The organism is Stappia sp., from assembly GCF_048261845.1.
Taxonomy (GTDB): domain Bacteria; phylum Pseudomonadota; class Alphaproteobacteria; order Rhizobiales; family Stappiaceae; genus Stappia.
Map to the genome: position 1 here is coordinate 1 of NZ_JBLXFR010000022.1, position 56,431 is coordinate 56,431.

General features: G+C 65.3%; 53 protein-coding genes and 1 pseudogene (1 of these 54 cut by a window edge). 31 read left to right on the plus strand and 23 right to left on the minus strand.

From position 1 onward, the window contains the following. Window positions 1–692 (minus strand): enoyl-CoA hydratase/isomerase family protein (locus tag ACN0T5_RS10950; protein WP_417768671.1); only part of this gene is annotated, 692 nt, incomplete at its 3' end. 85 nt (window positions 693–777) lie between these two features. Next, window positions 778–1,917, minus strand: coding sequence for an isobutyryl-CoA dehydrogenase (locus ACN0T5_RS10955; RefSeq protein ID WP_417768672.1), 1,140 nt, complete (start codon window positions 1,915–1,917; stop codon window positions 778–780). A 300-nt stretch (window positions 1,918–2,217) separates the two neighbouring features. Here ACN0T5_RS10955 and hemB point away from each other — a divergent pair, with 300 nt between their 5' ends. After that, window positions 2,218–3,186, plus strand: a complete 969-nt coding sequence (hemB, locus tag ACN0T5_RS10960; protein ID WP_417768734.1) for a porphobilinogen synthase — start codon at window positions 2,218–2,220, stop codon at window positions 3,184–3,186. A 210-nt stretch (window positions 3,187–3,396) separates the two neighbouring features. Here hemB and ACN0T5_RS10965 read toward each other — a convergent pair whose 3' ends face one another. From ACN0T5_RS10965 to ACN0T5_RS10975, 3 genes are all read right to left on the minus strand, one after another. After that, on the minus strand, window positions 3,397–4,125 hold the full coding sequence (locus ACN0T5_RS10965; RefSeq protein WP_417768673.1) for a hypothetical protein: 729 nt from the start codon (window positions 4,123–4,125) through the stop codon (window positions 3,397–3,399). 32 nt (window positions 4,126–4,157) lie between these two features. After that, the gene (locus ACN0T5_RS10970) at window positions 4,158–4,820 is read right to left on the minus strand and encodes a hypothetical protein (RefSeq protein ID WP_417768674.1); all 663 of its coding nucleotides are present in this window, start codon (window positions 4,818–4,820) and stop codon (window positions 4,158–4,160) included. A gap of 337 nt (window positions 4,821–5,157) precedes the next feature. Then, the gene (locus tag ACN0T5_RS10975; RefSeq protein ID WP_417768675.1) at window positions 5,158–6,567 is read right to left on the minus strand and encodes a PLP-dependent aminotransferase family protein; all 1,410 of its coding nucleotides are present in this window, start codon (window positions 6,565–6,567) and stop codon (window positions 5,158–5,160) included. Between the two features lie 108 nt (window positions 6,568–6,675). On the opposite strand from ACN0T5_RS10975, the gene ACN0T5_RS10980 reads away from it, so the two are divergent. From ACN0T5_RS10980 to ACN0T5_RS11000, 5 genes and pseudogenes are all read left to right on the plus strand, one after another. After that, window positions 6,676–7,296 (plus strand): LysE family translocator, encoded by a 621-nt coding sequence (locus tag ACN0T5_RS10980; RefSeq protein ID WP_417768676.1) that lies wholly within the window; start codon window positions 6,676–6,678, stop codon window positions 7,294–7,296. Window positions 7,297–7,335: 39 nt separating this feature from the next. Beyond that, the gene (locus ACN0T5_RS10985; protein ID WP_417768677.1) at window positions 7,336–8,559 is read left to right on the plus strand and encodes a threonine ammonia-lyase; all 1,224 of its coding nucleotides are present in this window, start codon (window positions 7,336–7,338) and stop codon (window positions 8,557–8,559) included. Between the two features lie 42 nt (window positions 8,560–8,601). Next, window positions 8,602–9,102 carry an RDD family protein gene (locus ACN0T5_RS10990; protein WP_417768678.1) on the plus strand — a complete coding sequence of 167 codons (501 nt, stop codon included), beginning with the start codon at window positions 8,602–8,604 and terminating at the stop codon, window positions 9,100–9,102. A gap of 165 nt (window positions 9,103–9,267) precedes the next feature. Continuing rightward, window positions 9,268–11,103 carry an SLC13 family permease gene (locus ACN0T5_RS10995; protein WP_417768679.1) on the plus strand — a complete coding sequence of 612 codons (1,836 nt, stop codon included), beginning with the start codon at window positions 9,268–9,270 and terminating at the stop codon, window positions 11,101–11,103. Between the two features lie 25 nt (window positions 11,104–11,128). Further along, window positions 11,129–11,860, plus strand: a pseudogene (locus ACN0T5_RS11000) (arginyltransferase); the annotation flags it as partial. Window positions 11,861–11,988: 128 nt separating this feature from the next. Here ACN0T5_RS11000 and ACN0T5_RS11005 read toward each other — a convergent pair. Further along, entirely contained in the window at window positions 11,989–12,648 is a 660-nt protein-coding gene (locus ACN0T5_RS11005) for a uracil-DNA glycosylase (RefSeq protein ID WP_417768680.1), read from the minus strand. A 7-nt stretch (window positions 12,649–12,655) separates the two neighbouring features. After that, the gene (locus ACN0T5_RS11010; protein ID WP_417768681.1) at window positions 12,656–13,249 is read right to left on the minus strand and encodes an NYN domain-containing protein; all 594 of its coding nucleotides are present in this window, start codon (window positions 13,247–13,249) and stop codon (window positions 12,656–12,658) included. A gap of 446 nt (window positions 13,250–13,695) precedes the next feature. Here ACN0T5_RS11010 and rpoZ point away from each other — a divergent pair, with 446 nt between their 5' ends. From rpoZ to ACN0T5_RS11065, 11 genes are all read left to right on the plus strand, one after another. Then, window positions 13,696–14,106, plus strand: a complete 411-nt coding sequence (gene rpoZ / locus ACN0T5_RS11015; protein WP_306027617.1) for a DNA-directed RNA polymerase subunit omega — start codon at window positions 13,696–13,698, stop codon at window positions 14,104–14,106. A 141-nt stretch (window positions 14,107–14,247) separates the two neighbouring features. Further along, on the plus strand, window positions 14,248–16,461 hold the full coding sequence (locus ACN0T5_RS11020) for a RelA/SpoT family protein (protein ID WP_417768682.1): 2,214 nt from the start codon (window positions 14,248–14,250) through the stop codon (window positions 16,459–16,461). A gap of 87 nt (window positions 16,462–16,548) precedes the next feature. Then, complete coding sequence (locus ACN0T5_RS11025) at window positions 16,549–17,151, plus strand: DUF2062 domain-containing protein (protein WP_417768683.1); 603 nt, start codon at window positions 16,549–16,551, stop codon at window positions 17,149–17,151. 106 nt (window positions 17,152–17,257) lie between these two features. Continuing rightward, window positions 17,258–18,034 (plus strand): pyridoxine 5'-phosphate synthase, encoded by a 777-nt coding sequence (locus ACN0T5_RS11030; RefSeq protein ID WP_417768684.1) that lies wholly within the window; start codon window positions 17,258–17,260, stop codon window positions 18,032–18,034. Continuing rightward, a complete protein-coding gene (acpS, locus tag ACN0T5_RS11035) occupies window positions 18,031–18,468 on the plus strand; it encodes a holo-ACP synthase (protein ID WP_417768685.1) in 438 nt (145 codons plus the stop codon). Before ACN0T5_RS11030 ends, acpS begins: the two co-directional genes overlap by 4 nt. 196 nt (window positions 18,469–18,664) lie before the next feature. Further along, window positions 18,665–19,417 carry a signal peptidase I gene (lepB, locus tag ACN0T5_RS11040; protein WP_417768686.1) on the plus strand — a complete coding sequence of 251 codons (753 nt, stop codon included), beginning with the start codon at window positions 18,665–18,667 and terminating at the stop codon, window positions 19,415–19,417. Between the two features lie 31 nt (window positions 19,418–19,448). Next, complete coding sequence (gene rnc, locus ACN0T5_RS11045) at window positions 19,449–20,168, plus strand: ribonuclease III (protein ID WP_417768687.1); 720 nt, start codon at window positions 19,449–19,451, stop codon at window positions 20,166–20,168. Between the two features lie 50 nt (window positions 20,169–20,218). Next, a complete protein-coding gene (era, locus tag ACN0T5_RS11050) occupies window positions 20,219–21,142 on the plus strand; it encodes a GTPase Era (RefSeq protein ID WP_417768735.1) in 924 nt (307 codons plus the stop codon). 19 nt (window positions 21,143–21,161) lie between these two features. Beyond that, window positions 21,162–21,923, plus strand: a complete 762-nt coding sequence (recO, locus tag ACN0T5_RS11055; RefSeq protein WP_417768688.1) for a DNA repair protein RecO — start codon at window positions 21,162–21,164, stop codon at window positions 21,921–21,923. Between the two features lie 80 nt (window positions 21,924–22,003). Next, window positions 22,004–24,253: a DNA topoisomerase IV subunit A gene (parC, locus tag ACN0T5_RS11060; protein ID WP_417768689.1), complete on the plus strand. Its 2,250-nt coding sequence runs from the start codon at window positions 22,004–22,006 to the stop codon at window positions 24,251–24,253. Between the two features lie 22 nt (window positions 24,254–24,275). Further along, entirely contained in the window at window positions 24,276–24,713 is a 438-nt protein-coding gene (locus tag ACN0T5_RS11065; protein ID WP_417768690.1) for an acyl-CoA thioesterase, read from the plus strand. Between the two features lie 113 nt (window positions 24,714–24,826). Here ACN0T5_RS11065 and smpB read toward each other — a convergent pair whose 3' ends face one another. Together smpB and dapA are read right to left on the minus strand one after the other, a co-directional pair. Further along, window positions 24,827–25,306 (minus strand): SsrA-binding protein SmpB, encoded by a 480-nt coding sequence (gene smpB, locus ACN0T5_RS11070; RefSeq protein WP_417768691.1) that lies wholly within the window; start codon window positions 25,304–25,306, stop codon window positions 24,827–24,829. Window positions 25,307–25,362: 56 nt separating this feature from the next. After that, window positions 25,363–26,241, minus strand: a complete 879-nt coding sequence (gene dapA, locus ACN0T5_RS11075) for a 4-hydroxy-tetrahydrodipicolinate synthase (protein WP_417768692.1) — start codon at window positions 26,239–26,241, stop codon at window positions 25,363–25,365. 180 nt (window positions 26,242–26,421) lie between these two features. On the opposite strand from dapA, the gene ACN0T5_RS11080 reads away from it, so the two are divergent. Next, window positions 26,422–27,351: an alpha/beta fold hydrolase gene (locus ACN0T5_RS11080; RefSeq protein WP_417768693.1), complete on the plus strand. Its 930-nt coding sequence runs from the start codon at window positions 26,422–26,424 to the stop codon at window positions 27,349–27,351. Window positions 27,352–27,365: 14 nt separating this feature from the next. Here ACN0T5_RS11080 and pbpC read toward each other — a convergent pair whose 3' ends face one another. Beyond that, on the minus strand, window positions 27,366–29,477 hold the full coding sequence (gene pbpC, locus ACN0T5_RS11085; RefSeq protein WP_417768694.1) for a penicillin-binding protein 1C: 2,112 nt from the start codon (window positions 29,475–29,477) through the stop codon (window positions 27,366–27,368). Between the two features lie 45 nt (window positions 29,478–29,522). Further along, complete coding sequence (locus ACN0T5_RS11090) at window positions 29,523–35,066, minus strand: MG2 domain-containing protein (protein ID WP_417768695.1); 5,544 nt, start codon at window positions 35,064–35,066, stop codon at window positions 29,523–29,525. Between the two features lie 336 nt (window positions 35,067–35,402). Here ACN0T5_RS11090 and ACN0T5_RS11095 point away from each other — a divergent pair, with 336 nt between their 5' ends. Both ACN0T5_RS11095 and ACN0T5_RS11100 read left to right on the plus strand, forming a co-directional pair. Next, window positions 35,403–36,110: a glutathione S-transferase N-terminal domain-containing protein gene (locus ACN0T5_RS11095; RefSeq protein WP_417768696.1), complete on the plus strand. Its 708-nt coding sequence runs from the start codon at window positions 35,403–35,405 to the stop codon at window positions 36,108–36,110. A 112-nt stretch (window positions 36,111–36,222) separates the two neighbouring features. Continuing rightward, window positions 36,223–36,765 carry a GNAT family N-acetyltransferase gene (locus ACN0T5_RS11100; protein WP_417768697.1) on the plus strand — a complete coding sequence of 181 codons (543 nt, stop codon included), beginning with the start codon at window positions 36,223–36,225 and terminating at the stop codon, window positions 36,763–36,765. Here ACN0T5_RS11100 and ACN0T5_RS11105 read toward each other — a convergent pair. Beyond that, a complete protein-coding gene (locus ACN0T5_RS11105; protein WP_417768698.1) occupies window positions 36,720–37,352 on the minus strand; it encodes a glutathione S-transferase family protein in 633 nt (210 codons plus the stop codon). The genes ACN0T5_RS11100 and ACN0T5_RS11105 overlap by 46 nt on opposite strands. Before the next feature lie 270 nt (window positions 37,353–37,622). Between ACN0T5_RS11105 and ACN0T5_RS11110 the strand changes: the two genes are divergently transcribed. From ACN0T5_RS11110 to ACN0T5_RS11135, 6 genes are all read left to right on the plus strand, one after another. Beyond that, window positions 37,623–38,198, plus strand: coding sequence for a YceI family protein (locus ACN0T5_RS11110; RefSeq protein ID WP_417768699.1), 576 nt, complete (start codon window positions 37,623–37,625; stop codon window positions 38,196–38,198). Window positions 38,199–38,299: 101 nt separating this feature from the next. Next, window positions 38,300–38,899: a cytochrome b gene (locus tag ACN0T5_RS11115; protein ID WP_417768700.1), complete on the plus strand. Its 600-nt coding sequence runs from the start codon at window positions 38,300–38,302 to the stop codon at window positions 38,897–38,899. Between the two features lie 43 nt (window positions 38,900–38,942). Continuing rightward, window positions 38,943–39,506 (plus strand): YceI family protein, encoded by a 564-nt coding sequence (locus ACN0T5_RS11120; protein WP_417768701.1) that lies wholly within the window; start codon window positions 38,943–38,945, stop codon window positions 39,504–39,506. Between the two features lie 125 nt (window positions 39,507–39,631). Next, window positions 39,632–41,266 carry a fumarate hydratase gene (locus ACN0T5_RS11125; RefSeq protein WP_417768702.1) on the plus strand — a complete coding sequence of 545 codons (1,635 nt, stop codon included), beginning with the start codon at window positions 39,632–39,634 and terminating at the stop codon, window positions 41,264–41,266. Between the two features lie 336 nt (window positions 41,267–41,602). Then, window positions 41,603–42,193: a L,D-transpeptidase gene (locus ACN0T5_RS11130; protein WP_417768703.1), complete on the plus strand. Its 591-nt coding sequence runs from the start codon at window positions 41,603–41,605 to the stop codon at window positions 42,191–42,193. Between the two features lie 150 nt (window positions 42,194–42,343). Then, the gene (locus ACN0T5_RS11135; RefSeq protein WP_417768704.1) at window positions 42,344–42,745 is read left to right on the plus strand and encodes a hypothetical protein; all 402 of its coding nucleotides are present in this window, start codon (window positions 42,344–42,346) and stop codon (window positions 42,743–42,745) included. Between the two features lie 15 nt (window positions 42,746–42,760). Here ACN0T5_RS11135 and ACN0T5_RS11140 read toward each other — a convergent pair whose 3' ends face one another. Together ACN0T5_RS11140 and ACN0T5_RS11145 are read right to left on the minus strand one after the other, a co-directional pair. Then, window positions 42,761–43,417, minus strand: a complete 657-nt coding sequence (locus ACN0T5_RS11140) for a L,D-transpeptidase (RefSeq protein WP_417768705.1) — start codon at window positions 43,415–43,417, stop codon at window positions 42,761–42,763. Between the two features lie 135 nt (window positions 43,418–43,552). Then, on the minus strand, window positions 43,553–43,921 hold the full coding sequence (locus ACN0T5_RS11145) for a gamma-butyrobetaine hydroxylase-like domain-containing protein (RefSeq protein ID WP_417768706.1): 369 nt from the start codon (window positions 43,919–43,921) through the stop codon (window positions 43,553–43,555). A 264-nt stretch (window positions 43,922–44,185) separates the two neighbouring features. Between ACN0T5_RS11145 and moaA the strand changes: the two genes are divergently transcribed. Together moaA and ACN0T5_RS11155 are read left to right on the plus strand one after the other, a co-directional pair. Then, window positions 44,186–45,187, plus strand: coding sequence for a GTP 3',8-cyclase MoaA (gene moaA, locus ACN0T5_RS11150; RefSeq protein ID WP_417768707.1), 1,002 nt, complete (start codon window positions 44,186–44,188; stop codon window positions 45,185–45,187). A 4-nt stretch (window positions 45,188–45,191) separates the two neighbouring features. Continuing rightward, window positions 45,192–45,527, plus strand: a complete 336-nt coding sequence (locus ACN0T5_RS11155) for a hypothetical protein (RefSeq protein ID WP_417768708.1) — start codon at window positions 45,192–45,194, stop codon at window positions 45,525–45,527. A 78-nt stretch (window positions 45,528–45,605) separates the two neighbouring features. Here the strand turns inward: ACN0T5_RS11155 and ACN0T5_RS11160 are convergent, their stop codons facing one another. Together ACN0T5_RS11160 and ACN0T5_RS11165 are read right to left on the minus strand one after the other, a co-directional pair. Further along, complete coding sequence (locus ACN0T5_RS11160) at window positions 45,606–46,373, minus strand: DUF3306 domain-containing protein (RefSeq protein ID WP_417768709.1); 768 nt, start codon at window positions 46,371–46,373, stop codon at window positions 45,606–45,608. Then, entirely contained in the window at window positions 46,370–46,906 is a 537-nt protein-coding gene (locus ACN0T5_RS11165) for a DUF3305 domain-containing protein (RefSeq protein ID WP_417768710.1), read from the minus strand. Before ACN0T5_RS11165 ends, ACN0T5_RS11160 begins: the two co-directional genes overlap by 4 nt. Before the next feature lie 263 nt (window positions 46,907–47,169). Between ACN0T5_RS11165 and ACN0T5_RS11170 the strand changes: the two genes are divergently transcribed. Further along, on the plus strand, window positions 47,170–49,209 hold the full coding sequence (locus ACN0T5_RS11170; protein ID WP_417768711.1) for a 4Fe-4S dicluster domain-containing protein: 2,040 nt from the start codon (window positions 47,170–47,172) through the stop codon (window positions 49,207–49,209). 80 nt (window positions 49,210–49,289) lie between these two features. On the opposite strand, the gene ACN0T5_RS11175 is transcribed toward ACN0T5_RS11170, so the two are convergent. The 4 genes from ACN0T5_RS11175 to ACN0T5_RS11190 form a co-directional block, all read right to left on the minus strand. Next, the gene (locus ACN0T5_RS11175; protein WP_417768712.1) at window positions 49,290–49,592 is read right to left on the minus strand and encodes a DUF3144 domain-containing protein; all 303 of its coding nucleotides are present in this window, start codon (window positions 49,590–49,592) and stop codon (window positions 49,290–49,292) included. Between the two features lie 43 nt (window positions 49,593–49,635). Continuing rightward, the gene (locus tag ACN0T5_RS11180; RefSeq protein WP_417768713.1) at window positions 49,636–51,054 is read right to left on the minus strand and encodes a multicopper oxidase family protein; all 1,419 of its coding nucleotides are present in this window, start codon (window positions 51,052–51,054) and stop codon (window positions 49,636–49,638) included. A gap of 88 nt (window positions 51,055–51,142) precedes the next feature. After that, on the minus strand, window positions 51,143–52,363 hold the full coding sequence (locus ACN0T5_RS11185) for a multidrug effflux MFS transporter (RefSeq protein WP_417768714.1): 1,221 nt from the start codon (window positions 52,361–52,363) through the stop codon (window positions 51,143–51,145). A gap of 78 nt (window positions 52,364–52,441) precedes the next feature. Further along, entirely contained in the window at window positions 52,442–53,269 is an 828-nt protein-coding gene (locus ACN0T5_RS11190) for an alpha/beta fold hydrolase (protein ID WP_417768715.1), read from the minus strand. A gap of 51 nt (window positions 53,270–53,320) precedes the next feature. Here ACN0T5_RS11190 and ACN0T5_RS11195 point away from each other — a divergent pair, with 51 nt between their 5' ends. Further along, complete coding sequence (locus ACN0T5_RS11195) at window positions 53,321–53,647, plus strand: ArsR/SmtB family transcription factor (protein WP_417768716.1); 327 nt, start codon at window positions 53,321–53,323, stop codon at window positions 53,645–53,647. Window positions 53,648–53,728: 81 nt separating this feature from the next. Here the strand turns inward: ACN0T5_RS11195 and ACN0T5_RS11200 are convergent, their stop codons facing one another. Then, on the minus strand, window positions 53,729–53,863 hold the full coding sequence (locus tag ACN0T5_RS11200; protein ID WP_417768717.1) for a hypothetical protein: 135 nt from the start codon (window positions 53,861–53,863) through the stop codon (window positions 53,729–53,731). Window positions 53,864–53,981: 118 nt separating this feature from the next. Between ACN0T5_RS11200 and gcvA the strand changes: the two genes are divergently transcribed. Then, window positions 53,982–54,908, plus strand: coding sequence for a transcriptional regulator GcvA (gene gcvA, locus ACN0T5_RS11205; protein WP_417768718.1), 927 nt, complete (start codon window positions 53,982–53,984; stop codon window positions 54,906–54,908). 9 nt (window positions 54,909–54,917) lie between these two features. Here the strand turns inward: gcvA and ACN0T5_RS11210 are convergent, their stop codons facing one another. Then, a complete protein-coding gene (locus ACN0T5_RS11210; protein ID WP_417768719.1) occupies window positions 54,918–55,820 on the minus strand; it encodes a DMT family transporter in 903 nt (300 codons plus the stop codon). 57 nt (window positions 55,821–55,877) lie between these two features. Further along, window positions 55,878–56,431, minus strand: the 3' portion of a protein-coding gene (locus ACN0T5_RS11215) for a DUF6352 family protein (RefSeq protein ID WP_417768720.1). It continues 466 nt past the right edge of the window; 554 of the gene's 1,020 nt are visible here — the last part of the coding sequence; its start codon lies off the right edge, out of view; it ends in the stop codon at window positions 55,878–55,880.

Below are 56,431 nucleotides of genomic sequence, written 5' to 3' on the forward strand. Positions count from 1 at the left end.
AGTTCGGCGATGCGCGGCGCGCGCGCCGCCAGCGCCGGCGTGCCCGCATCGTGGCGCGCAGCGAAGCGCGACAGCACCGCGTCGACGTCGGCCTCCTCGCCGAGCGCCGTCGTCAGCGCATCGAGATCGGCGGAAGCAACCGCATGGGTGAGTATCCCGGCCCACAGCGCGTCGGCCTGTTTCAGGCGGCCGGCGGAGAGCGCCGCCATCATGCCGGTCTGGTCCGGCATGCGCGGCAGGAAATAGCTGCCGCCGACATCGGGGAAGAAGCCGATCCCGGTCTCGGGCATGGCGAATGTGGTGCGTTCCGTGCCGACCCGGTGGCTGCCATGCACGGACAAGCCGACACCGCCGCCCATGACGATGCCGTCGACCAGCGCCACATAGGGCTTGGAATAGCGCTTGATCCGGACATTGAGCCGATACTCGTCGGCGAAAAAGGAACGCTGGGCCGGATCGCCCGCCTTGCCCATGTCGTAGACGCGGCGAATGTCGCCGCCGGCGCAAAAGGCCTTCTCGCCCGCAGCCCGCACCACCACGAGGCGGACCGAGGCATCGTCTTCCCAGGCGGCCAGCGTGTCGGCCATCCGCAGAACCATGTCATGTGTCAGGGCATTGAGGGCCTTGGGCCGGTTCAGCGTGACAACGCCGGCATGACCGACGCGATCGAAAAGAATTTCAGGCTCACTCATCAACTACCCTCAACAAATATATCGGACCACTCGTTCAATTCAACGCATGACTGAAATCACGACAGTCATACCGGTAGCGTTCCCGTCAGTCCTTGAGCAGATCCCTTGCGATGATCACCCGCATGATCTCGTTTGTACCTTCAAGGATCTGGTGAACCCGGACATCCCGCAGGTAACGCTCCACCGGATAGTCACGCAGATAGCCGTATCCGCCATGCAATTGCAACGCCTCGTTGACCACCGCGAAGCCGACATCGGTCGCCATGCGCTTTGCCATCGCCGCCATGCGTGTCGCATCCGGGGTCTTGGCATCGACCAGCGTCGCCGCCTTGTGAAGCAGCAGCCGCGCCGCCTCCAGGTCCGTCGCCATGTCCGCAAGGCGGAACTGCAGTGCCTGGAATTCCGCCAGCGCCTTGCCGAACTGCTTGCGCTCCTTGAGGTAGGCGATCGACCGCTCCAGGCAGCTCTGGGCGGCGCCCAGCGAACATGCGCCGATGTTGAGCCGCCCGCCGTCGAGGCCGGCCATGGCGATCGAAAAGCCCTGCCCCTCCTCGCCGATGCGGTTTTCCACCGGCACCCGGCAGTCGGAGAAATTCACCTGCGCGGTCGGCTGGCTCTTCCAGCCGAGCTTGACCTCCTGCGCGCCGAAACTGAGCCCCGGCGTGTCCTTTTCCACGACAAGGCAGGAAATGCCCTTCGGTCCGTCGCCGCCGGTGCGCACCATCACCACATAGACATCCGACATGCCGCCGCCGGAAATGAAGGCCTTGGAGCCGTTCAGCACGTAGTGGTCGCCATCGCGAACCGCACGGGTGCGCAGGCTGGCGGCATCCGAGCCGGCGCCCGGTTCGGTCAGGCAATAGCTGGCGAAATGTTCCATCGAGCAGAGGGCGGGCAGGAACCTCTCCCGCTGCGCCTGCGATCCGAAACGGTCGATCATCCAGGCGGCCATGTTGTGGATCGAGATATAGGCCGCTGTCGAGGTACAGCCGCGCGACAATTCCTCGAAGATCACCGCCGCGTCGAGGCGGCCAAGTCCGGAGCCGCCGACATCGTCGCCCACATAGATCCCACCGAAGCCGAGTTCGGCCGCCTTGCGCAGGGTTTCAACGGGAAAGAAGGATTTCTCGTCCCACTCAGCAGCGTGAGGTTCCATCTCGTCGCGGGCGAATTGCCGGGCGACATCCTGAAACGCGCGCTGGTCCTCACCGAGAGCGAAATCCATGGGCCTGTACCCTCCCCTTGCCCGGCCCGCCCGCCGGTTGTCTTGTCGACCTGTTCCTGCCGGCAGCCGCGCAAAGAGCCGCGCCGTCACGGCGGTGCTGGTTGGATATCGGGCGCCCGGGCCTGCGTCAATCAGGCCGTGGGTCGCACGCCATCAGCACCTTCCGGTCACCCGCCTTGCGGTGCTAGGCTCCGGCAACCGAAGCACAAGCAAATCACGGACGATGCGATGAACGCCCCCCAGCCTCCTGTTTCCCGCCTCCCGTCAGCCAATGTCGACGCGGTCACCGGCGGCCGGCGGATGCGCCGCAACCGGCGCACGGACTGGTCCCGCCGGCTGGTGCGCGAGAACACGCTGACCGTCGACGACCTGATCTGGCCGCTGTTCCTGACCGACGGCAACGGCGTCGAACAGCCGGTGCCGTCCATGCCCGGCGTCACCCGCTACTCCGTCGACCGGATCGTTGCCCAGGCGGAGATCGCGGCGGAACTCGGCATTCCCGCGCTGGCGCTGTTTCCCAATACCGATCCGGCAAAACGCGACGCGATGGGTACCGAAGCCCTCAATTCCGGCAACCTGATCTGCCAGGCCTGCCGGGCAATCCGGGCGGCGGGACTGCCGGTCGGGCTGATCACGGACGTGGCGCTCGACCCCTATACCAGCCACGGCCATGACGGACTGATGGAGGGCGAGACGATCCTCAACGACGAGACGGTGGAACAGCTTGTCGCCCAGGCACTCCTGCAGGTGGAGGCCGGCTCCGACGTGATCGCGCCGTCCGACATGATGGACGGGCGCGTCGGCGTCATCCGTTCCGCGCTGGACACGGCCGGTTTTCAGGACATCCAGATCATGTCCTACGCGGCGAAATACGCCTCCGCCTTCTACGGCCCGTTCCGCGACGCGGTCGGCACCAACGCGACGCTGGTCGGCGACAAGCGCACCTACCAGATGGACCCGGCCAACACGGACGAGGCCCTGCACGAGGTCGAACTCGACATCGCCGAGGGCGCCGACATGATCATGGTCAAGCCGGGCATGCCGTATCTCGACATCATCCGCCGGGTGAAGGACACGTTCCTGCGGCCGACCTTCGCCTATCAGGTATCGGGCGAATACGCGATGATCCAGGCTGCGGCGCAGAACGGCTGGATCGACGGCGAGCGCGCCATGATGGAAAGCCTGATGGCGTTCAAGCGCGCCGGCTGCGACGGGGTGCTGACCTATTTCGCGCCGCAGGCCGCACGGAAGCTGATCGGCAGGGACTGAGGCGCGACGGGCGTCAGGGCCAGGTGGTCAAGATCCGTCGTCTGAGGCCCGACGCGGAGGGCCGCTTGGGGGTGGGAAGCGGACAATCCGCTTCTGGTGGCGAGGGTGAGAAAACGGCCGTTGGTTGCAGTCTGAGCGATCAGCGAGAACGGAGCTGGCGACTGACTGACGCGGACCCTGCGTCTGAGGCATTTACTCTGAACCGCATGTTCACTGCTTCTTCATCTCGCAAGTAATTGTTGCGACGTTGTAGCCGGTGTCCACTCTTCGATAATGCGACGAGTTGCATTCTTCGTAGCCTTCGAGCGTCATTTTCACCGTGTTCAATTGAGAGCGTGCTATCCCAAATCTTTTCTCAGTTTCGCCTTTGAATGAATCGTCAAACCAGAGGGAGGCAGCGGCAGGTTCGGATCGAAATGTTATTTCCTGAAGCGGATCACCACCCAATCCCGCAGAAGCATTGAACACAGCGAGAGCCGCCTGGTTTCTCAGGTCGGGTAGCAATTCAGTTACCGCTGGCCCCACCACCCTGGGCTCTACTCCTTGAGTGGCTGGGTTGTATTTAACTGAAGGAAGGCGCCCGGTCTTCATTGTTAAAGCGAAAGGCTCCCGCGCGTTGAGCGCAATCTCCACGTCGCCGGTTGGGGTCACGAATTGTTGGCCAGTACGCGCTTCCGAAATTACCCAGTAGGGTCCCGAATAAACTCCAATCTCTTCAATAATCATCTTATCTCCCAGCAATCCCTTGACTTCACCAAAACTCATTCCATCATTATAGTATACGTTTATTTCGCTCGGAATTTCTATTTCGCATTCCAAAATTCTTGAAATCACAGAGTGTAGGGAATCATTTCCCAATGGAATTGGTTCTTTATACGAGAATTGAGCATATTGATCCTTTGAACACTCTGCCGCTGTAGCCGGAACAGTCGTAATCAAGGCAAGACATCCGGCAGCAAACGCGCACCTAATCATTTTCTCTCCTCCTCGCTGGCATCCCCCCGTTTGGGTTGAACATCGGTCATGGTTCCCTCACCATTTGAAGAACCAGACACGGAGGTTTTTTGGACAACTTCTTCTTGTAGATTTGAATTCGTGCCCACACCAAAAATTGGAGCCCGGCCAACAAATACTACCCGAGCGACAATGAAGAATGCGGGGATGGCGGACACGCCGACCCAAAACGCCAGCTTGGCGTGAACTTCGTTAAACCACGCTATCGTTTGCCTCAGCGAATCTTCAGTGTAGCGATGTTGGATCGCCGCATATTGACCGTACCGAAGTTGGTAGACCAAGTAGAAACAAATGAATGTGCAGGCAATAAACGCGCACCCTGCCACAACATCAATGACCGACAACGTTCTGATATTGCGCTGATCTCGGGACAACGCGTATCCGACGATCACAAAAAGGCCAAACGAGATTGATACAAAAAGCTGGGCAATCTGGGAACTGATATTAAACGCCTCTTCCAAAGGTATTCGTACCAACCTTACTTCTTCTTTTTCTTGTGGCACTTCGTGCGGCGCTGGCACACCTATGAAATTGGGGCCGAATATGTATGCCCAACCGAGCATTGCTGCGATGACTATAGCAAATGTAACCGGAGCTCCAAATTTCCGAATCTTATCCATGATTGCCGGCTCCCTACCTATACCAGCATCAAATTTATATATCAGCTAGTCCATCCCAGCAGCGTTGCGAGGCCAACTCCTGCTGCATGGCGCCGGTGTCGACGCTTCAAAAAATCCTTGAAAGCAAAACTAACCTGCTCCATTCGATCCGACAACCGGATGCCTTTCGGGCGGCGAATTTCGGGCTGCGGGCAAATCAAGCTTCACGACCGGACATAAAGTCTATTCCTGCCATCTGTCTTCCCTGCGGAACTCCCTGTCGAGACGCCAGTCCTGCGCCTTTTTTCCGCGACGGACAGGATCCGCGAGGCCGAGGACCGGGCGGCAAACCCCGCCCCTACGGCGCGAGGCCTGCCATCGGCGGGCGAGCGCCGCGAAGGGCGGCAAGGTCGGCAATCGCCGTTTGAAAGTGCGCCTCGCCGGCGACGGAGGCCAGACACAGGCGTACCGACTGGGGGGCGGCCCGCTGTTCGACCGCGAAGAAGCGGGCGGGCGAGACGCGGATACCGGCCGCCTCCGCCTCGGCGGCGAAGCCGTCCGCCGTCCAGTTTTCTCCGACCGGAAGCCAGGCAAGACCGCCCGCCAGCCGGGACCGGTCAAGATCGGGAAAGACAGCTGCGACGTGATCGGCGCGGCGGGTCAGCCCTTGCCGCAGGCGGGCGAGCCGCGCCTCGAATTCCGGATCCGCAAGGACACGGACGGCAGTCTGTGTCAGGATCGGCGAGATCATCAGGTTGAGCGCGTTCTGCACCGCCATCACCTTGCGGGCGAGCGGCCGGGGCGCGGCGACATACCCGACGCGGAGCACCGGCGCGACGCATTTCGACAGGCCGGTGACGAGCACGGTCGTGTCCGGTGCGAGATGCGAGAAACCGGGAACGCGCGCCTGCTCCAGAAAGCCGTAGACCTGATCCTCGACGATGGGGACGCCGTGGCGCAGCGCGACCTCGGCCAGTTGCTCGCGGCGGCGAAGCGGCATTGTCCGGCCCGTGGGGTTCTGCACGGCCGGCATCAGGAACACACAGGAAACCGGTGAGCGACGACAGAGCGCGTCGAGCGCATCCGGATCCATGCCGTCCTCGTCCATGCGCAAGGGCAAGAGGCGCTCGCGGATCGCGGCCGCCGCGCCGATCGCGCCGGGATAGGTGAGCGTGTCGCAGGCAATCCCGCCGCCGGGCTGCTGCAACGCCAGGAAGACCGCCGAAAGCGCCGCCTGAGCCCCGGCGGTGACAACGATCTCGTCGGCCGAGGCGATATCGCGCCAACGCGACAGGAACGGGACCGTGCTCTCGCGCTCGTCGCCATCCTCTCCAACCCCGCGATAGGAAAGCGGGACCGAGCGCCCGGCAATCATCGTTGTGGTCTGCTGCAGCGCCCGCGTCAGCAGCGGGCCGGCATCCTCCATCAGGAAACCATTGACGCTGAAGTCGGCCACCGCGCGCGCGTCAGGCGCTTCCGTCCTGCGCCCGTCTTCGCGCGGTTGCGGAAAAGCCAGCTTGCGGTCGCCGCCGCCAACGAACGTGCCGCGTCCGACCTCGCCATGAGCCAGTCCCGCCGCGACCAGACCGCGATAGGCGCGCGCGACGGTGCCGGGCGCGCAGCCGAGTTTCCAGGCCGCTTCGCGAATCGGCGGAAGACGCTCGCCGGGAGACAGCCGCCCGTCCTCGATGCCGCGCCGCAGATGCTGCTCCAGCGATCGTGCGCCCGGCACGGAGCCGTTGTCGGCCAACTGGGAGAATATTGTCATGAGCACAATGTTATCATTGTATCAGATATTGTTTCAATTCAATTGTCCTGACCTGGCACAATCCTGCCGCGCGGCTCGCTCGCCCGCGGCCCTGCAAGGTTCGAGGCAATGTCTTCCGAAATGCTGATGCCCGCCGCCCAGTTCGGGTTGCTGGCCCTGTTCGTGGCGGCGATGGTCGGTTCTCCCGGTCCCGCCAACATGTCGCTGATGGCAAGCGGCCTCGCCTTCGGGGCGCGGCCCGCCCTGCCCTTCATGGCCGGTACGATGAGCGGCTTCCAGGTGATCTTCTGGCTCAATGTCGCCGGGCTTTTCGCCTTGCTGCAGAGCGCACCGCACGTCTTTCAGGTCCTGCGCTGGGCCTGCATGGGGTACATTCTGTATCTCGCCTGGACCATCCTGCGCAGCAACGGTGCCGGCGGCCGCGCCATGGAGCGGGTTCCGGGATATCTGCGCGGCTTCTGGGTGCATCCGCTCAACCCGAAAGCCTATGCAATGCAGATCGCCGGAATCAGCCAGTTCGTCTCGGCCGAGCGCTACTTCCTCGATGCGCTCGTGCTCTCGCTCACGTTCCTGCTGCTCGGCGGCTTTCTCAACGGGTTGTGGCTCCTGGCCGGCGGATGGCTGCGGCAGGGCAGCGGCCCGGGTCGTTTCCTGCAGGGCCTCAGGATCGCGCTTGCCGGACTGATGGTCGGTTCCACCATCCTGAGCTTGCAAATGATCCCGGCTTGATGGCAGTTGGGGCAAGCTTTCCCAAGTCAGGTTGCTCCAATGCAGGTCACGCTGGACACGATCACCCGCGCCGCCAGCCTCATCGAAGGGGCGGTGATGCGCACGCCCTGCCTGCCGGCGCCGAAACTCTCGCTGCTCACCGGCGCAGAAGTCTTCGTCAAATACGAGAACCTGCAGGTCACCAACGCGTTCAAGGAACGCGGCGCGCTGGTCAAGCTGGACACGCTCACGCCCGATGAACGCCGGCGCGGCGTCATCGCAATGTCCGCCGGCAACCATGCCCAGGCGGTTGCCTATCACGCCGCCCGGCTCGGCATTCCCGCGACAATCGTGATGCCGGAACCCACCCCTTTCGTGAAGGTGGCGGCGACGCGCGGCTATGGCGCGCGGGTGGTGCTCGCCGGCGAAATGCTGGCCGACGCGCAGGCCGAGGCCGAGCGCATCGCAGCCGATGAAGGTCTCGTCTGGGTGCACCCTTACGATGATCCCGCGATCATTTCCGGACAGGGGACAATCGCGCTGGAAATGCTCGCGGACCAGCCGGATCTCGACTGCCTCGTCGTGCCGATCGGCGGCGGCGGGCTGATCTCGGGCATGGCAACCGCCGCCAAGGCGCTGAAACCCGGCATCGAGGTGATCGGCGTCGAGGCCGAGCTCTACCCCTCGATGATCGGCGCGCTGCGCGGCGGCGAGGTCAGGTGCGGCGGCGCGACGCTGGCCGAGGGCATCGCGGTAAAGAATGTCGGCAAGCTGACGCTCGAGATCGTACGCCGCACCGTCGATGACATCCTGCTCGTCGACGAAGCGGCACTGGAGCGCGCGGTCAACGCCTATCTCACACGTCAGAAGACGATGGCGGAAGGCGCGGGCGCGGCCGGTCTGGCCGCGCTTCTCAGCTATCCCGAACGCTTCGCCGGCCGCAGGACGGGCCTGGTGCTGTGCGGGGGCAACATCGATCCGCGGCTGCTCTCCTCGATCATGGTGCGGGAGCTGGCGCGTGAAGGGCGGCTCCTGTCGATCCGCATCACGACGGCCGACCGGCCGGGCATTCTCGGCGAGATCTCGACACTGATCGGCCGGCTCGGCGGCAACATCCTGGAAGTGTCGCACCACAGGCTGTTTCTCAACGTTCCGGCAAAGGGCACGACGCTCGACGTGGCGATGGAAACCCATGACCGCGACCATGCCGCCCGCATCCACGAAGCGCTCGAGCAGGCCGGCCATTCGGTGCGCATGCTCGATCTCGGCGAATCGCGCATTTAGGCCCGGTTTGAAATTCCGCGCGGCAATGCCCACGTGAGCCCGATGAACGCACGAAAGGATGCCATGCAGAACCCGTCTGAAACCGACTTCATGGCGCGCCCGTCGGCCGGCTTCGACGATCCGCGCCTTTATGCCAATGTCCGCACCAACCGGATCTTCGCCTTTCTCCTCGACGCCGTGCTGATCATCGCGCTGACGGCGCTTGCCGGGCTTCTGGTCGGCATCCTGGGCATTTTCACCTTCGGCCTTGGCTGGCTGCTCATGCCGATCCTGTGGCCGGCAGTGGCGCTCGCCTATGTCGCCTTCACGCTGGGCGGCGCCAACAGCGCGACCCCGGGCATGCGGACCATGGGACTGACCATGCGGATGGTGTCCGGCAAGCGGCCCGACGTGCTGATCGCCGGCATGCATGCATTGCTGTCCTGGTTCTCGATCACCATCCCCCTGCTTCTGCTTGCCACCTTCTTCAACGGCGAGAAGCGCCTGCTGCACGACATCGTGCTGGGCACCGTGGTCTTCAACCGCGAAAGTGGAATGAACTGACCGAAAGTCGAAGGTTCAGGAAAAATCATTCTCTTCCACACCGTAGGCACATGCCTGTTTGCCGCTTTGCGAAACGGCCCGGGACCGGTACAAATGAGGTCGAGCGCACGCCGCGCCGCCCGCCTCGACGGCGTGCGATCCGTTTGAGGAGATGGGCCCCGACGTATGCTGCCAGCCGATCCCGCGATGATCCTGACGTTCGTGGTGATCGTTTTCACCATCGTGCTCTATGCACTGGAACGCTTCGCGCTTGAGGCGGTGGCGCTCGGGTCCGTCGTCGCCTTTCTCCTGATTTTCAGCGTTTTCGAACCGGCGAACGGCGGCTCCATCGGCCCGAGCGAACTGCTTGCCGGCTTCGCCAATCCGGCGCTCGTCACCGTCATATGCCTCCTGATCGTCGGCCAGGGCCTGTTCCAGACCGATGCGCTGGAGCGCCCTGCCAAGATCATCGTCGATGCAACGCGACGACGGCCGATGCTCGCGGCGGCACCCATTTTGATCGCCGTCGCGGTGATCAGCGGCTTTCTCAACAACACCCCCGTCGTCGTGATGTTCCTGCCGATCCTGTCGGCAGTGGCTGCGGCCCAGGGAAAGTCGGCAGGCCGCCTGCTGATGCCGCTCTCCTTCATCGCCATCCTGGGCGGCATGACAACCCTGATCGGTTCGTCCACCAACCTGCTGGTCGCCGACGTGGCGGCCCGAACCAGCGATCTGAAGCTTGGCTTCTTCAGCTTCACCGGGATCGGCGTCATCCTGGCCGCCGTCGGCAGCCTCTACGTGCTGTTCGTCATGCCCTACCTGCTGAAGCCTCGCCGCTCGATGGCGGACGAACTGCAGGTCTCCTCTGGCAAGCAGTTCATCGCCCAGATCGCCATCCACAGCGGCCATCCGCTGGAAGGCGTGACCTCGGTCGCGGGGCTGTTCCCGGCGCTGAAGGACATGACGGTGCGCCTGGTGCAACGCGGCGAACGGCCGATTCTCCCGCCCTTCGAGAATGTCACTTTGATGCCCGGCGACACGGTGATCGTTGCCGCCACCCGCACGGCTCTCACGGCCGCCCTGTCGCAGCGCCGGCCACTGATGGCCACCGACGGGGACGACGCTTCCGATAGCGAGAACGGCGCGCCCCAGCAACGTTCACTGACACTTGCGGAAGTGGTCGTTGCCCCGGCCTCGCGCATTTCCGGGCGCACCATCTCGCAGAGCGGCTTTCACTCGGAGACCCAATGCGTGGTGATGGGCGTGCAGCGCCGCTCGCGCATGCCGCGCATGGCAATGACGGAGATCCGGCTGGAACCGGGCGACGTGCTGCTCGTTGCGGGCACGGCAATCGACATTCAGCGTCTGCGCAAGAACCGGGACGTCTTGCTGCTCGACTGGTCGGCCGCGGAACTGCCGCCGCGCCGGCTGGCCCCGCGCGCCCTCGCCATCTTCGCGATCATGGTCACCGTCAGCGCCCTCGGCCTGGTGCCGATCGTCACCGCCTCCATCGCGGCGACGCTTGCCATGGTTCTGTCCGGCTGCCTCAACGTCCGTCAGGCGCTGCGCGCCGTCGACAGCCGCATCTTCATGCTGATCGGCGCCTCGATCGCCGCTGCCAGCGCGCTGGAGGTGACCGGCGGCGCCAAGGCGATCGCCGACCTTCTGGTCGCGCAGCTCCAGGGTCAGCCGCCGATGATCATGCTCTCGGCGCTGTTCCTTCTGGTGATGCTGCTCACCAACCTCCTGTCCAACAACGCCACGGCGGTTCTGTTCACCCCGATCGCGGTCAACATGGCCGTGCAGACCGGACTGCCGGTCGAGGCCTTCGTCACCTGCGTGATCTTTGCCGCAAATTGCTCCTTCGCCACGCCGATCGGTTATCAGACCAATCTGATCGTCATGGGGCCGGGTCATTACCGATTTTCGGATTTTCTTGTCGCGGGAACACCGCTTGCGTTGCTTCTTTGGCTTACCTTCACTTTTGTTGCGCCCATATACTATGGTTTCGCAATGCTGTGAGCAGCGCTGAGCGGAAAGGACGGCATTGACCCGACATCCGACCGATACACCGCAGTTCTACCTGACGGCCCCCTCACCCTGCCCCTATCTGCCGGGACAGCAGGAGCGCAAGGTCTTCACGCATCTCGTCGGCTCAAAGGCGCAGGTGCTCAACGACGTTCTGACCCAGGGCGGCTTCCGCCGGAGCCAGAACATCGCCTACCGTCCGGCCTGCGAGAACTGCCGCGCCTGCGTATCGATCCGCATCCGCGTCGACGACTTTCACTGGACGCGCTCCTTCCGCCGCCTGTGGACCCGCAACGCCGATATCGTTGCAACCGTCAGCGAGCCGGCTCCTTCCTCGCAGCAATACGATCTCTTCCGGCGTTATCTCGATGCCCGTCACGCAGGAGGGGGCATGTCGGACATGACGGTTCTCGACTATGCGATGATGATCGAGGACACCCATGTGGAGACGATGCTGGTCGAATACCGCAAGCGCGGCCCAGACACGTTCATCACCGGACGCGGAGAAGGGCCATTGCTCGGCGTTGCCCTCACCGACCGGCTGAGCGACGGCTTGTCGATGGTCTATTCGTTCTTCGAACCGGACGCCGGCAAGCGCTCCCTCGGCACTCATCTCATCCTCGACCATGTCGAGCGCGCCCGCGGGCTCGGACTGCCTTATGTCTATCTCGGATACTGGGTGAACGGCTCGCCGAAGATGGACTACAAGGCCCGGTTTCAGCCGCAGGACCATCTCGGCCCCGCCGGCTGGTTCGCCGCCGACATCCCAGGCGACACGCCGTCGGCCGACGACCGGGATGCCCGCTCCGGAAACGGTCCGGAGACTGAGGCGAATACAGGCGAAAGCGACGGTTCCAGACCGCTCGGCGGGTTCCGCTTCTAGGGTGCGGCGTCGATTTCTGCGCGCACGGCCGCGAACACGTCGCGAAACATCTCGCGCGTCAGCCGCCCGGTGTTGGTGTTGTAGCGGGAGCAGTGATAGCTGTCGAAGAGCACAAGCCCCTCACGCGGGACATGCCGCGCATTGTGGCCGAACGGATGTGCGGCGCGGCGCGCGCCAAGGGCCGTCAGCGTGGCGTCATGCGCGATACGGCCGAGTGCGACCAGACAAACCAGTGACGGCAGCGCCTCAATGGTCTGGTTCAGATAGGGAAGACAGTTGCGAATCTCGGCGCCGACGGGCTTGTTTTCCGGCGGGACGCAGCGCACGGCATTGGTGATCGCCGCATCGACCAGTTGCAGACCGTCATCCGGGCGCGCCTGATACCGGCCGCGCGCGAAGCCGAAATCCCCAAGCGTCTCGTAGAGCAGGTCACCGGCGTAATCGCCGGTGAAGGGACGTCCGGTCTTGTTGGCGCCACGCAGGCCCGGCGCGAGACCGACAATCAGCAGGCGCGGACGCGGCGCCGCGAACGTCGGCACCGGCGCGTTGTGCCAATCCGGGCTGAGGGCCCGGTGGGTCTCGCGGAACGCCACCAGACGCGGGCAGGACGGGCAGTCCCGCCCGGGGTCCGGCAGCTTGGGAGAAGCCGAAGACATTCCCGGTTCAATACTCGTCGTCGTCTTCCTCGACCTCGGCCCGGCGCACGGGAGCCGGGCGGGACGGACGCTCGGCCGGATCGCGGCCGACCTTCTTCGCCAGCGTGGCGAGATCGATGAAATGGTCCGCCTGGCGACGCAGGTCGTCGGCAATCATCGGCGGCTGGGTCTGCAGGGTGGAGACAACGCTCACCTTGCGGCCCTTGCGCTGCAACGCCTCGACGAGAGAACGGAAATCGCCATCGCCGGAAAACAGCACGATGTGATCGACATGCTCGACGATCTCCATGGCATCGACGGCCAGTTCGATATCCATGTTGCCCTTGATCTTGCGGCGGCCGGAGGAGTCCACAAACTCCTTCACAGGCTTGGTCACGACCTTGTAGCCGTTGTAATCCAGCCAATCGATCAGCGGACGAATGGACGAATACTCCTGATCCTCGATCAGGGCAGTGTAATAATATGCCCGCAGGAGGTATCCGGTCTTCTGGAATTCCTGAAGAAGCATCTTGTAGTCAATATCGAATCCGATGGTACGCGCCGTTGAATACAGATTCGCTCCATCAATAAATAACGCAACCTTCTCACGCGGATCGAACATCTTTTGGAATACCCTTCGCTGTAACACAGGACAATCTACGGCAGCCGAGGATCATTGTCCCCGCCGACTACAACGGGTAGCCCTGACACGCGGTTTCGCCCGCCACGCATGAGAATAAGCTATACCCGGTACCGTTTACGGATCGACCTGCAATCCGGATTACCCATCCGGTTTCCGTGCCCGTGGAGTGCATCGTCATGCAAGCACTCCGTCTTTGCTTTGGACGGCTTCTATCGCCGCCGGTATGCAAGTCCCACTACACCATTTCTCCATGAAACGGCAACAGAACTCGACGCGATTTTCACCGTGATTCGCAAGCGAACCCAAGCAATTCCGGAAACCTGATTAAAAACAATCTTGTGTCACATCCTTGCGCGAGGCTTGCGTTGGGCGGTGCAACACAGTACATGTCACCGCTTGCCGACAACAGATTATGGAGAATACCCATGGCGCGCGTGACCGTCGAAGACTGCATCGACAAGGTCGAGAACCGCTTCGAACTGGTGCTGCTTGCGAGCCATCGTGCCCGAATGATCTCCAACGGCTCGCCGCTGACCATCGACCGCGACAACGACAAGAACCCCGTCGTGGCGTTGCGCGAGGTCGCCGACGAGACCGTCAGCCCGGAAGATCTCAAGGAAGACCTGATCCACTCGCTGCAGAAGTATGTCGAGGTGGACGAGCCGGAGGCGGACGCGGTGCCGATGGTTCCCAACACCTCGTCCCAGCAGCAGCAGGGCGGCACAGAGGTCAATGCGGTGGACGACAGTGCCGTCGAATTCGACCGCATGTCGGAAGAAGACCTGCTGCGCGGCCTGGAAGGACTTGTTCCGCCGGAGCGCAAGGACGATATCTGACCGAAGACGCCCGGCGGCGCTCCAGCGCTGCCGCGCGTCGTCGAGCGGCAGACGCCGCGACGCGGCCGCTGGTCGACTTCACCATTCGTCGAAAGACCGTGGCGTAGCGGCAGCCGCACCGATGTGTGAGGCGTTTCCGCGATGATGCGGCAATACGAGCTGGTCGAACGCGTCCAGCGTTTCAATCCGAACGCCGATGAGGCGCTGCTCAACAAGGCCTATGTCTATGCCATGCAGAAGCATGGCACGCAGATGCGCGCCTCGGGCGACCCCTATTTCTCGCATCCCCTCGAAGTGGCGGCGATCCTCACGGACCTGCGCCTCGACGATGCCACCATCGCCGTCGCCCTGCTGCACGACACGATCGAGGACACGTCGGCAACGCGCGACGAGATCGACCGGCTCTTCGGCCCGGAAATCGGCAAGCTCGTCGACGGGCTGACCAAGATCAAGCGCCTCGACCTTGCTTCCAAACGGGCGAAGCAGGCCGAAAACTTCCGCAAGCTTCTGCTCGCCATTGCCGATGACGTGCGCGTGCTGCTGGTCAAGCTGGCCGACCGGCTGCACAACATGCGCACGCTCCATCACATGCCGGAGCACAAGCGCGGGCGCATCGCAGAAGAGACGATGGAGATCTATGCGCCGCTCGCCGGGCGCATGGGCATGCACGACATGCGCGAGGAGCTGGAGGACATTGCCTTCCGCACCCTCAACCCCGACGCCTATGCGGCGATCACGGATCGCCTCGGCGCGCTCGAGGAAAAGAACAAGAGCCTCATCTTCGACATCGAGCACGACCTGATGTCGCGGCTCGAAGAACGCGGCATCGCCGCGCTCGTGCGCGGCCGGGAGAAGCGGCCCCACTCGATCTTCCGCAAGATGCAGTCGAAGTCGATCGCCTTCGAACAACTGTCCGACATCTACGGGTTCCGCGTCGTGGTCGGTACGGTCGAGGCCTGCTACCGGGTGCTCGGGGTGGTTCACACCACCTGGCCGGCCGTCCCGGGGCGTTTCAAGGACTACCTGTCGACGCCCAAGCAGAACGATTACCGCTCCATCCACACGACGGTCGTGGGTCCGAGCCGGCAACGTGTCGAGTTGCAGATCCGTACGACCTCCATGGACCGGGTGGCCGAATACGGCATCGCCGCCCATGCGCTCTACAAGGACGGAGAACTCGGCGGGCGCAACGTCAACAAGCTGAACGAGGAAAGCCGCGCCTATGAATGGCTGCGGCGGACCATCGAACTGCTGTCGCAGGGCGACACGCCGGAAGAGTTCCTGGAGAACACCAAGCTGGAGCTGTTCCACGATCAGGTCTTCTGCTTCACCCCGAAGGGACGCCTGATCGCCCTGCCGCGCGGCGCAACGCCGATCGACTTCGCCTATGCGGTCCATACCGACATCGGCAACACCTGCGTCGGCGCCAAGATCAACGGCCAGATCATGCCGCTGGTCACCGAGCTGAGGAACGGCGACGAGGTCGACATCGTGCGCAGCCAGGCGCAGACGCCGCCACCGGCCTGGGAATCGATCGCGGTCACCGGCAAGGCCCGCGCGGCCATTCGCCGGGCAACGCGCGAGAGCGCCCGCCAGCAATACGGCTCGCTCGGCCGGCATATCCTGGAGCGCGCGTTCCAGCGCGCCGGCCACGCATTCAACGACGACCGTCTCGGCAGCGCGCTGTCGCCGCTCGGCTTCACCGCCGTGGGAGACCTCCTGGCGGCCGTCGGGCGGGGCGAAATCCGCGCCCACGAAATCGTGGCGACGCTCTATCCCGACTATCGCGACGACCGGCTGCCCAATGCCGCGCATGGTCCGGAAGACGGCTGGTTCGACCTTGAATCCGGCAGCGGCATGAAATTCAGGATACCGGAGAGCGACGAGGACGCGGATTCGTCCCGCCCGCTTCCAATTCGCGGTCTCGCCGGCGATTTGCCGGTTTCCTTCGCGCCCGATGGCGGCGCGGTGCCTGGAGACCGAATCGTTGGCATCCTGACACCGGGCATCGGCGTCACCATCTATCCGATACAGTCCCCTGCCCTGCAGGCATTCGAGGACGAGACGGACCGCTGGCTCGATGTCCGCTGGGACATGAGCGAGGAGCATCGCGAGCGCTTCCCCGCGAGAATCAACGTCTCGGCGCTCAACGAGCCGGGGTCGCTGGCCACGATCGCCGCGACAATCGCCGAACTGGACGGAAACATCGACAATCTGAAAATGCTGCGAAGGGCGGCGGATTTTCACGAAATCCTTATCGATCTTGAGGTATGGGATCTGAAACATCTCACCCGCATCATGAACCAGCTGCGGGCGAAGACGAACGTATCGAGCGTGACACGGGAAATCGGCTAGAACACCGGCATCGGCCGGGTCCGCTTCCGGCAGCGCAACTTTGAACCAGGCGGGTGGCCGCCACAGGAATCGAAGACAAGAGCCCGCATGCTTTTCAAACGCCGTGACAAACCGAGCCACCTGGAGCGCCTGCGTGTGGCTGTCTGGCCGCGTCACAGCTTTGCCCGCTCGGCCCGCTATTTCTCGAAGCGGGTCTTGCGGCTCACGGCGAGCCCGAACGCCATCGCGCTGGGGTTCGCGGCGGGCGCCTTCGCGTCGATGACGCCGTTCATCGGTTTCCATTTTCTGCTGAGCTTCGTCGTCGCCTTCCTGATCGGGGGCAACATGCTGGCGGCCGCGCTCGGGACAGCGGTGGGCAATCCCCTCACCTTCCCCTTCATCTGGGCCTTCACCTACAAGATCGGCTCGCTGCTCATCTATGGCGAGGCGAAGACGCTCGATCACGGCACGATAGACAGGCATCTGGGCGGCGGCTTCTTCGAGAAGTCTCTCGATGTGATCCTGCCGCTGATCAAGCCGATGCTGCTTGGCTCGCTGCCGCTGGGCATCGTTGTTGGAACATTCTTCTATTTCCTCGTCTTCTACAGCGTGCGCGCCTACCAGCGCTCGCGCCGGCTGAAGATCGCCACACGCAGGACGCGCTTTGCCGCGCATGCACGGCCGGACGTGGATGCCGACGCGGATACGTGAAGCCATGCCGCGTCCGCTTTGCCGTTGAAGCAGGCGCCCGGACTGCCCCATATTGGGGACGCCTCGTTCTCGTGTCCCAGCCTGCGTTACCCCGGGAGCCTTCCGCATGACATCTCAACGCCTGCGTCTCGGCGTCAATATCGATCACGTCGCCACGATCCGTAATGCGCGCGGCGGCCGCTTCCCCGACCCCGTGCGCGCGGCGCAGCTTGCGGCAAAAGCCGGGGCCGACGGCATCACCGCGCATTTGCGGGAAGACAGACGGCACATTTCCGACGCCGATATCGAGCGCCTTTCCCGGGAGCTCGACCTGCCGCTCAACTTCGAGATGGCGGCGACGGAGGAAATGCTGGCCATCGCGCTGAAGGCCCGCCCGCATGCGGCCTGCATCGTTCCCGAAAAGCGTGAGGAACGCACGACGGAGGGCGGGCTCGACGCACGCGGACAGCACAACCACCTGAAACCGGTCGTCTCCGCGCTCGCCGAGAACGGCAGCCGGGTGTCGCTGTTCATCGAGGCGGACGAGCGGCAACTCGATGCGGCCGTTTCGCTCGGGGCGCCGGTCGTGGAGCTGCACACGGGCCGCTATTGCGATCTGCGCAATGACGGCGACCTGGACGGCGCCCGCGCCGAGCTTGCGCGCATCCGCCGGGCGGCGGCCTACGGAGCCTCGCTCGGGCTGGAAGTCCATGCCGGCCACGGGCTCGCCTTCGACACCGTCGGCGACATCGCCGCCATCCCCGAACTTGCCGAACTCAATATCGGTCACTTCCTTGTCGGCGAGGCGATTTTCATCGGCCTCGAAACCGCCATCCACCAGATGCGCCGATGCATGGACGAGGCCCGCCCGGGGGCGGCACGCGCCTCAGGGGCGGCCGGATGATCGTCGGCATCGGCTCGGACCTGATCGACATCCGCCGTATCGAGAAGACGCTGGAGCGGTTCGGCGAGCGGTTCGTCAAACGCGTCTTCACGGAGGAAGAGCGGGCCAAGTCCGACCGCCGCCGCATGCGCGCCGCCTCCTATGCCAAGCGCTTCGCCGCCAAGGAAGCCTGCTCAAAGGCGCTCGGCACCGGTATCCGGATGGGGGTCAACTGGCGCGAGATGGGAGTGGTCAACCTGCCGTCCGGCAAGCCGACCATGCGCCTTGCCGGCTCCGCCGCCGCCCGGTTGCAACGGCTGGTGCCCCCGGGCTTCGTGGCGCGCATCGACCTGACGATCACCGACGACGATCCGCTGGCCCAGGCCTTCGTCGTCATCAGCGCCTGGCCGGAGGACTGGCCGCAGCCGCTTGTCGACCCGATCGAACGCGACTGACAGCGCGGGAACATCCGGAACCTATCGATGCGCGTTTGCGTTGCGTCGACAGGAGCGAGCCGGTACAAGCCAAGAATATCCGGCGGAATCCACCTCCCGGGGCCACTGGAACGACTGGCCGGTGAGCATGGCTCGCGCCGAGGCTCCGGCTGCCGTTGAACAACAAGATGTACCGCCTCCCACCACGAAGGATGCAATGAGCGTGTCTGAAGAAAAAAAGAGCAAGGACGGCGGCCTCTACGAGACCGTCAAGGTACTTGTGCAGGCGCTGTTGCTCGCCCTCGTCGTGCGGACGCTGTTTTTCCAGCCATTCAACATCCCGTCCGGCTCGATGATGGACACGCTGTTGATCGGCGACTACCTGTTCGTTTCCAAATACAGCTACGGCTATTCGCGCTATTCGTTCCCCTACGGGTTGATGCCGATCGAGGGGCGTATCTGGGCGGAAGAGCCCGAGCGCGGCGACGTTGCCGTGTTCAAGCTGCCGCGCGACAACTCCATCGATTACATCAAGCGTGTCATCGGCCTGCCGGGCGACGAGATCCAGATGATCGACGGCGTTCTGCACATCAACGGCACCGCGGTGGAGCGCACCCGCATCGACGATTTCATCTCCACCGACACATTCGGCAATGTCCGCCGCGTGCCCCGCTTCCGCGAGACGCTTCCGAACGGCGTGTCTTACGACACGCTCGACCTGACGACGCGTGGCACCTGGGACAATACCGGCGTCTACAAGGTGCCGCCCGGCCACTATTTCATGATGGGCGACAACCGCGACAATTCGACCGACAGCCGGGTGCTTTCGGCGGTCGGCTACGTGCCGTTCGAGAACTTCGTCGGCCGGGCGGAAATGCTGTTCTTCTCCGTCGACGAGGACGCCTCCGCCTGGATGTTCTGGAAGTGGCCGTGGACGGTGCGCGGCAGCCGCCTGTTCCGGATGCTTTGATCCGCAGCAGCGATCGGGGCAAACTGGCATCATGACAACCGACGGGCAGAAAAAGGCCGAGGCCCGGCTGCAGGCACGCCTCGGCCATGCATTTGGCGACAGGGAGCTCCTGTCGCGGGCCTTGACCCATGGCAGCGCCACGGCGCGCAGCGGCGGTCCCGATGCCAGTTACCAGAGGCTTGAGTTCCTGGGCGACCGCGTCCTCGGCCTTGCCATCGCCACCATGCTGCACAAGGCTTTCCCGAAGGCCGACGAGGGCGAGCTTGCCCGCCGCCTCAACCAGCTCGTGCGCCGCGAGACCTGTGCCGAGGTCGCTCGCGACCTGCAGCTCGGCGATGCCGTGCTGCTCGGCGAGAGCGAGGCGCAGACCGGCGGCAAGCGCAAGACCGCCATCCTCGCCGATGTCTGCGAGGCGGTGATCGCGGCGGTTTATCTGGACGGCGGGCTGGAAGCGGCGCAGAATCTGATCGAGCGTCTCTGGGGACCGCGCATGACGAGCTATTCGGGCCCGCTGCGCGATCCCAAGACGATGCTGCAGGAATGGGCACAGGGACGCGGCAAGCCCGCCCCGATCTACACGATGACCGAACGAAGCGGGCCGGACCATGCGCCAAGCTTCACCGTTCGCGTCGATATCGAGGGCCACGAACCGGCGCAGGGCGCCGGTGGCTCGAAACGGATCGCGGAACAGCGAGCGGCCGAAACCGCCCTGCGGCGCGAGGGACTTCTGACAGGGAAAGACGACACGTGAACGCGCAAGACGACGACACCCCGACCGGCACCGAACCGGGCGCGGGCCGCATCGGCGGCCCTTCCGGCGACGACAGCGGGACTGCCACCCGCGCCGGTTTCGTCGCGCTGATCGGTGCTCCCAACGCGGGCAAGTCGACGCTTCTCAACGCGCTGGTCGGCGTCAAGGTCTCGATCGTCACCCACAAGGTGCAGACGACGCGTGCCTTGGTGCGCGGCATCGCGATGCAGGACGCCTCCCAGATCGTCTTCGTCGACACGCCGGGCATCTTCCGCCCCAAGCGGCGGCTGGAACGGGCCATGGTCGACACGGCCTGGGGCGGCGCGCGCGAGGCGGATGTGGTCGTGCTGTTGATCGACGCCAAGAGAGGCATCGACGAGCAGGCCGAGGCGATCCTCGACCGGCTGGCGGATGTGCGCCTGCCGAAGGTGCTGGTGCTCAACAAGATCGACATCACCCAGCGCGAGACGCTGCTTGAACTGGCCGCGAACGCCAATGCGCGCGCGCCCTTCGACCAGACATTCATGGTCTCCGCCGCCAAGGGCTACGGCCTCGACGACCTGATGGGTTATCTTGCCGAAACCGTTCCCCCCGGCCCCTGGCTCTACCCGGAGGACCAGGCCTCGGACCTGCCGATGCGCATGCTGGCGGCCGAGATCACCCGCGAGAAGCTGTTCCTGCGTCTGCATCAGGAACTGCCCTACATGTCGACGGTCGAGACCGAAGCCTGGCAGGAGCGCAAGGACGGTTCGGTGCGCATCGAGCAGACCATCTATGTGGAGCGCGACAGCCAGAAGGTGATCGTCCTCGGCCAGGGCGGGCGCACGATCAAGTCGATCTCGCAGGCCGCCCGCGCCGAGATCGCCGAGGCCGCCGGCTGCCCGGTGCATCTCTTCCTCTTCGTCAAGGTGCGCGAGAACTGGGCGGACGACCCCGAGCGCTACCGCGAGATGGGCCTGGAGTTCCCGAGGTAGGGAGGCCGGCACAACCGAGATGGAATGGAACGCCGACGGCATCATCCTGGCGACGAGGAAGCACGGCGAGACCAGCCTGATCCTCGAGGTGATGACGCGCGAGCACGGTCGGCATCTGGGCCTCGTGCGCGGCGGTCGCAGCCGCAAGATGCAGGCCGCCCTGCAGCCGGGCAACGGCGCCCGGCTGACCTGGCGGGCGCGGCTCGACAACCATCTCGGCCTGTTCGCCGTCGAACCGCTGGAGATGCGCGCCGCCGGGCTGATGGCGAGCCCCACCGGCGTCTACGGCATCCAGGCGCTTGCCGCCCTCCTCCATCTCCTGCCCGAGCGCGACCCGCATCCGCAGCTGCATGACGGGCTGGAGACGATCCTCGCCCATCTCGGCGATCCGGCCATCGCCGGCGCGCTGATGGTGCATTTCGAGCTGCAGATGCTGGCCGAGCTCGGATTCGGCCTCGATCTCGGCGAATGCGCGGCAACGGGCACGCGCGAGGACCTTGTCTATGTCTCGCCGAAATCAGGGCGTGCGGTATGCCGGGAGGCCGGTCTTCCCTACGCGCCGAAGCTCCTGCCGCTGCCCGCCTTCCTCGGCGCGCGCCCCGAACACGCAGCCGAGGTCGTCGCCGACGAGGGTGAATTGGCGGGCCTTGACGGGCCCCAGATCGACGCGGCGTTCCGCCTGACGGGCTATTTTCTCGACCGGCATGTGCTGGCCCCGCGCCAGATCCCCGTCTCGCCGGCGCGCGACGGGTTCCTGCAGGCGGTCATGCGGTCGCTGTGAACGCGCCAAAGCGGCGGAAAACCGCCATCCGTAGCGTTCCATGCGTTGCGCGGACGCGCGAATACCTGTAGCCAATAGCCATGGGAAAAGACCTGATTCCGCCCGGTGGCATCGAACCGATCGACCTGCGCTCCGCGCTCGAGGAGCGCTACCTCTCCTACGCACTGTCGACGATCACACATCGGGCCCTGCCGGATGTGCGCGACGGGCTGAAGCCGGTGCACCGGCGCCTGCTCTACGCGATGCGGCTGTTGAAACTCGACCCCAATGCGGGCTTCAAGAAATGCGCCCGCGTCGTCGGCGACGTGATGGGTAAGTACCACCCGCATGGCGACCAGGCGATCTATGACGCCCTGGTGCGCCTCGCCCAGGATTTCGCCGTCCGCTATCCGATGGTCGACGGACAGGGCAATTTCGGCAATATCGACGGCGATAGCGCCGCCGCCATGCGCTACACGGAAGCCCGCCTCACCGACATCGCGATGCGCACGCTCGACGGGCTCGACGAGGACGCGGTCGACTTCCGCGAGACCTATGACGGGCTCGACAAGGAACCGATCGTTCTGCCGGGCGGCTTTCCGAACCTGCTCGCCAATGGCGCGGCAGGCATCGCCGTCGGCATGGCGACCTCGATCCCGCCGCATAATATCGGCGAACTTTGCGCCGCCGCCCAGCATCTGATCAAGACGCCGGACGCGACGACCGCCGACCTCTTGCAATTCGTGCAAGGGCCGGACTTTCCGACCGGTGGCGTGATGGTCAGGAACGATGCGGCCTTCCTGGAGGCCTATGAGACCGGCCGCGGCGGGTTTCGCGTTCGCGCCCGCTGGGAGGTCGAGGATCTGGGCCGCGGCACCTGGCAGGTGGTGGTCACAGAAATCCCCTACCAGGTGCAGAAATCGCGGCTGATCGAGAAGATCGCCGAACTGCTGCAGGCCCGCAAGCTGCCGCTGCTCGACGACGTGCGCGACGAATCCGCCGAGGACGTGCGCCTCGTCCTCATCCCGCGCAGCAAGAATGTCGACGCGGCGCTGCTGATGGAATCGCTTTTCAAGCTCACCGATCTGGAGAACCGTTTCTCGCTCAACATGAACGTCCTGTCGGGTGGCAGGATCCCCATGGTGATGGGCCTGAAGCAGGTGCTGGCGGAATGGCTGGAGCACCGCAAGGAAGTGCTGGTCCGCCGCTCGCAGCACCGGCTGGCGCAGATCGAGCACCGGCTGGAAGTGCTCGGCGGTTACCTGATCGCCTATCTCAACCTCGACGAGGTCATCCGCATCATCCGCGAGGAGGACGATGCCAAGGCCTCGCTGAAGGCCGCCTTCGACCTCACCGAGGTGCAGGCCGAGGCGATCCTCAACATGCGGCTGCGCTCGCTGCGCAAGCTCGAGGAAATCGAGATCCGCAAGGAGCATGACAAGCTCACAGCGGAGCGCGACGAGCTGCTGACGCTGCTCGGCTCCGACGCGCGCCAGTGGACGCGGATCGGCAAGCAGATCGGCGAAATCGCCAAGGCCTACGGTCCGGAAACGCCGCTCGGGCGGCGCCGCACCACCTTCGGCGATGCGCCCGAGCACGATGTCGTCGATATCCACCAAGCGATGATCGAGAAGGAGCCGATCACCGTCATCGTCTCTCAGAAGGGCTGGATCCGCGCGCTCAAGGGCCACCAGCAGGACCTTGCCTCGCTCGCCTTCAAGCAGGACGACGCGCTCAAGCTCTCGCTCTTCGCCGAGACGACGGACAAGCTCCTCGTCTTCACCACCGGCGGCAAGTTCTTCACGCTCGGCGCCGACAAGCTGCCGGGCGGGCGGGGCCATGGCGAACCGGTACGCCTGATGGTCGACATGGAGGAAGGGCAGGACGTCATCGACGTCTTCGTCTATCGCGGTGACCGCAAGCTGCTTGTCGTCTCCGACGAGGCGCGCGGTTTCGTCGTCAACGAGGCCGATGTCACCGCCAACACCCGCAAGGGCAAGCAGGTGCTCAACGTCACCGCACCGGGGGAAGCGCAGCTTTGCGTTGCCGCCGACGGTGATCACGTCGCCATCATCGGCCGCAACCGCAAGCTCCTCGTCTTCCCGCTGGCGCAGGTGGCGGAGATGACGCGCGGACGCGGCGTGCGCCTGCAGCGCTACCGCGACGGCGGCGTCTCCGATGTCATCGTCTTCAAGGGCGAGGACGGGCTGACCTGGACGGATTCCTCCGGCCGCAGCTTCACCCGCAAGTTGGAGGAACTGACCGACTGGCGCGGCGACCGCGCGCAGGCAGGCCGCCTGCCGCCCAACGGCTTCCCGCGCTCGAACACGTTCGGCCGGCGCACGCTTTGACACCTGAGGAGAAGCGTGCGACATGCCCCGCCCCTTGCCGCTGACGCGTGACGATTTCCGGCTCTTCCGCGAGATTCCCACCCGCTGGATGGATGTCGACGTCTACGGGCACGTCAACAATGTCGAGTATCTGAGCTATTTCGACACAGCCGTGAACGGCTGGCTGATCGAGCAAGGCGTGCTCGACCCGCGCAGTTCCGAGACCGTGTTCCTCGTCGTCGAGACGCAATGCGCCTATTTCTCGGAACTGACATTCCCGGGCACGGTCCGTGCCGGCATCCGGGTCGCCCGCCTCGGCGGCTCGTCGGTGACCTACGAGATCGCATTGTTTGCCGGCGAAGAAACAACCGCCAGCGCACAAGGGCGTTTCGTGCATGTGCAGGTCGATCGTTCCACAAGGCGGCCGTCAGCGATAGACGGCGCCCGGCGAGCGCTTTTGGACTCGATTACCGAAAACTGAATTTATCCATATTTCAGAATCTATTGGATCAGAAAATTAAAGCAGAGGATCAGGGAACAAAGCCGGAATACCGTTCCGATTCGTCCACACTCCATCCCAAGCTTGTCCAGAGCTTATCCCGCGTTTTTCAACAGGCGCGCCTTTTCGCGGCCCCAGTCGCGCTGGCGCTCTGTCTCGCGCTTGTCATGCAGCTTCTTGCCACGGGCAAGCGCCAGTTCGACCTTCGCCCGGCCCTTGTCGTTGAAGTAGAGTTTCAACGGGACAATGGTCTTGCCGTCCTTGTGCACGGCCAGGGCGAGCTTCGCCATCTCGCGCTTGTGCAGCAGCAGCTTGCGCTTGCGGCGCGGCTCATGGTTGAAGCGATTGGCCTGCAGGTATTCCGGGATATAGGAATTGATCAGCCAGAACTCGCCGCCTTCCTGGCTGGCATAGCTTTCGGCGATCATCGACTTTCCCTCGCGCAGGGCCTTGACCTCGGTCCCCTTGAGCTCGATCCCCGCCTCCAGCGTGTCCTCGATCTCGTAGTTGAACCGGGCCTTGCGATTGTCCGCGATGATCTTGCGGTTGCTGTCGGCGGGGCGTTTTGATGCCATTTTCGGTCACGGCGCGGGAAGGCGTCACCCGCCTCCCCGCAATCCGTCTGTCCTTGTCAGTTGAGCAGGCCCGCATGCGTCATCGCATCGCGGATCGCGGCTTTTGTCGTGTCGGAAACGGGCACCAGCGGCAGGCGCAACTCGTTCTCCAGCTTGCCGAGCAGCGACAGGGCGTATTTCGCGCCCGTCGGGTTCGGCTCGATGAAGAGCGCGTTGTGCAGAGGGGCCAGCCGGTCCTGGATGGTCAGCGCGGTGGCGTAGTCGCCGCCGAGCATGGCTTCCTGGAACTGCGAGCACAGGCCGGGCGCGACATTCGCCGTCACCGAGATGCAGCCCGTTCCCCCATGGGCGTTGAAGCCGAGCGCGGTGATGTCCTCGCCGGAGAGCTGGACGAAGTCCGCTCCGCAGAGCTCGCGCTGGCGGCTGGCGCGCGACATGTTCGCCGTCGCGTCCTTGACGCCCTTGATGTTGCGCGAGGTGCGGAACAGTTCCGCCATGGTCTCCGGCTGCATGTCGATCACCGAGCGGCCGGGGATGTTGTAGATGTAGATCGGAATGCCGACGGCCGCGTCGATCGCCCGGTAATGGGCGAGCAGACCGGCCTGGTTCGGCTTGTTGTAATAGGGCGTGACGACCAGCAGCCCGTCCGCCCCGGCCTTCTCGGCATGGGTGGCGAAGTCGATGGCCTCGACCGTGTTGTTGGAGCCGGCGCCGGCCATCACCGGCACGCGGCCGCCATTGGCCTCGATGCACAGCTCGATGACGCGCTTGTGCTCGTCATGGGTCAGGGTCGGGCTCTCGCCGGTGGTGCCGACGGGGACGAGCCCGTGGCTGCCTTCTTTTATCTGCCAGTCCACGAACTCCTGAAACGCTTTCTCGTCCACGGCCCCGTTGCGAAACGGCGTGACGAGTGCGGGCATGGATCCCTTGAACATGGCGGTCCTCTTGGAGTGTGGCATGGGCCGGATGGTGCATCCGGGTGGCGCACAATAGTCGGCACCGGCATACGACGCAACACGCGACGCCGATCCGGAAGACACTGATCAAACCCGGTTTGCAGCCACCGCCGGCTTGCCTATCATTGCCCTGTGAACAGACCGGGGATGCAGGGCCAAATGACAGACGAAAGTGGGGATGCCGCCCCGGAGGACGAGACCGGCGCGGAGAGCTCCCCGCCGCAGCAGCCACACAGGCAAGGCTGGCGGAGCAATGACGGGCTGGAGCTTTCGGCGACGATCTGGGAACCCTCGCCCTCCCGGCCGTGCAAGCCGGACGTCCTGTGCCTTGCCGGCCTGTCGCGCAACGCCCGCGATTTCGGCGCGCTTGCCGAAATGCTCGCCGCACGCGGCCACCGGGTCGTGGCGATGGACTATCGCGGGCGCGGCCACTCCGGCCGGCACCCCGACTGGCGCACCTATTCGATCGAACAGGAAACCGCCGATATCGACGCAGGGCTCGACGCGCTGGACCTGTCACGTGTGGTCGTTGTCGGCACGTCCCGCGGCGGACTGCACGGCATGCTGCTCGCCTGGCGTGCACCGGAGCGCGTCGCCGGCCTTGTCCTCAACGACATAGGCCCGACCATCGAGCGCGGTGGATTGCGCCGCCTCTCCGGCGCCATCGGCCGACGCATGGCGGCACACGACTGGAGCGAGGCGGCGGAGTTGCTGAAGACCTCGCTTTCCGGCCAGTTCCCCTCGCTTGACGAGGCCGGCTGGCGGCGTTTCGCCGGCCAGCTCTACAGCGAGGCGGCCGAGGGTCTCCTGCTCGACTACGACGCCCGGCTCGCCAACACGCTTGGCGAGATCGACGAGGAGACGGAGACGCCCGACTTCTGGCCGGTCTTCGAAGCCATCCGCGCGATCCCGGTTCTGGCCATACGCGGCGCCCTGTCGGACATCCTGAGCGCGGAAACCTTCGCCGAAATGGGCGAACGTCATCCCGGGACGCGGCTGCATCTCGTCGAGGACGAGGGCCACGCGCCGCTGCTGTGGGACACCGAAACGCAAGAGACAATCGCCGGCTTCGCTTCAAGCCGGGGCTGAAGCGTCGCTGCGGGTCATCGGATCGTCAGGGTGATACGGGCGGCGTTGCCGTCGGCGTCGATCACCGAAATCACCGAGGCGCCCGGCCCGTCCGGCACCCAGGTGAGCGCGGTTGCGAAGGGACCGCTTGCGACCGGCGCGCCATTGGCAAGCCAGAGGAACGGCGCCCGTCCGCGCCGCGCCTTGATGACCAGGGGCATCGCCGCCGCCTGCCCCTGCCCGTCGGACAGTCCGAGGTCGACCGTCGCCCCGTCGGGCGGATAGAAGATTTCCGGGCCCGGGCTGGCGCGCAGGCCATCATGCCGCGTTGCCGTGCGCGCATAGCGCAGCGCCGCCGGCACGCGGTCCTCACCGGCCTCCAGCCCGCGCGGCGGACGCGGCAGCGGCGTCCGCCTTGTCCCGATCCGCTGAAAGGCATCGAACAGGATCGGGGCCGCCGACTGATAGCCGGTGATGCCTGGAACCGGCGTGCCGTCGGCCCGCCCCACCCAGACACCGACCACATGGCTGCCGTCATAGCCGATGGCCCAGGCATCGCGATAGCCGTAGGAGGTGCCTGTCTTGTAGGCGACACCCTCACCATTGGCCGTGTCGGGCGGAGGCACCTCGGAAAGGATTTCGCCGATCCGCCATGCCGCCCCGGACGACAGGATCGCACCGGCGTCACCAGCGCCGCCGCTGCCATCATGCGCACCGCCTGTCCCGAACGTCTCGCGCAAGACGACCGGGCGACCGCCGCGTGCCAGGCCCGCATAGAGCTGCACGAGGTCGTGCAACGAGAGACCGAAGCCGCCAAGCGCCGCCGCCAGCCCCGGCGTCTCGCCCTCGGGAAACCTCGGGGCGGTTCCGGCGCGGCGAAGCCTTGCGACGAAACGTGACACGCCGACCGCATCGAGCAATGCGACGGCCGGCACGTTGAGCGAGGCGGTCAGCGCCTGCCGCACCCGCACCGTGCCCTGGAAGGCGAGATCGAAATTGGTCGGGCTGTAGCCGGACAGCGTCGTCGGCCGGTCCTCGATCAGGCTGTCGGGATGGGCGATGCCCTCCTCGAAGGCAAGGCCGTAGATCAAGGGCTTCAGGGTCGAGCCGGGCGAACGCACCGCGCCGGTCATGTCGACATGCCCGCGCCGCGCCTCGTCGAGAAGCCCGGCCGAACCGACATGCGCGAGGATCTCGCCGCTGCCGTGATCGGCGACCAGCAGCGCCACGGAGACATTGCGCCCGAGCCGCGCGGCGCGCGCCGCGACCATCGCCTCGAGGCGTGCCTGCAGGCTGGCGTCGAGCGTCAGGCGGACACTTCCCGCCCCGCCGCTTCGTGCCAGCGCCTGCCGCGTTGCGTGGGGTGCCAGCATCGGCACCGGCCGGCGGTGCGTCGGGACCGGTTCCCGCCGGGCTGCAGCGGCCGGCTCGCGACCGAGAACGCCCTGCGCCTCCATCACGCCAAGCACCCGGTCGCGCGCCGCGCGGGCAGCTTTCGGGTCACGGTCGGGACGCCGTGCCTCGGGAGACTGCGGCAGCGCCACAAGCAGGGCCGCCTGCGCCGGCGTGAGGCGTGCCGGCTCCTTGCCGAACCAGGCGAGACTTGCCGCCCGCACACCCTCGATATTGCCGCCAAAGGGCGCACGGGCGAGATAGAGCGACAGGATCCCGCGCTTGTCGAGTTCCCGCTCCAACGCCAGCGCGGTCACCACCTGACGCCATTTCATCGCCAGCGACCGGGTCGGCTCCTCCATCACCAGCCGCGCCGCCTGCATGGTCAGCGTCGAGGCGCCGGAAACGATGCGTCCCTTTGAAAGAGCCTGTGCCCCGGCGCGCAGCACGGCACGCGGATCAACCCCGGAATGCTCGTGAAAGCGCCGGTCCTCATAGGCAAGCAGCATGCGCAGATAGAGCGGATCGACAGCGCCCGGATCAAGCGGCAGGCGCCAGCGGTCATCGCTCGTCTGAAAGGCACGCAGCAGCACGCCATCGCGATCCGTGGCGGCGCGCGACATCTCGACCGGCGCAAGGAGTGCCTCCCGGTCGAGCGACCACACATCATGAGCCAGCATCCCCGCCGCCAGCGCCGGAACCGCCAGAACTGCGGCGGCAGGCCAGCGCCAATGCCGGATCACGCGCCCCGCCATGCCTGCGCCCCTGTCTCCTGCCGCTTGCACCTCGCCTCCGGTTCGCTAGCGGATCGGCCCGAGCACCTCGATACGGCCGGTTGCCGTACGGGCGCTCAGGTCCGGGCGATACATGTCTTCCACCGTTGCCGGCGGATGAACGAAACTGCCCGGCAGGGCGGCCCGCGCCAGATAGGCGAAGGTGAGCACATCGGCGTTCTGCTGTGTCTCGTCGACGGCCGCGACGAAGCGGTCGTCACGGAACTCGACATGGTCGGGATTGTCGATGGTGGAGAGCCAGTCGAGCGCGCCGATATCGCCGGAGCGCACCAGACGGGGGTTGTCGATGACAAGCCCCGCCGGCAAACGGTCGACGACCAGCATGCGCCCCTTGCCCGGCCGTTCGCGGGTCACGGTGAGCACCACGGCGATCCGCGTGTTGAAACCGACCGTCCCCGATGCGAGCTCGTTGCCGTCGAGATCGTAGAAAGCACGGGTGATGCGGTAGCCGTTGCCGCCGGCGGGCTCGGGCTCGACAGGCCGTCCGGCAACGGTGAGCACCACGTCGGCCGCCTTGTCGCCGCGGTTTTCGATGCGCACCGGCGTCGCCGCGACGCCCGTGCCGGACAGCCGGCGGTCGAGGCGACCGCTGACGGCCGCTCCGTCGACGGCGAAGCGCGCCTCGTCGGCCTTCTGCTGCAATTCGTGGCCTGCAACGAGAAGCCAGGCCATGTCCTGCGTCGACAGATGGTCGGTCGCATCCTGCCGACTGGCCACATCGCGGGCGAGTTGCGCCGCATCGACCGAGGACGCCCCGACACGGGTGACATAGGCCAGCACACCGGCCGCATCGCGCAGCGTCGTGCCGTAATCACCGCGATAGCCGGTCGTGTCCGCCTTGCCGACATCGGCAACAGCCGCCTTGAAGACCCGGCCGGCACGTTCCGTCTCTCCGTAGATCGACAGGGCGGCGCCCACCTGCGCCTTGGCAAGGGCCGAACCGAATGCGGAGAGCTTCACATCGGCGTAGTAGCGCAGGTCACCGACCGAGGCCCGCCCGGCGGATGCCAGCACATAGAGCCCGTAGGCGATCCCCTCGCCGCCATCGTCGAAGTCGGAGGCATAGGAGATCCGGTTCTCGATATTGTCGAGGGCGCTGTCGAGCGCGATGCGCGGCACGTCATAATCACGGTCGCGTGCCCGGATCAGGAAATCCGTCACATAGGCGTCGAGCCACGGGTCCTGATTGCCAAAGCTCGACCACAGGCCGAAGGAACCGCTCGAGTTCTGATTGCCCAGCACCCGGCGGATCGCGGTCTCCACCCGCTCGCGTACAGCGCTGTCGGTTTCCAGACCGCTGACGACAGCCATCTCGTTCAGATAGAGCAAGGGCAGCGCCCGGCTCGTCGTCTGCTCGGTGCAGCCGTAGGGGTAGCGGTCAAGCGCCGCGAGCAGGCCCGGAATGTCGATGCGCGCGGCACCGCCCGCCGCCACCGTCAGACTGGCCGTTTGCGGCACGATCCCGGCCAGCGTGTCGGCATCGAGCGTCAGTCCTGCCCCGGGAGCCAGCGTCACGAAGGATCGCCGCGAGATCGGCGGCATCGTGTCGCGAATGCCAAGCGCCAGAGACTTTTCCGCCACCGGCCCGTCCGGGCCGGCCAGCGTCAGGGCGAGCGTTGCATCGCCCGGCGTGCCACTGGCGGTGATCGGAAAGCGGAGCGAGCGCCGTTCGCCGGCGGCCAGGGTGACCTTGCCGGACATGTCGTCGAGATCCACGGAAAGCGGTCCGTCGATCTCGGCCTGAAGCACATAGTCGCCGGCGGGTCCCTCGACATTGTCGATCTCGACCAGCAGGCGCGACGTGTCGTCCGGGGCCAGGAAGCGCGGCAGGGTCGCCGTCACCACGACCGGATCGCGCACCACGACATCGCGTTCCGCGTGGCCGACGCCGTTCTCGCTCCAGGCAACCGCCATCAGCCGCACCGTGCCGTTGAAGTCGGGCACCTCGAAGGAAACCGTGGCTCGACCGTCGGCATCCGTCTCGACGACGCCGGAGAAGAGCGCCATCGGCGCTTCCTGCGGCGGCGGCGCGGCAAGCGACAGGCCGGTGCCGTCGCCGCCGGAGCGCACGAGGCCCCGGTCGCCGACGGTGCGGTCGATCAGTTCGCCGTAATAGTCGCGGATCTCCATGCCGAGCCGGCGCTGGCCGAAATACCAGCCATCGGGATCGGGCGTCTTGAACCGCGTCAGGTTGAGAATGCCCACATCGACAACGGCAATCGTCAGGAAGGCTGGCTTGCCGGCCGGCTGACCGGAAATCTCGACGCCGACCTCCATCGTCGTGCGCGGCCGCATCGTGTCGGGCGCATCAAGCGCGACACTGTGGCGACGTTCACCCGGATCGACCGCAAGCCATTGCAGGCCGAGCGCGCGCGAGGGCATGCGCCTGGCCTCCAGGTCCATCGGCCGCAGCAGGGTCGCGGTGACATAGGCGCCGTTGCCCCAGTCGTCGGTCACGGTGAGGTCGATGTCGCTTTCTCCCTCGGTGACCTCGATGACCCGACTCTCGATCAGCCGGTCACCCATCACCTGGACAAGCGCGATGCCGTCAAAGCGCGGCTTCAGGCGCAGCTTCGCCGTCTCGCCGACACGATACGCCTCCTTGTCGAGGCCGACCTCAAGCACGTCCGGCGTCTGCGACGAGGACGAAGAGGCGTACCAGCCGGCGCTGAAGGTGGTGTTGGTGGCGGCGGGTTCAGCCCCGTTCATCACCAGTTCCAGCCTGTAGCGCCCCCATTCGACGGGAACCGACAGCTTGGCGGACTGCCCGGCCTCGATGGCGAGTTCGCCGTTGGCGACACGCTTGCTCGTTGTCACCGGCTCGAACGACCAGCGATTGTCGGACCGGTACCACTGGTAACGGGTCTCGACCTTGGACAAGGTCCACAACACGCCACCGGCGGCAATACGCTCGCCCGAACGGTCGATGGCGACAATTTCGAAATCCGCCGGACCGCCCTCGCCAAGACCGCCGTCGAAGCCCGGCTTCACACCGATGCGCGGTCCGTCGGCCAGCACCGGAAGATCGAGACCACGCTCGACATAGCGGCCGCCGGCCTCGACCACGCGCACCACCACCTTTGCCTCATAACCAGCCGTTGTCGGCTCCAGCTGCGGTGCGGGCAGGACAAAGCTCGCCTTGCCCGTCTCGTCGGTCACGGTGCCGTCAGGCAAGGACTGGCGGTTCGGATAGACCTGCTCGTCCTCAAGGCCGAAGACATAACCGGGAAAGGCCGGGTTTTGCCGTGTCGGGGAAACGACGAGGTCACCCTCGACGCGCTGGCCGCCGGCCGGTGCGCCGTAGAGGAACTTCGCCTCGAGCGAGACCGTCGGCGGGTCCTGCGGATCGAGCGCCCCGGCATCCGCTTCCGGCGTGAAGTCGACGCGCTCGGGCTGGTAGTCCTCCACGAGGAAGGACACCTGTGCCAGAGCCGCCCCCTTGGGATCCGCATGGATCCTCAGGGACCAGCTTCCCTGCTGGGCGGAGGCCGGCAGTTCCAGCGCGTGGGCCCGCCCTCCGGCACCGGCGTCCGTGACTTGCACGCGCATATATTCGACACCGTCAGGCCGGTCGTAGATGAAGGTCAGCGGCAGGCCGGGTGTTGCCATGGCAGCCCCGTCGCGGGCCATCGCGCCTGCATGCACCGTCTCGCCCGGGCGGAAGACGCCACGGTCGAGCCAGGCGAAGACATCGATCGGCCCCGGCGCGGCCCGTCCCTCCACGCCGCGGTCGGACAGATCGAAGGCGGGTTTGGTCAGGTCGAGGAAGGCGTAGTCGCCGCTTTCCGTCTCGACGCCGACCATCGCCGGCGCGCGCCCTCCGGTGCCGCGCGTCAGGCCCGGTGCAAAGCGCGCGAAACCCTCGGCATCGCTCTTCGTCTCGCCGAGCACTTCGTTGTTGACCGCCACAAGACGCACGCTCGCACCGGCGACCGCCGAGGCATCGGAGAGCGAGCGCACCGCGACCACCGCCTCGCCGGGGCCCGTATAGGCGCTGACGCCCAGATCGGAGACGATGAACCATTGGGTTGCCCAGGGACCCCACTGGTTTTCCCGGTCTTCCTTGGCCCGCGCCACCATCGCATAGACACCGGGCTTCATCTGAAGCCCGAAATCGGCGACCGGGACGGCCGTCGTCACATCCTGGTTGAGACGCTGCTGCGTCTCCACGGTACCCGACCAGAGCTTCTCGCCATATTCGTCGCGGATCTGGTCGGCGCCATAGCTGTTGAGCTGGGAGAGAATGCGCTGGTCGCGCAGCGCCGGGGCAAGCCCGCGCTCGCCGATGCCGTAGATTTCCGTCTCCACCGCTCCGGTGTTGACCGTGATCACCGGGATCGTCGCGCCATCTCCTGCCGGCAACACATAGGCACGGCCGAGGAAGCGCACGGACGGACTGCGATCGCGGACATAAACGGTGAGATCGGCCGTCTTCTCCAGTTTCTCGCCGTCGGCGGACGGCACACCCTCGCGCAGCAGCAGCGAATAGCGCTCGCCGTGGCGCACGCCGTCGACACAGATCTGGGCGCCTTCGCTCTCGATCGAATAGGGCCCCTCGCCGGTCACCCGGACGAAGGGGGCGAAATCGGTCGCCCGCGCCAGCGTGTCGGAGAACACGACGCAGATCCGGGGCGTTGCCGCGTCGGCATCCACCTGATGATCGAGAATGCGGAAGCCGTGCTGGGCCACCATCGTGTCGTAGCGGTCGCGGCGCAGCGGCGTCTCGTCCAGTTCGAGACCTGCACGCAGCGCCTTGATGGCCGGCTTGTAGAGCTGGCGGCGCTCAAGGGCGCTGGCCAGCAGATCGAGCGCATCGACCCGCTCGGCCTCGCCCGTCGATGAAAGGTAAGCGTTGACGGCCGCGCTCGCTCCGTCATTTTCGACCTGGTTGCGGCGTTGCCAGTCGGAGGGTTTCTGGGCAACGAGCGAACGGGCAAGACCGCTCCACAAGTCGAAACGCTCGCCATCCAGCGTCAGAGCCCGCGCGAAGTTGCGTTCGGCCTCCTCGAAGCGGTTCGCGCCGAGCGAGGCCCAGGCCGCAGATTCAAGCGCGCCAGTGGTCGCCCCGCCGGCATCGAACTTGCGCGAAAGGGCGCGGGCGTAGCGCCCTGCCTCCTCCGTCAGCGACCCGGGCAGGAAAGAGATTTCAGCCTCCCGCGCCTTGCGGGTCGCTTCATCGCGCGCAACCACCGTCACCACGCGGCCGGCAACGGCCCCGGAGAACGCCTGCAGGCGGCCGACATCCGACTTCAGGAAACACCATCCGGCGGAGGTGTTGAAGGTGAACGCGCGGCACTGGTTGCTGTCGAGGCAGGCGGCCTTGCAGGCCTCGAGGTCGACATCCTTCAGGGTGCGGAAATCGGCGCCGAAGTAATCGGCATCGTCGACGGTGACGATCCGCCGTGTTTCCCCGGAAGACGCCCCCCCGGAAGAGCCCCCCCCGGAAGACTGGGCAGCTCCGGGGACAGGCACGAGACCGCCAAGGAGGAGCAGCGATAGGGCAAGACCCGCAAACAGTCGCGAACCACGATCCCTGACGGTCGAACGCATGAGTTTCCCCCCAAAAGCGGCGGCCGGTCCGAATCCGGCAATCTGATTCCCGCCCGGAGATGCTTCAACACATGCGCCCGGCGGCTCCCGAAGCGGGGATGGGATCACGCAATCTTGACAAGTCCAAGACCAAACTGACGTAATTTTCGCATCAAAGTTGCACGAATTTTCCGTTCCGATACACCGTGCTACGCCAACCGCCAGTCTGGCGCGAGCCCGGAGACCGCCGTCTTGCCGCCGGCCCGGCCCGAAACAATATCGACTTCCGCCCGTCTCGCGTGTCGCGGCAGCACCCATCACGGCATCAGGCAGGCTCACGACCAGAGGGAAACTTGCATGTCCGAACCGAATTCACTCGCGACCTTCCCGATCACCCGCCGCTGGCCGGCCAGGCACCCGGAGCGACTTCAGCTCTATTCGCTGGCCACCCCGAACGGCATCAAGGTTTCGGTGGCGCTTGAGGAGCTTGGCCTGCCCTACGAGGCCCACAAGGTCTCCTTCGACACGAATGACCAGATGACGCCGGAATTCCTCTCGCTCAACCCGAACAACAAGATCCCCGCGATCATCGATCCGAACGGTCCCGGCGGACAGCCGTTGGCGCTGTTCGAGAGCGGCGCGATCCTGGTCTATCTCGCCGAAAAGACCGGCAAGCTGATGCCGGCCGATGCGCAAGGGCGCTACGAGTGCCTGCAATGGCTGATGTTCCAGATGGGCGGGATCGGGCCGATGTTCGGACAACTCGGCCACTTTCACAAGTTCGCCGCCGACAAGGTCAAGGATCCCTATCCGCGCGAACGCTATGCCGGCGAGGTGCGGCGCCTTCTCGGCGTGCTCGATCAGCGGCTCGACGGCCGCCGCTTCATCATGGGCGAGGAGTATTCCATCGCCGATATCTCGATCTTCCCGTGGATCAACACGCTTGGCGGCTTCTATGGCGCGGGCGAGATCACCGGATTGACGGACAGGGCCAACGTGCAACGCTGGTTCGCCGAATGCATGGCCCGTCCGGCCTCCCAGCGCGGCCTGACCATTCCGGCCTGACCATTCCGGCCTGACCATTCCGATCTGAACAGGCATGAGTGCGGCGGCGGCAACACTCCCGGGGTGGCCGCTGCCGCTTCATTCCTTTCGTCCCACGGCGAGATTTCGAACGATGACGTACCGAACCCGGAACGAAATCACCTTCGCGCGGCTGACGGAGGTTTCCACCGACGAGATAACCGCACATATGAGCGACCCTCGTGTGACCGAGCATATGCCACTGGTGACCGAGCCCTGGAACCGGCAGAGCAGCGAGGCGTTCGTCGCGGCCAAGGAGGCGTGCTGGCAGCGCGACGGCCTTGGCCACTGGGCAATCCTGTGCAATGGCGCCTATGTCGGATGGGGCGGATTCCAGCTGGAAGGCACGGAGTGGGACTTCGGCCTGGTGCTGCGGCCCGGCCGTTTCGGCCTCGGCATCGCAATCACGCACAAGGCGCTGGCCTTCGCCCGAGCCGATCCGCGCATCCCGTTCGTCACCTTCCTGCTGCCGCCCTCGCGCCGCCATCTTCGCGCGCTCGCCCGTCTCGGCGCGACGTTTGTCGGCGAGGTGGATCATGAGGGCTGCGCGTTCCTGAAATTCCGGCTGGAGACAGGCGGAGCGGTGCCGGATCAGGCCGGCATCGGGATCGCCGCACCCGTTTCGGGGATGTCGTAGCCACGCTGCACGGCGGGGCGGCCGGCGACTTCCAGATACCAGCGCCGGACATTGGGATAGCTCGCCAGGTCAATACCCTGCCATTCGAAACGGCTCGCCCATGGCCAGATCGAGATGTCGGCGATGGAATATGCGCCGGCCACGAACTGGTGCTCGGACAGTTGCCGGTCGAGGACCCGGTAGAGGCGCTCCGCCTCCCTTGCGTAGCGCTCTTCCGCATAAGGCGCCTTGCCGGCGTTGAAATGCAGGAAATGATGGGCCTGACCGAGCATCGGGCCGAAACCGCCCATCTGCCACATGAGCCATTCGATGACGCGCAGCCGCTCCGGTCCCTCGCCCGGCAGCAACTTGCCGGTCTTGTCCGCCAGATAGAGCAGGATGGCGCCCGATTCCATCAGGCTGACACCGGCCTCGCGATCGATGATCGCCGGGATCTTGCTGTTCGGGGAAATATGAATGAAGGCAGGCGTGTGCTGCTCCGAATTGGTGATGTCGACCGGGAACACCGCATAGGGCAGTCCGCATTCCTCCAGCATGATGGAAATCTTGCGACCGTTCGGCGTGCTCCAGGTGTACAGATCGATCATCTTCGCGCCTCCATGGGCCGCTCCGCGGCCGCCACTCCTCCCGCCGCGGGCGCTCACGCCCTGCCCGGCGGCAGCGAGGTTGCCCGACCCTGGGGCGTCACGCAAGCATCATACATTCACAGACTTCGAAGCAGGATTGTTCACCTGGCGCGGACAGTGATTTCATCCTCACGCGGTTGATGCGGAGCGCGCTTCGTACGATCTGAAAACCGAGGCCGCGACATGCGGCCGCAGCAATCGAACACCGCTCAACATCGCAGGAGCCCTCCCATGTTTCGTACCAGCGCCGCAGTCCTTGCCACCCTTCTCGCCGCCGCCCCGGCACTCGCCGAGCCCGTCGCCTATGACTTCGACAAGTCCCATGCAAGCCTCGTCTTCTCCTACAACCACCTCGGCTACTCGACGACGGACGGGCGGTTCAACGACTGGAACGGCGAGCTGGTGATCGACCAGGAGACCCCCGCCAACTCCAGGATCGCCATGACCGTCAATGTCGACAGCCTGGCGACCTTCTGGGGCGAGCGCGACGCGCATTTCAAGAGCGCCGACTTCTTCGAGGTCGAGGCTCATCCGACCGCGACCTTTGTCTCGACCAGCGTCGAGAAGACCGGCGAGAACACTCTTTCGGTCGCCGGCGACCTGACCATCAAGGGCATCACCAAGCCGGCCACCTTCACAGTCGACATCAACGCGATCGGCGAGCACCCGATGGCCAAGACCCCGGCTGTCGGCCTCAATGCAAGGACGGTCGTCAAGCGCTCCGACTATGGCATGGACATGTTCGTCCCCTATGTCGGAGACGAGGTGACGATCTCCTTCTCGGCCGAAGCCCTGAAGGCCAAGTAAGCGGGTCTGACAGGCATTGAATGTCCGCGGGAGCGGCCGATATCCGGTCCCGCGGCGACCTCACGACCCGGCAACAGCCCCGACACGGAACGGCCAGGACCATGCAGTATCGCAATACGCCAGGCGGCTATGGAAGCGTCGCCATCGCTTTTCACTGGACAATGGCGGTGCTGATTGCCGGCCTGTTCGTCGCCGGCAAGTACATGACCGGGCTGGATCCGATGGCGCCGGATACTTTCGCGCTCTACCAGTGGCACAAGTCCTTCGGCTTCCTGGTGCTGGCCCTTGCGGTTCTCCGCCTCGCCTGGCGCTTCGCCAACCCGTCCCCGAAGCTTCCGGACGGCATGCCATCGGTGGAGCGGATCGCCGCCCATCTCGGCCATGCCGGACTGTATGCCGTCCTGCTTGGCTTGCCGCTGTCGGGATGGCTGATGGTCTCGGCCTCCCCATGGGGCATTCCGACCGTGTTGTTCGACGTTCTGCCGGTTCCGCATCTGCCCGTTCCGGGGGTGCTCGGCGGCAAGGCCGAAGCCGAAGCCCTGTTGAAGGAACTGCACGAGATTCTCGGTTTCGCACTGCTGGCACTCGTCGTCCTGCATGTGGCGGCGGCGCTGAAGCATCATTTCATCAATCGCGACCCGGTGCTGCGCCGCATGCTCAGCACCGCGCCGGCGAGCGCGGCGAAGAACCGCCCCTCCTGAAACGGACCGAAGACGCCAGTCCGGACAACCGACGAGGCCCCTCATGTTTCGCAAGAACCACCTTTCCCTCATCGCCTGCGTCCTTGTCGCAGCGCTGGTCGCCGCGATGCCCGCAGCCGCCAGTTCCTGGACGGTCGATGCATCGAAGAGCAGCCTGACTTTCGTCGCCAAGCAGAACGGCGCACCGGTCGAGGGACGCTTCGCGGGCTGGAATGCGGAGATCACGCTTGACCCGGAAGCGCCGGAGACGGGGCGCATCCGCGCCGTGATCGACACCGGTTCGGCCGCGACCGGCCAGGGCCAGGTCGACCAGACGCTGGCAAGCGCGGCATGGTTCGATCCGGCCGGTCATCCCGACGCTGTATTTGAATCCGACACAATCACGGCGCTTGGCGAGAACCGTTATGAGGCGGCCGGCACCCTGACCATCAAGGGCACTGCCCGGGAACTCGTCCTGCCCTTCACCCTCGTGGTCGAAGGCGACACGGCCCGGGCGCGGGCCGAAGTGTCGCTGGCGCGCCTCGTCTACGGCATCGGCAGCGACATTCCCGAGACGACCGTTGCCAACGACGTGACCATCCTTCTCGACATCGCGGCCAGCCGCTGAGGCGGCCGGACCGGCACTTTTCCTCCTCATCCGAAATTGTGGGAAAGGCCTGCTTGGCGGGCGGACGAAGGATGGCGTAAAAGGCGGCAAGCATTTCCTGTCCAGCTTCCAGCCAAGGCAAGCCGATGTCCGAGACCAAGACCCCCGACTACCGCCACTCGACGCTCTTCCCGCTTGGCGAGGATCCGACCCCGTACCGGAAGCTGACCGCGGACTTCGTTTCCACGGCAAGCTTCAACGGCGAAGACGTGCTCGTTGTCGATCCGGAGGGCATGCGCCTGCTGGCGGAGGAGGCCTTCGCCGACATCAACCACTATCTGCGCCCCGGCCATCTCGCCCAGCTGCGCAAGATCCTCGACGATCCGGAGGCGACGGAGAACGACAAGTTCGTCGCCTTCGACCTGCTGAAGAACGCCAACATCTCGGCGCATGGCGTGCTGCCGATGTGCCAGGACACCGGCACGGCCATCGTCATGGGCAAGAAGGGTCGCCGGGTGTGGACCGACGGCAGTGACGAGGCGAAGCTCGCGGAAGGCGCACGCGACGCCTATTTCAAGAAGAACCTGCGCTACTCGCAGCTCGCGCCGATCTCCATGTTCGAGGAGAAGAACACCTCGACCAACATGCCGGCGCAGGTCGAGCTCTACAGCGAGGGCGAGGACGCCTACAAGTTCCTGTTCATGGCCAAGGGCGGCGGCTCGGCCAACAAGACCTTCCTCTACCAGGGCACGCCGTCCCTGCTGACGCCGGACCGGCTCGTCGAGTTCATCAAGGAGAAGATCCTGACGCTCGGCACCGCCGCCTGCCCGCCCTATCACCTTGCCATCGTCATCGGCGGCACCTCCGCCGAAATGACGCTGAAGACGGTGAAGCTGGCCTCGGCACGCTATCTCGACGGACTGCCGACCGCCGGCTCCGAACTCGGCCACGCCTTCCGCGACCTCGACATGGAAGAGCAGATCCACAAGCTGACCCAGGCGACCGGCGTCGGCGCACAGTTCGGCGGCAAGTATTTCTGTCACGACGTGCGTGTCATCCGCCTGCCCCGCCACGGGGCCTCGCTGCCGATCGGCATTGGCGTCTCGTGCTCGGCCGACCGTCAGGCACTGGGCAAGATCACCCGCGAAGGCATCTTCCTCGAGGCGCTGGAGCGCGAGCCGGTGAAGTACATGCCGGAAGTGACCGACGAGACGCTGTCCGACCAGGTCGTCAGGATCGACCTGACCCGGCCGATGCCGGAAATCCTCGGTGAACTGTCCCGCCATCCGATCAAGACGCGGCTGTCGCTCACGGGCCCCTTGATCGTTGCCCGTGACCTTGCCCATTCCAAGCTGCGCGAACGGCTGGAAGCAGGCGAACCGCTGCCCGATTATTTCAAGAACCACCCGATCTACTACGCCGGGCCGGCCAAGACGCCCGAAGGCTATGCGTCGGGCTCCTTCGGCCCGACCACTGCCGGACGAATGGATGCCTATGTCGACCAGTTCCAGGCCGCCGGCGGTTCCATGGTGATGCTGGCCAAGGGCAACCGCTCGGCACAGGTGCGCCGCGCCTGCCAGGCGCATGGCGGCTTCTATCTGGGCTCGATCGGCGGACCGGCCGCGCGCCTGGCCCAGGACTGCATCAAGAAGGTGGAAGTGGTCGAGTTCGAGGAACTCGGCATGGAGGCGATCTGGCGGATCGAGGTCGAGGACTTCCCGGCCTTCATCGTCATCGACGACAAGGGCAACGACTTCTTCAAGGAACTGAACCTCGGGTGATACCAGGGCAGGCGCCGCCCTGCCCGTCCGCCCATCGGCCCGAAAAAGACCTCGGCAGTCTCGCCGCATGGTGAAAACTCACGATCATGTGATCGGCGTCACGGCATTGCGGCGGCATTCGGGCAAGCATTGTTGCCATCAACGCCTTTGCATTAACCGCATCGCAAGGGAGAATGGCAACTATCGTTAAGGAGCCACTTTGGCCCGTTTTGTCGATGTTGGCGCAGGCAAGCGCCCGATCGACACTGCAACGTTTCCCGAGCCGGTGGGTTACGGCCGGGAGGCGGCGGGGAGTTTTGGGCTGGTTCGGACGACCACCGGATGGGGAAACCGAGAATGCGTATTTCACATTTGATTGCCGCGGCGCTGGTTGGCGCCGTACTTGCGACGCCGGCCGCGGCGTCGAGCTTCTTCGATCCTGTCACCCGCCAGTGGGTTGACTACAGCGCGCGCGGCGTGACGAGCGGCAAGTCGCCGAACCGCCGCGAACGCGTGCGCTACGAGGGCCCGTATGCCCCCGGCACGATCATCATCGACACCGGCGAACGCCGTCTCTATCACGTGCTGCCCGGCGGCCGTGCGATGAAGTACGGCATCGGCGTCGGCCGCGAGGGCTTCCAGTGGGCCGGCACCCAGCGCATCACGCGCAAGGCCGAGTGGCCGGGCTGGACGCCGCCGCCGCAGATGCGCGCCCGCGAGCGCGCCAAGGGCAAGATCCTTCCGGCGCACATGCCCGGCGGACCGAACAACCCGCTCGGCGCGCGCGCCATGTATCTCGGCTCGTCGCTCTATCGCATCCACGGCTCCAACGAGCCCTGGACGATCGGCACCGCCGTTTCCTCGGGCTGCATCCGCATGGCCAATGACGACGTCGTGCATCTCTACGACAATGTCGATGTCGGCGCGAAGGTGGTGGTCAAGCGCTGAGCCGCATGGCCGGCTGACCCGACGAATGTCGCGGAAATCGCAGAAGGGCCGGCACCGTGCCGGCCCTTTTTCGTTGCAGCTTTCCGGCCCTGCGGGACGTGCTATCCTGTCGCCAGAGGCCCGCAGCGAAAGTGGCAAGGAAACCGTCACATGCGAAAGGGAGCAGTCGCCGGAGGGGGGAGCGCCGCCGCCATCATCCTTGCGGCCGGACTTCTGCAACAGCCGGCCGCGGCGGACGAAGCGCTCGCGGCGCGCGGTGCGGCCCTGTCGAAGCTGCATTGCGCGCGCTGCCATGTCGTCAGCCCGCAGAACCGGATGACCGGCATCTCCTCGACGCCATCCTTCATGATCCTGGTGAAGGCACTGGAGGACTGGCGCGACCGGTTCGAGACCTTCCACGCAAGACTGCCCCATCCGGCGCATCTGCGTTTTTCGCATGATGCCCCGCGTCCCGAAGACCATCCCTCGACCATCGCCGAAGTGATCCTCGAGATCGACGACCTCGAAGCCATCGTCGCCTATGCGGAGAAGCTCAAGGCCGAGAGCGAGTGAACCCGGTCCCTGCCGTCAGCCCAGGACGACGACCTTGGCGCCGACCTGCACGCGATCGTGCAGGTCGATGACATCCTGCTGCCACATGCGAATGCAGCCCGAGGAGGCATTGGTGCCGATGCTGCGCGGCGCGTTGGTGCCGTGGATGCGATAGAGCGTGTCGACATTGCCCTGCCACAGATAGAGCCCGCGCGCGCCGATCGGGTTGCTCGGGCCGCCGTCCTGTCCGTCCCGGTATTTCTCCAGCTTCGGGTCGCGGTCGATCATTTCCGCCGGCGGGAACCATTTCGGCCACTCGCGCTTGAAGCGGATCGTGGCATCGCCCGACCACGCGAACCCGGCCCGGCCAACGCCGATGCCGTAGCGGATCGCCTTGCCGCCCGGCTGGACGAGGTAGAGAAACTTCGACTTCGGGTCGACGACCACGGTGCCGGGCTCGTGCCGCGAGAAATAGCGCACGGTCTGACGCAGGTAGCGCGGATCGAATTCCTTCCAGGGAATGGCCGGAATGTTGAAACCGCCATCCCGTCGTGCTGCATAGGCCAGCGCATAGTTCGGCTGGCCTTCCGGCGTCGCGGACAGCCCGGCATTCTCGATGGCCCTGCTTTTCGTCTGACAGGCGGCCGCCAGAAGCGGAAGGCCGAGAACAAGGCTCCTGCGACTCAGAAGCACGCTGTCCTTGCGCGGATTCAATCGGTCACGCTGCACGTTCCACCCTTTCACGGTGATTCCAACGTGCAAACTATGCCCGTGATTCCATGCATTTGTCGACGCCGCCGCAGATGACGCTGACGGGTTTCCTCCTCTTCAGCGGTCGCGGCTCAGGCCTTTTTCCTCCAGTTCCTTCAGATAGCCGCCCCAAAGCGCTTCCCGCTCGCCGGCCAGCTTGATGAAATAATCCCAGGAGAATATCCCCGAACTGTGCAGGTCATCGAAATGAATGCGCACGGCGTAATTGCCGACCGGTTCGATTTTCATGATGCCGACATCGCGCTTGCCCGGCACCGTCTTGCGTTGCGAGGGGGAATGCCCCTGCACCTCGGCGGACGGCGAGCAGACACGCAGATACTCCGCCGCGTATTCATGGCTCTCGCCGCTGTCGAAACTGACGGTGAGCTGCTTCTTGTCCTTGCTCAGGCGGAGCTCGGTCGGCCAGGGCTTGGTGCTGTCGGTCACGGGTCGGGTCCTTCCCAGATGCACATGTGTCGGGGCGGACGATAGTGCCGACGCGGCGAAGGGCAAGAGGCAAGATCGGTTGCCCGGCTCACTGCGCGCGGACGTCGCAACCCGTGCGCGCTCCAAGGGGTAGTCCGGATTGACGCGGCCCTTCATTCCGCTACCTTGCATGATTACATGAGGGAGGAACCGCGAGCCTCAGGGCCAAGCGGACCGAAGATCGAGAAAGCCGCCGCCCGGTGGCGGCCGAGCGAGGAACATCAGATGTCCCAGCCGATGATCGACCCGTTCGGTCGCACCGTCAGCTACCTGCGCGTTTCCGTCACGGATCGTTGCGATTTCCGCTGCGTCTACTGCATGGCGGAAGACATGACCTTCCTGCCGAAACGCGAAGTGCTTTCGCTCGAGGAGCTGGACCGGCTGTGTTCCGCCTTCATCGAGAAGGGCGTGCGGAAGCTGCGCCTGACCGGCGGCGAACCGCTGGTGCGCAAGAACATCATGAGCCTGATCCGCAGCCTGTCGCGTCATATCGACAGCGGCAAGCTGGAGGAGCTGACGATCACGACGAACGGTTCGCAGCTCGCCCGCTATGCGACCGAACTGTACGACTGCGGTGTCCGCCGCATCAATGTTTCGATCGACACGCTGGATGCCGACCGTTTCAAGGCCATCACCCGTTGGGGCGATCTCGGCAAGGTGATGGACGGCATCCGCGCCGCGACGGCGGCAGGGCTTTCCATCAAGATCAACATGGTTGCGCTCAAGGGCGTCAACGAGCACGAAATCCTGTCGATGGTGGAATGGTGTCACGCCAACGGCTACGATCTCACCCTGATCGAGACGATGCCGCTCGGCGAGATCGACGAGGACCGTACCGACCAGTACCTGCCACTGTCGATGGTGCGCGCACAGCTCGCCGAACAGCTGACGCTGGAAGACATTCCCTACAAGACGGGCGGTCCGGCGCGTTACGTGCGCATCGCGGAGACCGGCGGGCGCCTCGGTTTCATCACGCCGATGACCCACAATTTCTGCGAAAGCTGCAACCGCGTCCGCGTGACCTGCACGGGCATGCTCTACATGTGCCTGGGCCAGGACGACAGCGCCGACCTGCGCGCCCCCCTTCGCGCCTCTGAAAGCGACGAGCAGTTGCACGCGGCCATCGACGAGGCCATCGGTCGCAAGCCGAAGGGGCACGATTTCATCATCGACCGGCGCACCCGACAGCCAGCCGTCACGCGCCACATGAGCGTCACCGGCGGCTGAGACCATGCAAGACGAGGCTCCGCAGGCGCGCCGCAGCACAGGCGGTCTCGACGGCCCGGCCGCCCGCCTGCTCGCCCTTCTGGTGGCGGGCGGCACGCTCGGCGCGATCGTCTGGATCGGGCAGGTCGGTTTTGCGGGCGTTGCGATGACGCCTTTCGCCAATTCCCTGGCAAGCTCCGGCGGGCTGGCCGCCGCCAATCCGGCGCTGGCCGCCTGTCTTGCCGAGCGGGTCGGAGCCGTCGACGAGATGCGGGCCGACAAGGTCATCAATTCCGGCCAGTACGAGGCGTTTCGCGCCCGCGCCGAGAGCTACTGCCAGACACAGTTTCCCGAGCAATAACCGGTTTCCCGGCAATAGCCGGCTGTCCCGGGAAATTCCCGGGCGTGTCGCCTTCCCGTCCGCCTCACCGGAATCGCCCTACTGGAATCGCATCCGACGCCGCGCCGGTCGCGGCGGCTCCACCTGCGGCACCGCCCGGGCCGGGCGCTCGGCCTGCGGGACGAGTGCCGTCTCCATGGCATCTTCAACGCTGACAGGCGCCTCGGCAACGCTCGCCAGCTCGTGCTGCGCGAGAGAGGTCGCGGGCTCTCCGCCGGCATCCGCCGTTTCGCCGATATCAGCCGCTTCGTCGGCATCGGAAGCCTGCCGGTCCCCGGTCAGGCCGGTCTCGCCATCCATGGCGCCGCGCTGCCCGTCACTCCCGGCAAGCTCCGTGGCGGCATCAGCGGTTTCTGCGCCATCCCCGTCCTTGGGTTCCAGCATCCAGCTATACCCCTTGCCCACCTGCCATGATGACTTCAACCCGTCGGCAAGCGTCCGGACGTTGCGAAAGTCCTCGTCGTAGTCGTTGAGCCCGTCGACACAGGCGAGCACCGGGTTGGATCGCCACAGCTTGCGGAGAGCCACGTTTTTCAGCTCCGTTGAAACACCTTTCTTGAGGAAGACCGAATAGTCGCTGTCGAAGGACAGCGTTTCCAGGTCGACCGCCTCGGCCGCTTCCCGGTTCTCCTGCTCGACGCGCGCCGCATCCGCCTGCAGTTCAGCGGTTTGATCGTTCTCGCCATCATTCTCGTCGGCGATGTCGGCTGCATCGTCGCGCGCATCTTCAGACAGTTCCCCGTCCCTGACCGCCTGTTTGCGGCGGGACCAGCGGGACAGGAAGCCCGTTTCGGATTCCCGTGTCATTCCTCGCGCTCCTCCTTGCGTCCAAGCGGGGAAAAGATCGGCTCCTTGCCAAAGATCTGCTTTTCGACCTCGACCCGGTCGCGGCGGCGCTTGCGAAAGGCCGGCGCATCGGGCAGCGAGGCGAGGAACTTCGCCATCCAGGCGACGGTGGCCTTGGGCATCGGCAGCCGGTCAACGATCCCTTCGGCGCTGTCGAGAACGCCTTGCGCCTCGTAAGGATCGGTGGTGATACCGCGCACCCGATAGGCCGGTTCGGCTGCGCCGAGCATCTCATCCAGCATCACCCAGACCGACGGCGCGCCGGTTTCGATGTTGGCGTCATAGGCATCGACCATCTTGTGGTGGAGTTGCAGCACATGCGGAGAGGACAGGTAGCGCCGGCGCCCGTCCTCGTCCGACAGGATCGTCCAACCGTCCGTTGCCGGCGCATCGGCGATCACATCGACCACCGACCATGACCAGTCTGCCCATTTCGAGGTCGACGGCCGGCGCTCCAGCACCACCCCGAAGGACGCGGACACTTCCCTTTGCAAGACGCTCTCCCGTTGTTTCCCGCAAGACGCACGCGCGGCACACCTTCCGATTTTGGGTCCTTACGGAGGGAAAGACAATGGCGAGGTGCAACACCGTTCCACGATGCATGGCCAGTGCCGTGCCCGCCGGCGGCTCCCCGCCGAGTTGAGGGAGGAAATGATTGCAGAACTCGGCTATTGTCACAGGCAAATCAACAAGCGGCACCGGTCGCAAGTTGCCCATCGCAAAGGGCACCGGCCGGCCGTCGCCACGGAGGACCAACATGACGTCGACCAAACCCCGGGTCATGCTGTGCAATTGCGAAAAGACGATGCGTCTCGACCCCTCGCGGATCGCGGGGATCGACGCCGGCACGCCAATCCACACCCAGCTCTGCCGTGCCCAGCTCGACGCTTTCGAGAAAGCACTGGCAACCGGCGAACCCCTCCTGGTCGGCTGCACGCAGGAAGCGCCGCTGTTCGAGGATGTCGCGGAGGAACGGGGCGCGGAACAGGATATCTCCTTCTTCAACATCCGCGAGCGCGCGGGGTGGTGCGACACGGGCACGGACCCGCATCCGAAGATATCGGCCCTGCTTGCCGAAGCCTTGATGCCCTCCGACCCGGCCGCCCTGCGCTCCATAGAATCCGACGGCGTGTGCCTGGTCTATGGCGCCGGCCAGCAAGCGCTTGACGCCGCACTGGCGCTTGAAGGGCGCCTGTCCGTTTCCCTGCTGTTGTCCGATGCAAGCGACATCCTGTTGCCAAGCGTCTTGCCGGTTCCGGTTCATTCGGGGCGCATTCGCGCCGTCGGCGGGGCGCTGGGCTCCTTCTCCGTCACCGTTGACGGCTATGCGCAGATCCTGCCCTCCTCGCGTGGCGCGCCGGCCTTTGCGCTGGCCCGCGACGGGGCCAGGGCCGGCTGCAGCCTGATCCTCGACCTGTCGGGCGGCACTCCGCTGGTGACGGGTCCGGCCAAGCGCGACGGCTATTTCCGCGTCGATCCGAAGGATCCGGCGGCGGTCGCACGCGCGCTGTTCGACATGGCCGACATGGTCGGGACTTTCGAGAAGCCGCAATATGTCACCTATGACGCCTCGATCTGTGCCCACGGGCGATCGGGCAAGACCGGCTGCAGCAACTGCCTCGATGCGTGTCCGGCCGGTGCGATCACCAGCGCGGGCAACGAGATCGTCGTCGATGCCGGGATCTGCGGCGGCTGCGGTTCGTGTGCCGCGCATTGCCCGACGGGTGCCGTGAGCTACCAGTATCCGAACCGGGCAACCCATGTGCGCCGGCTGCAGGCGCTGCTGGGCACCTATCGCGAGGCGGGCGGGCGCGATCCCGTCCTCCTGGTGCATGACGGCGACCACGGGCAGGACCTGATCAACGCGCTGGCGCGCTTCGGCTCGGGGCTGCCGGGCAACGTGCTGCCCGTCAACGTTCATGCCGTGACGCTGTTCGGGCATGACGCAATGCTCGCTTCCGTGCTGGCCGGTGCCCGGAAGATGGTGTTTCTCTGTCCGCCGTCGAAATCCGACGAACTCGATGCGCTGCGCATGGAGATCGAACTTTCCGCCAGCCTGCTTGCCGGAATGGGCTACGCGGCCGAGGGCCTCTTCGAGATCGCCGTGGAAAGCGATCCCGACGCCCTCGCCTCCCGTCTCGCGCCGGTTCGCGGCATGCTGCCGAAGGAAAGCGGCGCCTTCGATCCCGTGGGCGGCAAGCGCGATGTCGCGCGCAGTGCCATTTCCCGCCTCATCGCGCAGGCTCCCGCAACCGCCGACATCATCGCGCTGCCGGCGACGGCGCCCTACGGGCGCATCGCCATCGACGCCGAGGGCTGCACGCTCTGTCTTGCCTGCGTGTCTTCCTGTCCGGTGAACGCGCTTGCCGACAACCCGGACAAGCCGCAGGTGAGCCTGACGGAAGCGGCCTGCGTGCAATGCGGGCTGTGCGAGGCGACCTGTCCGGAAAGCGTCATCACGCTGGAGCCGCGCTACAATGCCTCTCCGGCGGCAATGCGGCCGGTGGTGCTGCACGAGGAGGAGCCGGCCACCTGCACCTCCTGCGGCAAGCCGTTCGGCACGAAGTCTTCCATCGCGCGCATTCGCGAAAAGCTCTCCGGCAAGCACTGGATGTTCCAGCGCGAGGACCAGATCGCCCTGATCGAGATGTGCGACGATTGCCGCATCTCGGCGCAGTGGGAGATGGACGACACGCCGCTTCGCGGCGGTGCCCGGCCGCGCATGGTCACGACCGACGACTATCTGTTGCCGGACGGGGCTGCACTGACGGCCGATGATTTCCTGAAGGAGAACTGACGCCTCACGGCGCAAAACGACACAAGGGGGCGGAGGACCGGTCGTCCTCCGCCCCCCTGGCGACTGTGCGGGAGATGCGCTCAGGCGTGACCGGCAGGCGGATCCAGCTCCGGATCGGCAAGGTTCTGGCGCAGCATTTCGGTGTACTGCTCCACCATGCCGGTGACGAATTCCTCATGGTCCTCGACCTCGATCACCGCCTTGGCGACATGGGCGTTGTAGCGGGCGGCAGCCCACAGAAACGCCAGGTGCAGGTCGGTGGCCGGGATCTTGCGGTTCTCGCGGTTGGCCACCTCGATGAATTTCGCGGCAACCTGCAGGAACCCCGTTGTGTCGAGCGATCCTTCGGCGCGGGCGGCGCGCCGGTCCTGTCTGTTCGCCATACGGCCCAAATTCCTTTCCTTGAAGCAGTCGAACGCGCGCTGCTCACGTCACCTCGAACCATGCCATCATGCCGGCCGCCTGATGCTCCAGCATGTGGCAATGGACCATCCACTTGCCCGGATTGTCCGCGACGAAGGCGATCTCGACGCGCTCCTCCGGGTCCGTCAGCACCGTATCGCGCCACTCCTCGCGCGTCACCTCCTCGCCATTGCGGGACAGGACGCGGAAGTGATGGCCGTGGACATGAATGGCGTGCGGCCACCTCGTGTCGTTGACGATCGGAATGCGCACGGTTCGGCCACGTGCAACCTTGAAAAGCGCTGCATCGTGATGGCTGCCGGCGATGCCGTTGAAGGACCACATCCTGCCGGCCTCGACCAGTTCCCGCATGCCCTTTCGTTCGCCATGCAGCATCGCCTCCCGCATGCCTCCCATGGCCCCGCCCTCCATCAGGAGGTCGACGGACAGCGCATCGCGCATGTCGAACGCCTTCGGCACCGGGTTCGCCGGCAGGGCAATGTCGGCCGGCAGTGCTGCCGTTCGCTCGATCGCCGGACCCGCCGCGACAATCTCGCAGGCGGTGAAGGGGCCCCTCGAGACCTCGTCGATCTTGAAAACCTGCTCCTCTTGCGGGAGGTCGACGATCAGGTCGCAGCGCTGTGACGGCGCGATCCGAAGCGTTTCCTCCTCCAGGAGACGGGGCGCAACCGGTTGTCCGTCGAGTGCGATCACGCGCGGCGCGAGACCGGCAAAGCGCAGGTTGAGCACCCGGGCATTGGCGGTGTTGAGGATCCGCAGGCGCAGGCGTTCACCCGGACGGGCGCTCTCACGCAGATACGGCCGGGCATTGACGGTCAGCACGTTGCCCAGCCGGCCGGCATGGGCCCAGTCGTGCATCGCACCAAGACTCGCGGTGTCGATCTGCCGCTCGTCATCGAGCCGCCAGTCGTCGAAGGCGAAAACCACGTCGCGGTCATAGGCCTTTGCCCCCGGCTCCTCGACGATCAGCACACCGTAGAGCCCGCGCGCCAGTTGCTCCCAGCTCCGGTTGTGAGGATGATACCAATAGGTTCCGGCATCGGGAGCGCGAACGAGATACTCGAACTCCGCGCCCGGTTCGACCGGATCCTGCGTCAGGCCGGCGACGCCGTCATACCGGTTGTCGATGCGGATGCCGTGCCAATGCACCGTGGTCGGCTGCTCCAGGTGATTGCGGAAGCGGACCTTCAGCGTCTCGCCCTGCGGGATGCGCAGGACCGGCCCCGGGACGCCGCCGTCATAGCCCCAGATATCGGCGAGCGGACCGCCCTCCTCCCACAGCGAAGCCTTGCCCGGACGGGCCGTCAGTTCCCGCCAGCCATCCGGGCCAGCGAAGGCCCGACGCGGCAGCAGCGCAGCCGCACCGACAGCCGCACCGCCTGCCAGAAAGTGGCGCCGGGCAAGGGAAAGGCCTGTCGTCATGATCGCATCCATCCACCTGTCGCGCCGACCGCAGGGGCCAGCCGGAGCATGACGCGGTCCACAGGGCATGATGCGCCAGTTGCAAGCCTCAGTCGACGGTTTCCAGCAACAGGGCGGCAATGCCGGCGAGAACCGCGATCACGCAGGCCACGGCCATGACGAGAACCAGCGGCCAGATCGTCCCCGGCCACAACACGCCTGACAGGAGCCAGCCGGACAGTGCCGAGGTGACGGCGCCGGCCCCGATCTGCATGCTGCCGGTCAGGCCGGAGGCAGCGCCGGCAAGATCCGGGCGCACGCTCACCGCTCCGGCAATGGCATTGGGCAGCGACATGCCGTTTCCAACGCCAACGAAAAACATCGGGCCGAACAGGGCCAGCGGATGCAGCAGCCCGCTCCAGAAGAAGAAGGCAATGGTGGCGACCGCCAGCGCAAGCACGCTGTTGCCGCTGGTGATCATGCGGCCGATGCCGATACGGCCCGAAAAGCGGCCGGAAACCCAGTTGCCGGCCATGTAGCCGGCGGCGACAAGCATGAAATAGAGCCCGTAGGTCGACGGCGTCATGTGCAGCAGCTCGGCGGCGATGAAGGGAGCCCCGCCCAGGAAGGAGAAGAACACCGCCGAGGTGAACGCCGATGTCATGGCGTAGCTGACGAAGACCGGCGAGCGGACCAGGGCCGCGTAACTGCGCGCCAGCCCGGCCAAGCCTCCGCCCGAGACGCGGTTGTGGTTGGTTTCGTGCAGTTCGAACCAGGACCAGATGAATACGAGAATGCCAAGCACCACCATCAGGTAGGAACTGGTGCGCCATCCGAAATTCTCGTCCAGCGTGCCACCGAGCACAGGTCCGATCATCGGCGCCACCGCGAGACCCATGGTCACGTAACCGATCATGCTCGCGGCCTGGCTGCGATCATAAAGGTCGCGGACAATGGCGCGTCCGAGCACGATGCCCGAGCAGCCGCCGACGGCCTGCAGAACCCGGCCGACCAGCATCACCTCGATCGTGTTCGAGAGCGCGCAGACCACGCTTCCAACGACAAAGATCGCAAGTCCCCACAGGAGAACGGGACGGCGCCCGTGCCGGTCCGACAGGGGACCGATGCCAATCTGCGCGACGGCGACCGCCGCCAGGTAGAGCGACAGCGTGAGCTGAGCCATCCCCGCTGTCGTTCCGAAGATGCCGACAAGGGTCGGCATCGACGGCAGGTAGATATTGAGGGCCAGCGGGTTGACTGCGGAAACGGCGACGAGAAGCGCAATCGACGGACGACGCTCGGCCAGTGCCGAGGAAACACTCTTTGTCATGTGAACTGCTTTGTGGTCGGCGCCACATGCCGGTTCAGGATCCGGCCGCGCCATCGTATGAACACCTGGCAGGTAGGGTTATCGGCCCGGATCGGCCGGGTCAAACGCCAACATCGCGGCGACGACGGCTTCCGCAGCGTCTTCCTGCAAAAGATGCCCCGCCGACGGAACCCGAATGAGCGGGCGGGTGGAAATGCGGGCCGCGAGCCGCTCGCCGGTCTCGACGGGGATCCAGGCGTCCTCCTCTCCCCAAAGCACCTGCACGGGACACTCGAGCGGCGCGTAAAGCGGTTCGATCTCGTCGGTGTGACGCTGGTCCATCTGGGCAATCTGCCGGTAGAACCCCGCCTGCCCCGTTTCACCCTGCCACGGCGCCATGTGGACGGTCAGCGCTTCTTCCGACAGGGGCCTGTGGGCCGCCCCCTGGATATAGGCGCGCAGCAAGGCGTCATGCGCATAGGCCGGCAGTCCGGCGAAGGCCTCCTCGTGCTTGCGCACATGAGCGACGAACGGCGATCCCCACGGGCTGAGCGCAACCGCGTCGAAGATCGTCAGGGAGCGATAGCGCAGCCCGTCGAGATAGTAGCCTCGCAGCGCGGTCGCCCCGCCGAAATCGTGACAGAGCACATCCGGACGATCCAGGTTCCAATGACGGAAAAGCGAGGCGAGAAGGCGGTTCTGGACGGCGAGCGAAACATCCTGCCCCTCCGCCATCTCCGAAAGGCCGTACCCGGCAAGGTCGAAGTAATGAACCTTCCAGCGAGAGGCCAGCCAGGGCGCGATCCGGCGCCAGACCTGCGAGGAAAACGGCGTGCCGTGGATGAGGACAAGCGGCGGGCCCTCTCCGATCGTGCCCCAGGCAATCCGCCGGCCCTCAAAATCATGCATCCTGTCGAGGGTCAGCATGGTGGCTCCTTTTCATATTGTCATTTAGCTAAATAACAATATGATGGCCGCATGCAAGACAGGTCAACCCAGATCAGGGCATTTTCCAGCGAGCAGCGACTGGAAATCCTGAGGCTCCTGAAAACGCCGGAAGTGCACTTCGCCGGTCAGTGGTCGGCCGACCCGGCCGAGTTCGGCGTCTGCATGATGCTGATTGCCGAGGCGCTCGGCGTTGCCCAGCCAACGGCAAGCCGCCATGTCGACCTGCTGCGCCAGGCGGGCTTCATCACCGTGCATCGCAAGGGCAAGTGGGTCTATTGCCGAAGGCAGGAGGAGGCCCTCGGTGACTTTCTGGCGTGGATTTCCGAAACCCTCGGCACGGACGCACCGTCCGCCTGACGCCACACGAGTTCCGGAAGCGCCAAGGCAGGCGACCGGGTCACCTGCCTTGGCGGGTTTCTTCCGTTCTGCGCCCGCCCCTCACCTTGCAAAGACGCGCCGCAGCATGGTGCGAACCGCTTCGGCGCGCTGCCGGCGGCCTCGCCGGGTGAGGCAATTGATCTCGTCCGCTGTCAGGTTCATCGGGTCGAGCCGGGCGATATCGAGAGGGGTCATGATGGTTCTCCGTTGCGGCCGGACGTTGGCCGGCATCTACTGGAGATAAAATGCCTGATTGCGATATCGGCGACAAACGCGTATTTTTCCGAAGTCGAAACAAAAAATTTGATGTCAAATGCGCTATAACATTCCTGCGATAAACGCCTTGCGGGTGTTCGAGGCGGTAGCCCGCCACATGAGCTTTCAGCAGGCTGCGGACGAGTTGCATCTGACGCCGTCAGCCTTGAGCTATCAGATCCGCACATTGGAGGAACACCTCGGCCAGCCGCTCTTCGTGCGCGGCAATCGGGCGATCTCGCTCACATCCGGCGGCCGCAAGCTGCTTCCGGCCGTCGAGGATGCGCTGGAACGGATCGTCGAGGGCATTTCGGCGATCTCGGCAAGTCCCGACAACAACCGGCTGATCGTCTCAAGCGGCCCGGCCTTCGCGGCCAAATGGCTGGCGCCCAAGCTGCGGCGGTTTGTCGATGCCTATCCCGACATCGAGCTGCTGGTGTCCGCCAACCTGCGCAATGTCGACTTCGCGCGGGACGATGCCGATGTCGGCATCCGTTTCGGGCTGGGCGACTATCCGGGGCTCGAGGTCGAACCGCTGGTCGACGAGGCCGCGCTGCCGCTCTGCGCGCCCGACATGGCGGCGCGGCTGAAGACACCGGCCGATCTCGCCTCGGTCACGTTGCTCCATGACGACAGCATCCGGCATCTCGCCGACGCTCCGAGCTGGCCGCGCTGGCTCAAGCTTGCCGGGGAAACCGGCGTCGATGCCACCAAGGGCCTGCGCTTCACCCATGCCGACCACGGACTCGATGCCGCGATAGAAGGTGCCGGCGTCGTGCTTGGCCGGCGAAGCCTGTCGGAAGCGGATATCCGGCACGGGCGTTTGGTCGCGCCCTTCGACCTCGAGCTGCCGATCCGCCCGAGGTTTTATCTTGTCGGCCCGCCGGCGGCGTTTCGCCTGCGCAAGGTCATGGCCTTTCGCGACTGGCTGCGCAGCGAGATCGCGGCCTGCGGGACCGCCCCCGGCACTGCCTCTGCCGGCTAGTTCGCGAATTCAGCGCGGCAGGTCGGCACGAGCGGCGGGACCGGCGCCGCGCAGCAGCTTGCGCTCGCGCGCAAGACTGTAGATGCCCGTGCCGACGAGCACCGCGATGCCGGCAAGGGTGAAGGTGTCGGGAATATCCCCCCAGACAAGATATCCGATGACAATCGCCCACAGGATGATCGAATAGCGGAACGGTGCCACCAGGGAGATATCGCCGACCCGCATCGCGTTGATGAGGCAAATGAACCCGACAAGGACGAAACCGGCCGCCATCGCCAGGAGCAGAAGATTGCTCGCGCTGGGCAGGACCCAGGTTTCGGTCACGGACAACCCCAACCCGGTCACAGAGACGCCGACCAGTGTGGCGAAGGTGACGCCAAGCGTCGGGATGTTCTTCGGCAGGACGCTCGTCGTCAGGTCGCGCAGGGCCATGAGGAAAACGCCTGCCAGCGCGACCAGCGCCCACGCGTCGAAGCCTTCCATGCCCGGTCGCACGATGAGCAGCACACCGCCGAAGCCGACAGTGATGGCGGTCCAGCGGCGCCAGCCGACCGGCGCCCCGAGAAAGAGCGCGGCCCCGGCCGTCACCAGCAGGGGGAGCGCCTGCAGGATTGCCGTGGCATTGGGGATCGGCATGTTGAACAGGGCCGTGAGGTAAAGCAGCGTCGCAGTCACCTCGGCAAAGACGCGGAGGCCCACCAGCCGGTTGAGCAGCAACGAAAAATGCCGGATCGCGCCATTGGCAACGCACCAGACGAGCAACAGGGAAAGCGCCATCGCTCCGCGCAGGAACATGATCTGGCCGAGCGGCAGGTCGCTCGACACCAGTTTGACGCAGCTGTCGTTGAAGATGAAGCCCGCCATGGCGAACATCATGAAGACGATAGCCCGCCCGTTGTCCGAGAGGATCATGGTTCGCTTGTGCTTTCCTGCAATCGGGGCCGGAGACCGGCACCCTCTGAAAGGGATCTAGTTTCGCCGTCGAATTGGAAGGTTTGTCAACAGGTTCTGCGGTTTCATCCGGATGGCGTTGTCGGGCCCCACGGAAAGACCCATCCAGACGGGTTTACCACGCATGGTCTCGACCGCGTCAGCGTTTCGGTCGAAGTCGAGACGGAACAGCGCGACAACGCGCCCCAGTTCCGCCTCGTCGATGGGCGTGCCCTCGTAGAGCGCGTTGAGAATGCGGGTCGCTCCGGCATCGAGGCCGACATGCCACGACCATCGCTCATCCCGGATCGACTGTTGCGGCTGGATGCGCACCCCGACACCGTGAAAATGCGCGATCCAGCTTTCCAGAACCCTCGCGAAGGCATCGAGCGCCGGTTCGGTGAAGCGGAAATCGATGGCCGTGTCGAAACGGTCCGAGCGGTCCCAGTAGATCGCCGCATTCTCCTCCGTCAGCACATCCAGCGCCACGTCCCGGGTCGGCGTGCCGGCTTCCGCCAGCAAGGCCCCCAACCCGCCGAAACCGCCGGTGCGCGAATAGGTCTCCACGATCTCCGCATCGGCCAGCATCAGCT

Excerpts from the sequence above, each read along its gene's own strand:
- ACN0T5_RS10990 (WP_417768678.1), top strand. The coding sequence starts at position 8,602 with ATGAACGCACGAAAGGATGCCATGCAGAACCCGTCTGAAACCGACTTC.
- ACN0T5_RS11130 (WP_417768703.1), top strand. The coding sequence starts at position 41,603 with ATGCGTATTTCACATTTGATTGCCGCGGCGCTGGTTGGCGCCGTACTT.
- ACN0T5_RS11200 (WP_417768717.1), bottom strand. The coding sequence starts at position 53,863 with ATGACCCCTCTCGATATCGCCCGGCTCGACCCGATGAACCTGACAGCG.
- ACN0T5_RS10975 (WP_417768675.1), bottom strand. The coding sequence starts at position 6,567 with ATGACAATATTCTCCCAGTTGGCCGACAACGGCTCCGTGCCGGGCGCA.
- lepB (WP_417768686.1), top strand. The coding sequence starts at position 18,665 with ATGAGCGTGTCTGAAGAAAAAAAGAGCAAGGACGGCGGCCTCTACGAG.
- rnc (WP_417768687.1), top strand. The coding sequence starts at position 19,449 with ATGACAACCGACGGGCAGAAAAAGGCCGAGGCCCGGCTGCAGGCACGC.
- ACN0T5_RS11025 (WP_417768683.1), top strand. The coding sequence starts at position 16,549 with ATGCTTTTCAAACGCCGTGACAAACCGAGCCACCTGGAGCGCCTGCGT.
- ACN0T5_RS11120 (WP_417768701.1), top strand. The coding sequence starts at position 38,943 with ATGTTTCGCAAGAACCACCTTTCCCTCATCGCCTGCGTCCTTGTCGCA.
- ACN0T5_RS11005 (WP_417768680.1), bottom strand. The coding sequence starts at position 12,648 with ATGTCTTCGGCTTCTCCCAAGCTGCCGGACCCCGGGCGGGACTGCCCG.
- ACN0T5_RS11210 (WP_417768719.1), bottom strand. The coding sequence starts at position 55,820 with ATGATCCTCTCGGACAACGGGCGGGCTATCGTCTTCATGATGTTCGCC.
- ACN0T5_RS11160 (WP_417768709.1), bottom strand. The coding sequence starts at position 46,373 with ATGACACGGGAATCCGAAACGGGCTTCCTGTCCCGCTGGTCCCGCCGC.
- hemB (WP_417768734.1), top strand. The coding sequence starts at position 2,218 with ATGCGCCGCAACCGGCGCACGGACTGGTCCCGCCGGCTGGTGCGCGAG.
- ACN0T5_RS11115 (WP_417768700.1), top strand. The coding sequence starts at position 38,300 with ATGCAGTATCGCAATACGCCAGGCGGCTATGGAAGCGTCGCCATCGCT.
- ACN0T5_RS11155 (WP_417768708.1), top strand. The coding sequence starts at position 45,192 with ATGCAAGACGAGGCTCCGCAGGCGCGCCGCAGCACAGGCGGTCTCGAC.
- ACN0T5_RS11195 (WP_417768716.1), top strand. The coding sequence starts at position 53,321 with ATGCAAGACAGGTCAACCCAGATCAGGGCATTTTCCAGCGAGCAGCGA.
- ACN0T5_RS11180 (WP_417768713.1), bottom strand. The coding sequence starts at position 51,054 with ATGACGACAGGCCTTTCCCTTGCCCGGCGCCACTTTCTGGCAGGCGGT.
- ACN0T5_RS11065 (WP_417768690.1), top strand. The coding sequence starts at position 24,276 with ATGCCCCGCCCCTTGCCGCTGACGCGTGACGATTTCCGGCTCTTCCGC.
- ACN0T5_RS10980 (WP_417768676.1), top strand. The coding sequence starts at position 6,676 with ATGTCTTCCGAAATGCTGATGCCCGCCGCCCAGTTCGGGTTGCTGGCC.
- ACN0T5_RS11100 (WP_417768697.1), top strand. The coding sequence starts at position 36,223 with ATGACGTACCGAACCCGGAACGAAATCACCTTCGCGCGGCTGACGGAG.
- ACN0T5_RS11135 (WP_417768704.1), top strand. The coding sequence starts at position 42,344 with ATGCGAAAGGGAGCAGTCGCCGGAGGGGGGAGCGCCGCCGCCATCATC.
- ACN0T5_RS11010 (WP_417768681.1), bottom strand. The coding sequence starts at position 13,249 with ATGTTCGATCCGCGTGAGAAGGTTGCGTTATTTATTGATGGAGCGAAT.
- ACN0T5_RS11030 (WP_417768684.1), top strand. The coding sequence starts at position 17,258 with ATGACATCTCAACGCCTGCGTCTCGGCGTCAATATCGATCACGTCGCC.
- ACN0T5_RS11175 (WP_417768712.1), bottom strand. The coding sequence starts at position 49,592 with ATGGCGAACAGACAGGACCGGCGCGCCGCCCGCGCCGAAGGATCGCTC.
- ACN0T5_RS11185 (WP_417768714.1), bottom strand. The coding sequence starts at position 52,363 with ATGACAAAGAGTGTTTCCTCGGCACTGGCCGAGCGTCGTCCGTCGATT.
- gcvA (WP_417768718.1), top strand. The coding sequence starts at position 53,982 with ATGCGCTATAACATTCCTGCGATAAACGCCTTGCGGGTGTTCGAGGCG.
- ACN0T5_RS11110 (WP_417768699.1), top strand. The coding sequence starts at position 37,623 with ATGTTTCGTACCAGCGCCGCAGTCCTTGCCACCCTTCTCGCCGCCGCC.
- ACN0T5_RS10985 (WP_417768677.1), top strand. The coding sequence starts at position 7,336 with ATGCAGGTCACGCTGGACACGATCACCCGCGCCGCCAGCCTCATCGAA.
- acpS (WP_417768685.1), top strand. The coding sequence starts at position 18,031 with ATGATCGTCGGCATCGGCTCGGACCTGATCGACATCCGCCGTATCGAG.
- parC (WP_417768689.1), top strand. The coding sequence starts at position 22,004 with ATGGGAAAAGACCTGATTCCGCCCGGTGGCATCGAACCGATCGACCTG.
- pbpC (WP_417768694.1), bottom strand. The coding sequence starts at position 29,477 with ATGGCGGGGCGCGTGATCCGGCATTGGCGCTGGCCTGCCGCCGCAGTT.
- ACN0T5_RS11125 (WP_417768702.1), top strand. The coding sequence starts at position 39,632 with ATGTCCGAGACCAAGACCCCCGACTACCGCCACTCGACGCTCTTCCCG.
- ACN0T5_RS11080 (WP_417768693.1), top strand. The coding sequence starts at position 26,422 with ATGACAGACGAAAGTGGGGATGCCGCCCCGGAGGACGAGACCGGCGCG.
- ACN0T5_RS11095 (WP_417768696.1), top strand. The coding sequence starts at position 35,403 with ATGTCCGAACCGAATTCACTCGCGACCTTCCCGATCACCCGCCGCTGG.
- ACN0T5_RS11020 (WP_417768682.1), top strand. The coding sequence starts at position 14,248 with ATGATGCGGCAATACGAGCTGGTCGAACGCGTCCAGCGTTTCAATCCG.
- ACN0T5_RS11105 (WP_417768698.1), bottom strand. The coding sequence starts at position 37,352 with ATGATCGATCTGTACACCTGGAGCACGCCGAACGGTCGCAAGATTTCC.
- dapA (WP_417768692.1), bottom strand. The coding sequence starts at position 26,241 with ATGTTCAAGGGATCCATGCCCGCACTCGTCACGCCGTTTCGCAACGGG.
- ACN0T5_RS10970 (WP_417768674.1), bottom strand. The coding sequence starts at position 4,820 with ATGGATAAGATTCGGAAATTTGGAGCTCCGGTTACATTTGCTATAGTC.
- ACN0T5_RS10995 (WP_417768679.1), top strand. The coding sequence starts at position 9,268 with ATGCTGCCAGCCGATCCCGCGATGATCCTGACGTTCGTGGTGATCGTT.
- ACN0T5_RS11090 (WP_417768695.1), bottom strand. The coding sequence starts at position 35,066 with ATGCGTTCGACCGTCAGGGATCGTGGTTCGCGACTGTTTGCGGGTCTT.
- ACN0T5_RS11170 (WP_417768711.1), top strand. The coding sequence starts at position 47,170 with ATGACGTCGACCAAACCCCGGGTCATGCTGTGCAATTGCGAAAAGACG.
- recO (WP_417768688.1), top strand. The coding sequence starts at position 21,162 with ATGGAATGGAACGCCGACGGCATCATCCTGGCGACGAGGAAGCACGGC.
- ACN0T5_RS11190 (WP_417768715.1), bottom strand. The coding sequence starts at position 53,269 with ATGCTGACCCTCGACAGGATGCATGATTTTGAGGGCCGGCGGATTGCC.
- moaA (WP_417768707.1), top strand. The coding sequence starts at position 44,186 with ATGTCCCAGCCGATGATCGACCCGTTCGGTCGCACCGTCAGCTACCTG.
- ACN0T5_RS10955 (WP_417768672.1), bottom strand. The coding sequence starts at position 1,917 with ATGGATTTCGCTCTCGGTGAGGACCAGCGCGCGTTTCAGGATGTCGCC.
- smpB (WP_417768691.1), bottom strand. The coding sequence starts at position 25,306 with ATGGCATCAAAACGCCCCGCCGACAGCAACCGCAAGATCATCGCGGAC.
- rpoZ (WP_306027617.1), top strand. The coding sequence starts at position 13,696 with ATGGCGCGCGTGACCGTCGAAGACTGCATCGACAAGGTCGAGAACCGC.